This is a genomic window from Pedobacter sp. ASV28, from assembly GCF_016428855.1.
In the GTDB taxonomy this organism is placed as follows: Bacteria; Bacteroidota; Bacteroidia; order Sphingobacteriales; family Sphingobacteriaceae; genus Pedobacter.
The window spans coordinates 1-53,308 of sequence record NZ_JAELTN010000040.1 but is presented as its reverse complement, the minus strand read 5'-3'; the positions used below and the strand labels follow the sequence as shown (position 1 = coordinate 53,308).

At 38.8% G+C, this 53,308-nt stretch carries 47 protein-coding genes and 1 pseudogene; 32 read left to right on the top strand and 16 right to left on the bottom strand.

The features are described 5' to 3' along the window. Window positions 1-242: 242 nt before the first annotated feature. Together JHD79_RS15065 and JHD79_RS15060 are read right to left on the bottom strand one after the other, a co-directional pair. Complete coding sequence (locus JHD79_RS15065; RefSeq protein WP_199120124.1) at window positions 243-992, bottom strand: YdcF family protein; 750 nt, start codon at window positions 990-992, stop codon at window positions 243-245. A gap of 8 nt (window positions 993-1,000) precedes the next feature. Then, window positions 1,001-3,619 carry a lamin tail domain-containing protein gene (locus JHD79_RS15060; RefSeq protein WP_199120123.1) on the bottom strand — a complete coding sequence of 873 codons (2,619 nt, stop codon included), beginning with the start codon at window positions 3,617-3,619 and terminating at the stop codon, window positions 1,001-1,003. A 54-nt stretch (window positions 3,620-3,673) separates the two neighbouring features. Between JHD79_RS15060 and JHD79_RS15055 the strand changes: the two genes are divergently transcribed. From JHD79_RS15055 to JHD79_RS15035, 6 genes are all read left to right on the top strand, one after another. Next, complete coding sequence (locus tag JHD79_RS15055; protein ID WP_199120122.1) at window positions 3,674-4,663, top strand: aspartate-semialdehyde dehydrogenase; 990 nt, start codon at window positions 3,674-3,676, stop codon at window positions 4,661-4,663. A gap of 186 nt (window positions 4,664-4,849) precedes the next feature. Then, window positions 4,850-6,259, top strand: a complete 1,410-nt coding sequence (gene dacB / locus JHD79_RS15050) for a D-alanyl-D-alanine carboxypeptidase/D-alanyl-D-alanine-endopeptidase (RefSeq protein WP_199120121.1) — start codon at window positions 4,850-4,852, stop codon at window positions 6,257-6,259. Window positions 6,260-6,488: 229 nt separating this feature from the next. Then, the gene (locus JHD79_RS15045; RefSeq protein WP_199120120.1) at window positions 6,489-8,453 is read left to right on the top strand and encodes a beta-N-acetylhexosaminidase; all 1,965 of its coding nucleotides are present in this window, start codon (window positions 6,489-6,491) and stop codon (window positions 8,451-8,453) included. Window positions 8,454-8,940: 487 nt separating this feature from the next. Next, window positions 8,941-9,162 (top strand): hypothetical protein, encoded by a 222-nt coding sequence (locus JHD79_RS22825; protein WP_233164724.1) that lies wholly within the window; start codon window positions 8,941-8,943, stop codon window positions 9,160-9,162. After that, the gene (locus JHD79_RS23175; RefSeq protein ID WP_370583342.1) at window positions 9,075-9,467 is read left to right on the top strand and encodes a GNAT family N-acetyltransferase; all 393 of its coding nucleotides are present in this window, start codon (window positions 9,075-9,077) and stop codon (window positions 9,465-9,467) included. The genes JHD79_RS22825 and JHD79_RS23175 overlap by 88 nt, the downstream gene beginning before the upstream one ends. An 83-nt stretch (window positions 9,468-9,550) precedes the next feature. Then, entirely contained in the window at window positions 9,551-11,095 is a 1,545-nt protein-coding gene (locus JHD79_RS15035) for a glycosyltransferase family 39 protein (RefSeq protein WP_199120119.1), read from the top strand. Between the two features lie 119 nt (window positions 11,096-11,214). Here JHD79_RS15035 and JHD79_RS15030 read toward each other — a convergent pair whose 3' ends face one another. Next, window positions 11,215-13,830, bottom strand: coding sequence for an AsmA-like C-terminal region-containing protein (locus JHD79_RS15030; RefSeq protein WP_199120118.1), 2,616 nt, complete (start codon window positions 13,828-13,830; stop codon window positions 11,215-11,217). A gap of 144 nt (window positions 13,831-13,974) precedes the next feature. On the opposite strand from JHD79_RS15030, the gene JHD79_RS15025 reads away from it, so the two are divergent. The 8 genes from JHD79_RS15025 (at window position 13,975) to JHD79_RS14990 (ending at window position 23,223) form a co-directional block, all read left to right on the top strand. Further along, complete coding sequence (locus tag JHD79_RS15025) at window positions 13,975-15,681, top strand: M28 family peptidase (RefSeq protein ID WP_199120117.1); 1,707 nt, start codon at window positions 13,975-13,977, stop codon at window positions 15,679-15,681. A gap of 154 nt (window positions 15,682-15,835) precedes the next feature. Continuing rightward, window positions 15,836-16,555: a DUF3667 domain-containing protein gene (locus JHD79_RS15020; RefSeq protein WP_199120116.1), complete on the top strand. Its 720-nt coding sequence runs from the start codon at window positions 15,836-15,838 to the stop codon at window positions 16,553-16,555. Window positions 16,556-16,785: 230 nt separating this feature from the next. Next, the gene (locus JHD79_RS15015) at window positions 16,786-17,406 is read left to right on the top strand and encodes a TetR/AcrR family transcriptional regulator (protein WP_199120115.1); all 621 of its coding nucleotides are present in this window, start codon (window positions 16,786-16,788) and stop codon (window positions 17,404-17,406) included. Beyond that, the gene (locus tag JHD79_RS15010) at window positions 17,403-18,719 is read left to right on the top strand and encodes a TolC family protein (RefSeq protein WP_199120114.1); all 1,317 of its coding nucleotides are present in this window, start codon (window positions 17,403-17,405) and stop codon (window positions 18,717-18,719) included. The genes JHD79_RS15015 and JHD79_RS15010 overlap by 4 nt, the downstream gene beginning before the upstream one ends. 18 nt (window positions 18,720-18,737) lie before the next feature. Beyond that, a complete protein-coding gene (locus JHD79_RS15005; protein WP_199120113.1) occupies window positions 18,738-19,775 on the top strand; it encodes an HlyD family secretion protein in 1,038 nt (345 codons plus the stop codon). Between the two features lie 308 nt (window positions 19,776-20,083). Then, complete coding sequence (locus JHD79_RS15000; RefSeq protein ID WP_199120112.1) at window positions 20,084-21,631, top strand: DHA2 family efflux MFS transporter permease subunit; 1,548 nt, start codon at window positions 20,084-20,086, stop codon at window positions 21,629-21,631. A 119-nt stretch (window positions 21,632-21,750) separates the two neighbouring features. Further along, the gene (locus tag JHD79_RS14995) at window positions 21,751-22,728 is read left to right on the top strand and encodes a metallophosphoesterase (RefSeq protein WP_199120111.1); all 978 of its coding nucleotides are present in this window, start codon (window positions 21,751-21,753) and stop codon (window positions 22,726-22,728) included. A gap of 99 nt (window positions 22,729-22,827) precedes the next feature. Continuing rightward, window positions 22,828-23,223, top strand: coding sequence for an acyl-CoA thioesterase (locus JHD79_RS14990; protein WP_199120110.1), 396 nt, complete (start codon window positions 22,828-22,830; stop codon window positions 23,221-23,223). Window positions 23,224-23,352: 129 nt separating this feature from the next. Here JHD79_RS14990 and JHD79_RS14985 read toward each other — a convergent pair whose 3' ends face one another. The 5 genes from JHD79_RS14985 to JHD79_RS14965 all read right to left on the bottom strand — a co-directional run bounded on the left by JHD79_RS14985 (window position 23,353) and on the right by JHD79_RS14965 (window position 27,245). Continuing rightward, the gene (locus JHD79_RS14985) at window positions 23,353-23,862 is read right to left on the bottom strand and encodes a shikimate kinase (RefSeq protein ID WP_199120109.1); all 510 of its coding nucleotides are present in this window, start codon (window positions 23,860-23,862) and stop codon (window positions 23,353-23,355) included. Window positions 23,863-23,939: 77 nt separating this feature from the next. Further along, entirely contained in the window at window positions 23,940-24,386 is a 447-nt protein-coding gene (locus JHD79_RS14980) for a DinB family protein (RefSeq protein WP_199120108.1), read from the bottom strand. A gap of 6 nt (window positions 24,387-24,392) precedes the next feature. Beyond that, window positions 24,393-25,448 carry an ABC transporter permease gene (locus tag JHD79_RS14975; RefSeq protein ID WP_199120107.1) on the bottom strand — a complete coding sequence of 352 codons (1,056 nt, stop codon included), beginning with the start codon at window positions 25,446-25,448 and terminating at the stop codon, window positions 24,393-24,395. Continuing rightward, window positions 25,449-26,600 carry a BT_3928 family protein gene (locus JHD79_RS14970; RefSeq protein ID WP_199120106.1) on the bottom strand — a complete coding sequence of 384 codons (1,152 nt, stop codon included), beginning with the start codon at window positions 26,598-26,600 and terminating at the stop codon, window positions 25,449-25,451. A gap of 102 nt (window positions 26,601-26,702) precedes the next feature. Then, the gene (locus tag JHD79_RS14965) at window positions 26,703-27,245 is read right to left on the bottom strand and encodes a DUF1599 domain-containing protein (RefSeq protein ID WP_199120105.1); all 543 of its coding nucleotides are present in this window, start codon (window positions 27,243-27,245) and stop codon (window positions 26,703-26,705) included. Window positions 27,246-27,300: 55 nt separating this feature from the next. On the opposite strand from JHD79_RS14965, the gene folP reads away from it, so the two are divergent. The 5 genes from folP (at window position 27,301) to JHD79_RS14940 (ending at window position 32,379) form a co-directional block, all read left to right on the top strand. Further along, window positions 27,301-28,164 carry a dihydropteroate synthase gene (gene folP / locus JHD79_RS14960; RefSeq protein WP_370583340.1) on the top strand — a complete coding sequence of 288 codons (864 nt, stop codon included), beginning with the start codon at window positions 27,301-27,303 and terminating at the stop codon, window positions 28,162-28,164. A gap of 136 nt (window positions 28,165-28,300) precedes the next feature. Beyond that, entirely contained in the window at window positions 28,301-29,092 is a 792-nt protein-coding gene (cdaA, locus tag JHD79_RS14955) for a diadenylate cyclase CdaA (protein WP_199120104.1), read from the top strand. Between the two features lie 131 nt (window positions 29,093-29,223). Then, complete coding sequence (locus tag JHD79_RS14950; RefSeq protein WP_199120103.1) at window positions 29,224-29,736, top strand: ClbS/DfsB family four-helix bundle protein; 513 nt, start codon at window positions 29,224-29,226, stop codon at window positions 29,734-29,736. A gap of 258 nt (window positions 29,737-29,994) precedes the next feature. Further along, window positions 29,995-30,750: a suppressor of fused domain protein gene (locus JHD79_RS14945; RefSeq protein ID WP_199120102.1), complete on the top strand. Its 756-nt coding sequence runs from the start codon at window positions 29,995-29,997 to the stop codon at window positions 30,748-30,750. A gap of 219 nt (window positions 30,751-30,969) precedes the next feature. Continuing rightward, entirely contained in the window at window positions 30,970-32,379 is a 1,410-nt protein-coding gene (locus JHD79_RS14940) for an MFS transporter (RefSeq protein ID WP_233164723.1), read from the top strand. Window positions 32,380-32,657: 278 nt separating this feature from the next. Here the strand turns inward: JHD79_RS14940 and JHD79_RS14935 are convergent, their stop codons facing one another. The 3 genes from JHD79_RS14935 to JHD79_RS14925 form a co-directional block, all read right to left on the bottom strand. Then, window positions 32,658-33,068 (bottom strand): BrxA/BrxB family bacilliredoxin, encoded by a 411-nt coding sequence (locus JHD79_RS14935; protein WP_199120101.1) that lies wholly within the window; start codon window positions 33,066-33,068, stop codon window positions 32,658-32,660. Window positions 33,069-33,193: 125 nt separating this feature from the next. Then, window positions 33,194-33,634 (bottom strand): CCC motif membrane protein, encoded by a 441-nt coding sequence (locus tag JHD79_RS14930; protein WP_199120100.1) that lies wholly within the window; start codon window positions 33,632-33,634, stop codon window positions 33,194-33,196. 4 nt (window positions 33,635-33,638) lie between these two features. Beyond that, a complete protein-coding gene (locus JHD79_RS14925; RefSeq protein ID WP_370583339.1) occupies window positions 33,639-34,022 on the bottom strand; it encodes a DUF2752 domain-containing protein in 384 nt (127 codons plus the stop codon). A gap of 338 nt (window positions 34,023-34,360) precedes the next feature. Here JHD79_RS14925 and ahcY point away from each other — a divergent pair, with 338 nt between their 5' ends. The 3 genes from ahcY to JHD79_RS14910 all read left to right on the top strand — a co-directional run bounded on the left by ahcY (window position 34,361) and on the right by JHD79_RS14910 (window position 37,433). Beyond that, window positions 34,361-35,677, top strand: a complete 1,317-nt coding sequence (gene ahcY, locus JHD79_RS14920) for an adenosylhomocysteinase (RefSeq protein ID WP_199120099.1) — start codon at window positions 34,361-34,363, stop codon at window positions 35,675-35,677. 236 nt (window positions 35,678-35,913) lie between these two features. Further along, window positions 35,914-36,942: a fatty acid desaturase gene (locus JHD79_RS14915; protein ID WP_199120098.1), complete on the top strand. Its 1,029-nt coding sequence runs from the start codon at window positions 35,914-35,916 to the stop codon at window positions 36,940-36,942. Between the two features lie 128 nt (window positions 36,943-37,070). After that, window positions 37,071-37,433, top strand: coding sequence for a DUF6370 family protein (locus tag JHD79_RS14910; RefSeq protein WP_199120097.1), 363 nt, complete (start codon window positions 37,071-37,073; stop codon window positions 37,431-37,433). A gap of 2 nt (window positions 37,434-37,435) precedes the next feature. Here JHD79_RS14910 and JHD79_RS14905 read toward each other — a convergent pair whose 3' ends face one another. Next, window positions 37,436-39,322 (bottom strand): tetratricopeptide repeat-containing sensor histidine kinase, encoded by a 1,887-nt coding sequence (locus JHD79_RS14905; RefSeq protein ID WP_199120096.1) that lies wholly within the window; start codon window positions 39,320-39,322, stop codon window positions 37,436-37,438. 86 nt (window positions 39,323-39,408) lie between these two features. On the opposite strand from JHD79_RS14905, the gene JHD79_RS14900 reads away from it, so the two are divergent. From JHD79_RS14900 to JHD79_RS14875, 6 genes are all read left to right on the top strand, one after another. Then, entirely contained in the window at window positions 39,409-40,131 is a 723-nt protein-coding gene (locus JHD79_RS14900) for a pyridoxine 5'-phosphate synthase (protein ID WP_199120095.1), read from the top strand. Window positions 40,132-40,193: 62 nt separating this feature from the next. After that, window positions 40,194-41,111 carry a DMT family transporter gene (locus JHD79_RS14895; protein ID WP_199120094.1) on the top strand — a complete coding sequence of 306 codons (918 nt, stop codon included), beginning with the start codon at window positions 40,194-40,196 and terminating at the stop codon, window positions 41,109-41,111. Further along, entirely contained in the window at window positions 41,108-41,668 is a 561-nt protein-coding gene (locus JHD79_RS14890) for a hypothetical protein (protein ID WP_199120093.1), read from the top strand. The genes JHD79_RS14895 and JHD79_RS14890 overlap by 4 nt, the downstream gene beginning before the upstream one ends. Before the next feature lie 204 nt (window positions 41,669-41,872). Next, a complete protein-coding gene (gene gcvP, locus JHD79_RS14885) occupies window positions 41,873-44,752 on the top strand; it encodes an aminomethyl-transferring glycine dehydrogenase (protein WP_199120092.1) in 2,880 nt (959 codons plus the stop codon). A gap of 392 nt (window positions 44,753-45,144) precedes the next feature. Beyond that, window positions 45,145-46,095, top strand: coding sequence for an aldo/keto reductase (locus JHD79_RS14880; RefSeq protein ID WP_199120091.1), 951 nt, complete (start codon window positions 45,145-45,147; stop codon window positions 46,093-46,095). Between the two features lie 110 nt (window positions 46,096-46,205). Continuing rightward, entirely contained in the window at window positions 46,206-46,598 is a 393-nt protein-coding gene (locus tag JHD79_RS14875; protein WP_199120090.1) for a VOC family protein, read from the top strand. A 3-nt stretch (window positions 46,599-46,601) separates the two neighbouring features. Here JHD79_RS14875 and JHD79_RS14870 read toward each other — a convergent pair whose 3' ends face one another. Beyond that, a complete protein-coding gene (locus JHD79_RS14870) occupies window positions 46,602-46,982 on the bottom strand; it encodes a Fur family transcriptional regulator (protein WP_199120089.1) in 381 nt (126 codons plus the stop codon). Window positions 46,983-47,071: 89 nt separating this feature from the next. On the opposite strand from JHD79_RS14870, the gene JHD79_RS14865 reads away from it, so the two are divergent. The 3 genes from JHD79_RS14865 (at window position 47,072) to JHD79_RS14855 (ending at window position 49,494) form a co-directional block, all read left to right on the top strand. Then, window positions 47,072-47,302, top strand: coding sequence for a hypothetical protein (locus tag JHD79_RS14865; protein WP_199120088.1), 231 nt, complete (start codon window positions 47,072-47,074; stop codon window positions 47,300-47,302). Window positions 47,303-47,305: 3 nt separating this feature from the next. After that, complete coding sequence (locus JHD79_RS14860) at window positions 47,306-48,505, top strand: GTP-binding protein (protein WP_199120087.1); 1,200 nt, start codon at window positions 47,306-47,308, stop codon at window positions 48,503-48,505. Window positions 48,506-48,582: 77 nt separating this feature from the next. Beyond that, entirely contained in the window at window positions 48,583-49,494 is a 912-nt protein-coding gene (locus JHD79_RS14855) for an NAD(P)/FAD-dependent oxidoreductase (RefSeq protein WP_199120086.1), read from the top strand. Between the two features lie 143 nt (window positions 49,495-49,637). On the opposite strand, the gene JHD79_RS14850 is transcribed toward JHD79_RS14855, so the two are convergent. From JHD79_RS14850 to JHD79_RS14840, 3 genes are read right to left on the bottom strand one after another with little or no spacing between them, the layout of a single operon-like run. Continuing rightward, the gene (locus JHD79_RS14850) at window positions 49,638-50,600 is read right to left on the bottom strand and encodes a MoxR family ATPase (RefSeq protein ID WP_199120085.1); all 963 of its coding nucleotides are present in this window, start codon (window positions 50,598-50,600) and stop codon (window positions 49,638-49,640) included. Window positions 50,601-50,603: 3 nt separating this feature from the next. Continuing rightward, on the bottom strand, window positions 50,604-51,968 hold the full coding sequence (locus JHD79_RS14845) for a peptidylprolyl isomerase (protein WP_199120084.1): 1,365 nt from the start codon (window positions 51,966-51,968) through the stop codon (window positions 50,604-50,606). A 60-nt stretch (window positions 51,969-52,028) separates the two neighbouring features. After that, window positions 52,029-52,619: a hypothetical protein gene (locus tag JHD79_RS14840; protein ID WP_199120083.1), complete on the bottom strand. Its 591-nt coding sequence runs from the start codon at window positions 52,617-52,619 to the stop codon at window positions 52,029-52,031. Between the two features lie 95 nt (window positions 52,620-52,714). Between JHD79_RS14840 and JHD79_RS14835 the strand changes: the two are divergent. After that, window positions 52,715-53,308: pseudogene (locus tag JHD79_RS14835) on the top strand (hypothetical protein); the annotation flags it as partial.

Below are 53,308 nucleotides of genomic sequence, written 5' to 3'. Positions count from 1 at the left end.
GCAGTTGATTATTGCCGGGGAAGAAATACCAATTGGTATTGGCTATAGACCGCTACTACAAACACATATCGGCAACAAAAATCTTTAAACAAAAAGCGCTGCAATGATCATCGCAGCGCTTTTTGTTTTTAAAAGTGAAAACGTTTACCTTGTGTTAAAAAATAACAATTAGCAAAAGTTAAACTTCGTAAGTCTGTTCAAAAAGATCGTAAGATATAGTGCTTTATCTTATTCTAAAAAGATTAAGTTATTCCGATAAAAGTTGTGATATACCCTATCCACTCCTTAATGAGTAGTTCCCATCCATTTATGGCACTTGCCTGTGGCAATAGATAATCTTCAAAAGAGTAATTATCGGTTAATGAATTTGTAGGATAATAATCTATATTTTTTATCCCTTGCTTTTCGGCCAGTAATTTAGTTCGGGGAATATGCCAAGCACTTGTAATTACCAAAATCTTAGCATTAGGCTTATTTAAGGCCTTTAACATTTGAAGGGTATACTGAAAGTTTTCCTTTGTATTTCTACTTTCCTTTTCTATCATTACCACACTATCTGGGATATTAATCGCTTTTAAAAACTGTCCAGTATAAATTGCTTCTGGTAGATTTCGTTCCAACAAGCTACCACTTCCACCGCTCATCAAGATTTTATCAATTATTCCCTGATGATATAACTTTATAGTTTGGGTTAACCTGTCGCCGGAAAACTGTGCTTTTAAAGATTGGTTTTCATTATTATAACTAGAAAAACCACCCAAAAGCAAGCCCACATCATAATGCTTCAGTACCGGATATTTTGGCTCATACCAACTTGCTACCTCACCCAGTACGAACTTATTGGACAACAAGAGCAGCAGTACAATCGAACCAATTAATGCCCTCCTCTTTCGCTGCTTATTTTTAGCGAACAAGGCATATACCGCAAGTACTAAAATCCATACCAATGGACGGATCAGGAACAATAAAAACTTAGAGAGGAAGAAGGTCACCGCTTATGTTAGTTAAGTTTCGAGGCCAACACACAGGTCTGCTTAAAGCTATCTGATGTCCCATTTACATTAAAGATATCTACCTTGACCACATATAAACCAACTTTACATAGCTGTCCCCCATCATTAAGACCATCCCAAGTAACGGTACCTTGCGTAGAAAACGTAATATTTCTTACCAATTTACGCACCAAAACACCTTTATCGGTATAAATATTAATGGTAGCCAAATTTCCATTTTCCTTAAATCTGTAATCAATATTCAATTGGTCTTCAAAACCATCATTATCTGGCGAAAAGGTTTTATTGGCCAATGTAACCGAATTTTTAACACTGGTATCTTCCTGTTGCGAATTCACATCGGTAGGCGTAGCGAAACCTACTGAGGCTGCTGCAGATTGTAGGTTACCCGGTTCATTACCGCTTTTGGTAAAAGAAACCCGCTCCAAAGAAACTCCTTTAACCTCTTTTAACAAGGGGTGGTGCATTTTTTCTGTATAAGCCACTTGATCAATCACATCATCACCTTTCCATATGGCTACTGTTCCCTTATCGTTATTATAAGCTGGCATACTGGCTATCTGTACCATTTGATTAGGGTATTCAACCTGATAATGTTGCTTCACAACTTCCGGACTAGCCGTTAATACCCAATAAGTTTTAGGGCGTATAAATACCGAAGTAGTGGTTATCGTCCTTTTGCTTGGTCCAGTAGTGCCCGTAGCCGTAGGGTTAGATAGGGTTAAATCTTTTAAATCCAGTATTCTATTGGTAGGATTATATAACTCTACAAAATCAAATCCTCCGGTTTTCGGATTGAACAATATTTCACTAATTAATATGTCATTTGCATTAATTGCCCCAGTAATTAATATCGTTGCGGTATTGGCTGTCGGATCAATTGGAATTCCGGCACAATTGGCCAAATTAGTTACGGTAAGCAAGCTTTCGGTATTAGGTACAATGGCATTGGTCAGGGTTAATATCACACTACTCTCACTAGTGCCGTTGAGTTGTATCGCCGACGGCTTTCCAATACCATTATTGATAAAGTAATTGTTCACATCGGTTAACATACCAACATTAATAGATTTGCTAAAATCTACCTGAACACTTGTAGTAGACAAAATGGTAACGCTTAACAATTTGGGGGCAACATTATCTATATGTTGAGGGTTATAAACAGAATTTTGGGCACCAGGTGTTCCATTATTGGTACCAGTGCTTGCTGTCCAATTGAAGGCACCACCACAGGGACTATTTGGATTTATCAATTCCAAAGCATAGCCTGTTTTTTTGGCATTATCCTGATACCAAGTGTCCACATAAGAAACTGCATCTATAATGGTAGAGCCATCAGGCAACATTAAGCTAAGGTCATCTTTATCGTTGTTTAAGGTAGGCCATGGAGAAATGCCCAAGGTCTTACCATAAACCTTGAAAGCTGCCACATCAGCAGTAGCACAAACTATCCTATACTCTTTTGGTGCCAATGTATCTGCAGCAAAAGTAGCAATGGAAGTCGATGCATCTTTATATTTCCATCCAGTAATAATGATGTATTTATCGGTCGTGTTCCAAAGTTCAATATATTCTTTGTTAAGTGCAGGTGCCGAGGCTATAGGAGCGGCCATTATTTCATTGATGACCACATCGCCTTTTTTTGCCGTATATGACTTAATGTGCAAAAAGCTTTTTGTTCTGGGTGTAGATGCTATATTCCCCCTAACGTCAGCAATATTAGCAACAGATAAGGTATAATTTCCCGATTCGATATCATTGGCATAAGTAATCTTTACAGAACTAGCCGTCCCTCCATTTTCTACCAATACTGGACTTCCTACATTATTTGACAGAATATAGTTCGAGGCCAATAAGGCCGAAGCCTGATCAACGGGCTCATCAAACACCACCTCAAAAGATTTATCGCTCAATGATTTTACCGAAAGTACAGCAGGCGGCGTATTGTCAATCAACTCATAAATTTTAAAATCCGTAAATCTAAATCCGTCAAATCTTGAAGTGGTAGCATACCTACAATACACCCCAAAATGAGTGCTTGTGGTATAGGTATTATCAATTACGAAGCCATCATGTGTAAAATTGTTTCCACCTGTGAAATCAGTATAAATATCCCATCTACCGTTAAGGTCTCTTTCTACCTTGACCCTTACATTTACAGTGCTTGCGCTAGGTCTGCTTTTATCTGGCAAAGCCAAAACTGTGGTAACAGTAGCCCCATTTTGTCGTACTAAACTAAAGTTTTCGGCACTTGTACTAGAACCCAACTGCAAATAATACCCTTGAAGACCTGTAGTGGTAACGATATCGGATTTATTGGATACTAGATATATACGTGGATAATTAGTGGTACTAGGATCAAAATTCAGGCTCATATTAAACTCCCATACGGCCTTAGTTGCTAGTGTATTTGGTGTTGTCAAATATAGTGTACTGGCCGCTTGCGGCCCATTAGATTTTAACCAACCGTCCAAAATTTGAAAAGATGTTGTCGAGCCTCCCCAAGTTGGATTATTGGTAAAGTCTCCATCAGAAAAATTATCATTTAACTGAGCAAAAGTAAGTTTCGTACATAATAACAATAAAAAGAGTAAAGTTTTTCTCATATTTGGGCATTAAACATTTTTAATTTTAAATATAGTAAAATAATCAAGAAAAAAATGAAAATTGCAGTAGTAGGTGCCACCGGATTGGTAGGTACCGTAATGTTAAAAGTATTGGAAGAAAGAAATTTCCCGTTGACCGAATTAATCCCAGTAGCTTCTGAAAAGAGCGTTGGTAAGTTAATTAAGTATAAGGGTAAGGAATTTCCGATTGTTAGCATGGATACTGCCATTAGCCTAAGACCAGATATTGCCCTATTCTCTGCAGGAGGAAGTACTTCTCTAGAAGATGCCCCTCGTTTTGCCGCAGTTGGCACCACGGTTATCGACAATTCATCAGCCTGGAGAATGGATCCGAGCAAAAAATTGGTGGTCCCAGAAGTAAATGCAAAAGTGTTGACCAAAGAGGACAAGATTATTGCCAACCCCAATTGCTCTACCATACAGATGGTGGTGGCCTTACAGCCTTTGCATGAAAAATATAAGATCAAGCGTGTGGTGGTATCTACCTATCAATCGGTTACGGGTACAGGTGTAAAAGCGGTAGACCAATTGATGAACGAACGCAAAGGCATTGACGGCCCTAAGGCTTATCCGTACGAAATCGACTTGAACGTATTGCCACACATCGATGTTTTCCAAGATAACGGTTATACCAAAGAGGAAATGAAAATGGTAAAGGAAACCAATAAAATTATGGGCGACGATAGTATTAGGGTAACCGCTACCACTGTACGTATCCCTGTAATGGGCGGTCACTCTGAATCGGTAAACGTGGAGTTTGAAAATGATTTTGATCTGGCCGAACTACGTACTATTTTAGAAAATGCACCTGGCCTGATCGTGGTTGATGACGTGGCCAACCTAAAATATCCTATGCCTAAAGATGCCCATGAAAAAGATGAAGTATTTGTAGGTCGTTTACGTAGGGACGAATCACAACCTAAATCCCTAAATATGTGGATTGTGGCCGACAACCTACGCAAAGGTGCAGCAACGAATGCTGTTCAGATTGCAGAGTACCTGATGGAAAACAAATTAGTGTAATCTTTACCCAGCATAATGAAAAGTGATGCCTTCCGCATCACTTTTTTTATGCATTTATTTTACCATTGTTCTCTTCATAGCACAACACGAAGCCATCCTAAGCGAAAGTATTACCATCTGTAAGATTGCTTCGTACCTCGCAATGACGATTTTTTATTATTTTAGCTCAAACACCTAACCACATCAATGAAACTACTCAAAATAGCTACATTTTTATGCTTGAATGCCAGCATCAGCTTTGCCCAAACTACTGCCCAAAAATTGGAAAATGCTTTCCGATTATTAGAAAATGACGAGCAGGCCAAATATGCCATTACATCACTCTGTGTATTGGATGCCAATACCGGAAAGATCATCTTCGCCAAAAATGAAAATATTGGATTGGCAACCGCATCTACCTTGAAGACTATAACTTCTGCTACGGCCTTTTATACTTTGGGCAAAGATTTTCGCTATGAAACCAAATTAGTCTATACCGGTAAGATCACTACCGATGGGATTTTGCAGGGCAATATCATTATCTCGGGAAGTGGTGACCCAACCCTGGGTTCCTGGCGTTATGAACAAAGTAAAGAAAGTAACCTGCTCAACCAATGGACAAGTGCCATTAGGGCGGCAGGAATAAAAAAAATAGAAGGTGCTATTATTGGCGACGACCGTTTATTTGGCACCTCTACCATCCCCCAGGGCTGGATATGGCAAGATATCGGTAATTATTACGGTGCTGGTGGATCATCGCTCTGTTGGAGAGAAAATCAATTTGATGTACACCTAAAAGCAGGTAATGATATAGGCAGCAATGTGGAAGTGATTAAGACCGTACCACAAATGCCCTACCTTAAATTGGTCAACGAATTGAAGACTGGAGCCAATGGTTCGGGTGATAATGCCTATGCCTTTCTTCCTCCTTATGGCGAGGTAGGTTATATACGTGGAACTTGGGGAATGGGTATTAAAAAAACGGGAATTTCGCTCTCGCTCCCAGATGCGGCATTCGATGTGGCCTATCGCCTGCAAGATACCTTAAAACGTTTAAACATCAACTGCACCGAGGCTGCCACTTCTGCCAGAAGATTAGATTTGGAAAACAAAAAAATAGCTGGCGATACGCATCAATTATTAGTTAGCTATTCTCCAAGCTTAAGCCAAATTATATATTGGTTCAATAAGAAAAGTATTAATTTATATGGCGAACAGCTCTTAAAAACCATTGCCTATAAACAAGGTAAAGAACCTAGCACCAGAAATGGGGCCAATGCCGTTATTAATTTTTGGGCGGCCAAAGGGGTGGATAAAAAGGCCATGAATATGATTGATGGAAGCGGGCTCTCTCCTGGTAACAGAATCACCACCATGGCCATGGCTTCTATCCTATTTCACGTGCAAAAAGAAGAATGGTTTGCCGATTATACCAATTCTTTTCCGGAAAACAACGGCATGACCTTGAAAAGCGGAAGCATTAATGATGTTTCAGCCTATGCAGGTTATTACACCAATAAAAATGGGAATAAATATATTGCCGTTATCAATATCAACAATTACAGCGGTTCTGGAATGAGCAGAAAATTATTTCAGGTTTTAGATGCGTTAAAGTAAGTTTTCGCATTTCACCACCTTAGCAACCTAAAAAAATCTAAGCTTAAATATTTTAAAATGTCTAAGGTGGTTATTTCATTTACAACATAAGATTTAATGAAGTCTAAATGTTTCTTAATTCCTTAATCTTTTGTTACTACGCCACTATAAGTTTTTAATATTTTTTAATAATCAATTGTCCAGCTCCCAAATTTTCGATAAATTGCCTCTTCACACCAACCCATCCAAAATGAAATCATTACTATCGTCAATTCTAATACTTGCATCATTAAGTGGATTTACGCAAAACACCATTGTAGCTACAGATGGCCTAACATTCAATCAAACAGCCAATCATGCCCATAGTGAAATTTCCATTATACCAGAACCCGTAACCCTCATTAAACAGGATGGTCATTTTGTATTACCTGAAAACATTCTCATACAGGCTACAAAACCTAATGAACTGAAACAATCTATCAACTTTTTGCAAGAACGCCTAACCTTACCTACTGGCTATTATGCAAGTGCTACCACTAATAACACGCCCGCTTCAACCATAAAATTAATTCTAACCGATAAGAATGATGCTTTAATTGGCACCGAAGGGTACCATTTATCTGTAGCGCCACAGCTGATCACCATTACGGCCAACAAGCCGGCGGGCATCTTCTATGGCATACAGACTTTACTTCAGCTTTTCCCTAAAGAGATAGAAAGCAAAGAAGAAATAAAAGACATGAAATGGCAAGCACCTTGTGTATCCATTACCGACTATCCACGATTGGGATGGAGAGGCTTGATGTTCGATGTGGCCAGGCACTTTTTCACTAAGGATGAAGTAAAACAGTACATCGATGCCATGGTACGTTATAAGTACAATATTTTGCATTTACACCTAACCGATGATGAGGGCTGGAGAATTGAAATAAAAGGCTTGCCCAGGTTAACGGAAGTTGGCGCCTGGAATGTAAAGAAGGTAGGTACCTTTGGAAGTTTTATTCCCCCAAAACCTGAAGAACCTCGCAATTATGGTGGCTTTTATACGCAAGAAGACTTAAAAGAACTGGTAGCTTATGCCAAGGAACGCTTTGTAAATATTATGCCTGAAATAGATGTTCCTGGCCATAGCTTAGCTGCCATTGCCTCTTATCCAGAGCTTTCATGTACACCAGAGGCCATTAACTATAAAGTTAGAAGCGGTGAACGTATTATGGATTGGAGCCGCGGTGCTCCCCCATTGGCCATGGTGGATAATACCTTGTGCCCTGCCAATGAAAAGGTCTATGAATTTTTAGATACTGTTATTTCTCAGGTGGCCAAAATATTCCCTTTTGAATATATACACATGGGAGGTGACGAAGCTTCCTATAATTTTTGGGAAAAAAACCCTCAAATAGCCGAACTCATGAAGCGTGAAAACTTAAAGACCATGGCACAAGTGCAAGGCTATTTTGAACGCAGGGTAGAAAAAATTGTACAAAAAAATGGCAAAAAATTTATGGCTTGGGATGAGGTATTGGAAGGTGGGGTATCCCAAAGCGCAGCGGTAATGAGCTGGAGAAATATGAAATATGGCACCGAAGCCGCCATGGCAAAGCACGAAGTAGTCATGAGCCCTACACAGTATGCTTATTTAGATTATATGCAGGCCGATGTGATTACCGAACCCAAAGTGTACGCTTCCTTACGCTTGAGCAAATCTTATGAATTTGAACCTATACCGGAAGGTGTAGATCCTAAATATATTAAGGGCGGACAGGCTAACCTATGGTCTGAGCAGGTATACAACATTCGCCAGGCAGAATACATGACCTGGCCACGTGGCTTCGCTATTGCCGAATCAGTATGGAGCCCTAAGGAAAAGAAAAACTGGAAAAATTTCTTTGGCCGTACCGAACAACATTTTAAACGTTTGGATATTGCGGAGACTAAATATGCGCCTAGCGTATACGATCCTATTTTTGCCGCAAAAAGAACCGCTGATGGAAATTTATTAGTGACCTTGAGCACCGAGGTAGATGACCTAGACATTTATTATAGTTTCGACAACTCTTTTCCAGATCGTTTTTATCCGAAATATACGGAGCCCTTATTGGTTCCTATTGATGCCAATATGTTGAGGGTGATTACCTATAGAGGAAAAGAACCTATTGGACGAATGATGAACATGCCCATAGAAGAACTCAGCAAAAGGGCTCCATTGAAAAAATAAAGTCATCAGGGCACAGAAAACTTTCTGTGCCTAACTTTTGTGAGATGTAATATTTTGTTTAAATGATGACAAAAACTGCCACACGGATATTTTACGTTATACCTACACTAATTTTTATCATAAATGAAGGCATAAGGACATATATCCGGCCAATATACGGGCAGAAAAATATGGATGGATAAGCGAAATTTTAGGCTGGCTTCCTAATTTTCTAGCAGGGCTAGGTCTAATGACATTAGGAATTACGATAGTGCTATTGACACAACATATAACGAACCAAGGAATTTCTCTAAAGGCAAAAGTTATTCTCCTAGTTATCATAAGTGCGGTAGCACTTACCGGATTAATTCTTCACGAAATATCGCAAAAAGACACGGGTTTATACTATGATAGCCAAGATATCTTTGCAACAATTGCAGGTGTGTTGTATTAGGTGGGATTTTGTATTTTTTGGTTCTTTTAAAATCCGGAATAGAACGTAATCACCATGCAAATTGAGTTTCCACAAATTAAAACCGAAAGGCTAATCTTAGACCAACCACGAGAAAGTGATATTGTAGAAATTACAAGCATACTCCATAATGAATTGTATGCACAGCGTACCATCAATATTCCTTTTCCATATACACTGAAAGTGCAAAATGCTGGATTAACCTTTCCAAAACCGGATTTGAAAACAAAGATCATTATATATTCGCCATTAGACTAGAAAAAATAATTGGGGGAATTGGTTTACGCATTGACAAAGCTGCAAACAAAGCTGAATTAGGCTATTGGTTAGCTGAAACTTATTGGAACAAAAGCTTTGCAACCGAAGCTGCCCAAGCCATTATCAAATTCAGTTTTGAAACCCTGAAGCTTAAAAGAATATTTGCCACACATTTCGATTTTAATCTTGCTTCGGGAAAGGTAATGGAAAAAGCAGGAATGAAAAAGGAAGGCTTTTTAAGATGCCACACCCAGAAGAATGGAACCTATCAAAACCATATACTTTATGCAATAATTAACGAGTAAGACTCCCTATACAAACCATTACTTTATAGATACTTGTAACTTTATTCATCTTTTTCGATCTTAACTTCAACGATAAAAAATTAATGTCTATTAGCCTACAACCAGTCGACAAAAAACTAAGTACATTTTTGCTATTCTTGTTCGTAGCCAGTAAAATTGTCTTACAATACCTTGTTGTAAATCCAGCATATGAACTTCAACGAGACGAATATCTTCATTTAGATCAAGCAAAACATTTGGCCTGGGGCTTTCATTCTATTCCTCCTGTTACATCTTGGATTTCCTGGATAATCCTACAGCTTGGAAACGCTCATTTTTGGGTAAAGTTCTTTCCTGCACTTTTTGGAGCGCTGACCATCGTTGTGGTTTGGAAAGCCATTGAGAGTTTAAAGGGCAGCTTATTTTCATGCGTATTGGCATCAATCGCTTTGCTGCTTTCGGTTTTGGTAAGGATCAATATACTGTACCAACCCAATTCATTAGACATTCTATGTTGGACTTTAATATACTACGCACTCATCCGTTTTATCCAAACCAACAACCATAAATGGCTCTATTTTCTAACCATCAGCTTCGCCATTGGTTTTCTGAACAAATACAATATCGTCTTTTGTTTATTGGGACTACTACCCGCATTAGCGTTGAGCAGGCATAGAAGACTATATCTCAACCCACATTTGTATTATGCCGCAGCATTGGCTTTACTGCTAATTAGCCCTAACTTAATATGGCAGTATCAAAATGGATTCCCTGTATTTACACACCTGAAAGAACTGGCAGAAACACAATTGGTGCATGTAAAAAGAATGAGCTTCTTTAAAGAACAGCTCTTCTTTTTTATTGGTTCTATTTTTATGATCATCGCTGCTTTTGTCTCCTTTTTTACATATTCCTCCTTCCGACCGTATCGATTCCTGTTTTGGACTTATTTATTCACTATTACGATCTTTGCTGCCCTAAAAGCTAAAGCTTACTACGCTATAGGCCTCTATCCCATTTTCTTTGCTTTTGGCGCTATTTATCTATCCGAAATATTAAAAGGTGGCTGGAAATTCTATTTACGATATATGGCTATAGCCATTATTTTATTTTTCTTCTATATCATCTTAAAGATTTCGCTACCTATTTATACGCCTGAAAAATATGTACGTAGCGCACAACAAAAGCGTCCTTTTAGCGAGCATACTTGGGAAGATGGTAAGAAACATCCCATTTCACAAGATTTTGCAGACATGCTGGGCTGGAAAGAACTTACTTTTAAAGTAGATTCTATTTACAACAGTTTGCCCAATAAGGAGGGCATTTTCATCTTATGTGATAATTATGGACAGGCAGGAGCCATTAACTATTACACGCAGTACAAGAACTTAAGAGCCAATGCCTTTATTCCCGACTATATAAAATGGCTGGACTTAAATAGGGAAATAAAGCAAGTCATTAGGGTTAAAAATGCAAGTAACACAGATTTTAGTAGAGATCACCGCCTTTTTAAAGATGTAAGTATACTTGCTAAAATTGAGAACCAATTTGCTAGAGAAAAGGGAACTCAGATCATCTTACTGAGTGAGCCAACTACAGATATAGCTAAGCTACTGAGAGAAGAATTAGCCAAAGGCACCATTCAATAAAAAATTACGAATATCTTCCGTACAGATGATTCTTGCCAACTTTAGGAATAAAAAAATATAAAAAACCTCGTAGGTCTTAAAAGACCTACGAGGTTAGGGTTAATTTCGAAACGGATCAATTACTGCTGTTCCTTTGGTGGTTCTTCTTGTTTCTTCTTATTAAACAAACCTTTCAGTTTATTTCCTATTTCGGTGGTTGCTTTTTCTACCGCCTTTTTCTTCAAAGTATCTACCTGCTCTTTGGCTTTAGCCTGAAGTTCTGCTTTTTTCTCCTCTACCACTTGGTTGACTACAGTTTTTACAGCACTGGTAGCTGTTCCTTCTCCCGCCCCATATTTTAATTTGATATTTGGCTTTAAGAAAGTACCCAGTAAATCTGCGTTGATCTTAATCGTCTCACCTATCGCTACATGAGTACCCAATTTACCATTTAAACTCGCCAACGCCGTATTGGCCGCTTCGTTGGCTTTACTACCCAACATCGCTCTTGGTACATTTAAAACCAAATTATAATCCATACTTTGGTCTACACCGTTAGAGCCTTGTATATTCATGCTTACTCCTTTTACCTTAATATCAAAAGGCGAAACATTTAAACGACCATTGCTGATCTTAAATTTCGTTTTCACATCATTCAGCTCCAATTTCTTTAGTTCATTAGCCCCTAAAGATGATGCGAGCTTGTTTATAGGTTCAAAACCATCTATTACCGCCTGTATAATATTGGCCAATCCTTCCGCATTTATTGATGAATAAATAGGCGTCATTTTTTCATCCAAATCTGAATTGAACTTTAAATTGGTAGAAAAGGTACCCTTGGCAAATTGGGCAATTGGCGCTAATAATTTTACGGTATTAAAGGCATTAAAAGCCTGCTGAATATCAATCTTGTCCATACCAAAGTCTACATCCACCTTCGGCTTTTTAGGATTAATTGTTGCGTAAGAACCGTTCATTTTAATGGTCCCTGCCAACATATCCAATCCCAAATCCTTAAAGTAAATGGTCTTATCCTTTATTTGTACTGCTCCCGTGGCGTTACTGATATCATATTTATCGTATTTTACCTTATTGGCCTTTACCGCCATATTGAAATTAATATTGGCGGGGACTTCAAATACGGTTAATGGTACTTGATCTTTTGTATTTTTGGCTTGTTCTTTATCCACTTCGGGTCCCATCAGCTCATTTACGTCCAAATAATTAGAAGTTACATTGAAATTTCCCTCCAGCAGTTGGTTCTTCCTAAACACGTAGTTAAGGTAATTATTTACGGCACCGTTAGCTGCAAAATCACTTTTGCCCAATTTTGCATTCAAATGATCTAAGGTAATATTTTTCGGGCCAAAGGTCATTTTAGCCGCTGGAATACTTACTGGCATTGGTATATTTTTACCTGCATATACAAAGTTACTGGCCTGCACTTGCCCCGAGGCTTTGAAGTCTTGGTATTGTTCTTTATCAATCGACGATTTTCGCCCAGCCGCCTTTACATCTGCCAGTAGAACCCCTGATATGGTCATATCCTTTAGCGGAAAGATTGTGGTCAATTGTTTCAGATCCAGATTTCCTTTTAGGGCCATGTCCACGAAAGGATCGCTTATCGGATTTTTGACCAACAACCGGCCATCTAATGGCGCGTTACCAAACGCTAAGTGAAATGCCGGAATGTTCACTACGGTGTGATCTAGCAAACCGTCTGCATTGGCAATATTTGCCTTTACCTGAATATGGTTAATGGCCGAAGGTAAAGCAGGATACTTTATCTTTCCATCGGTAATACTCAAGTTCAAATTAAAAGTAGGAATAGATTTTTCATTGTAGGTACCTTTCACTACGCCATCTATACCGAATTTGCCCGTAGCTTCCATATCTTTAAAATTAGCTGTATAGATCGCCGGTATCAAAGACAGAAAGTTTTTTAAATCTGATTGTTGTGCATCAAACTTCAGATCCATCACCATATCCTTTTCGTTGGGCATGGCCAGATAACCTACTGCCGAAAGCAGCAGTTCATTGAGCTTTATTTTATTTTGCCCAAAAATAAACTTCATCTGTTTCATATCCATTTCCAAGGGCAGATCAGCATCTAATGCCACTCCATTCAAATAAGGTATACCTCCATATTTCACGGTAAGCTTCTTGATGTCGGATAAGGTTTTTAGGGTGAATATATCCTGGGTAAAATTACCTTTTCCGGTATGGTTAAGATTTTCGGCCTGCAAAAAGAAATTTAACGAGGCATCATCGTAAGTAATTTTACCTTTTTCAATGGTATACTTTTCTAAAGCTGCCTTGAACGAGGCACCTGTGGTATCTCCCGGCTTAGCAACAGTATCTGGTTTCATGATATCCCAATTGGCCTTGCCACTTTTCAAAACTTTGGCCAAAATGGTTGGCTCTTTCAAGCTTACCGCATTGATCTCGTAAGTTTCACCCTTGATCACACTCATTAAATTAAGGTCTAATTGTAGCTGCTTGATATTGGCCAAGGTATCTTGTGCAAAACTGTCTACGCCTACTATAGAAAGGTCGTTCAGTTTAATGCCCATTTTGGGGAAGGAACTAATCAAGGTAAGGTCAAACTCCTTAAAATCTACCTTGGCATTTACCTTTTCATTAATCACCGATTTTACTTTGGCAACAATCTGATCTTTAAAAAACAATGGTATAGCCGCAGCAGCCGCCAATAAAACAACAAAAACAATGGCAACGGTAATGAGAATTTTCTTCATGGAATATTATTTTCAACATAAAATATCAAAAGCCAAGCCAAAAGGCAGTTTGGATTCTAAGGAAGAATCCAAAAACCGATTTAATGGCATGAACCTTTTCTAAAAATAGATATAAAGATTAACTTTAAACACTAGAAAATAAACATGCAAAAACTACTTTTTATGGTATTGACGATCTTAAGTTTCAATACCCATGCGCAAAACCAGAAAGATCAATATTTTAAACTGACCAGATCAGGTTTCAATGAGAAAAATGCTTTTGCTACTACAGCTTTTGTAGAGCAATACTTTAGGCTGCCAGGCAATACTGGATTTGATGCAAGTATCCATTATGTAGAGAACATTTTGAAAAAAGCGGGCTATGTAGAACAAAAAGATAACGAATTTGAAGCAGCGCTGACCTATCGCATTGAGAAACGCCCCATGAAACAAAACGCATGGGAACCTATAGATGCCAGCATTTCCATTGTGGGCGAAAGTACGCCTTTACAAACGTTCAAAACCAATAGAAACATGATTCCGATCAACTGTACTTCTACCCCAACAGGAGGCGTTACGGCAGAAGTAGTTTTCATCAATAAAGCTTCGAAGGAAGACCTCCAAGACAAAGATTTAAAAGGGAAAATCATTTTTGGTGATGTCCCTGCCCAACGTCTCATTAGTTTGGCGGCAAAAGCTGGTGCCATTGGTACACTAGGTTTTGGCCTACCTGCTTATAACCAACCTACCAAACACACCACTTCCATTCAATTTAGTGGCATGCCTTCCAACTCAGGTATTTGGGCATTGTTTCTATCATATGCCTCCAAAGAAAAGCTCAAGGAAGCCTGCCTAAAAGGTAAAGTAGAAATAAAGGTAAATATCGAGACCAAGAGCTATACCGCAGAAGAGTTGACTATTGTAGCCAATGTAAGGGGTAGCATAAAGCCCCAAGAACGTTTTGTATACAGTGCACACGTGCAAGAACCAGGTGCAAATGATAATGCTTCAGGCGTAGGAACCTTAGCAGAAATGGCACGTCTGACCGCTCAATTGGTAAAAAGCAATCAGTTAAAACCCGAGCGTAGTCTAACTTTTTTATGGGGCGACGAGATTGTTTCTACCAAACGCTACATTGTGGAAGATAGCATCCGCGCCAAAGGTATTTTATGGGGTATGAGCTTAGATATGGTAGGTGAAGACACCCAAAAAACGGGCGGTACTTTCCTGTTGGAAAAAATGCCAGACCCATCGGCCATATGGACCAGGGGCGAAGATCAGCACTCGGAATGGGGCGCGGGTGATGTAAAGGAAAAAGATCTTTTTCCACACTATTTTAATGATTTTGTATTTGACATTTGTAAAGAACAAGGCAAATACGCCAACTGGGTCGTCAAATTCAATCCCTTTGAAGGCGGCAGCGATCATACCCCCTTTCTACAGTATAAAATACCTGGCCTATTGATGTGGCATTTTACAGATGTATTCTATCACACCGACAATGATAGAATTGACAAAGTATCGGCAACGACCATGAAAAATGTGGGAATTAGTGCGCTAACAACTGCCTATACCTTAATTACAGCTAACGAAAATACAGCTTCAGCTACCGTAAGCCAAGTAAAAGAAGATGCATTGGCCCGTTTAAAAACAGAATTTGAATTGAGCAAGACCGCTATTGCCAATGGCAAGTCTGCCGATGACGAAAAACACATTATAGAAGTTTGGGGCAAATGGTATATAGATGCCCTGGCCACTATTGGTAAAATGGCCGTCGATCCAAAAACCACAAGCGTGGGCTCTTCTATTAAAGTGGCCACGCTAACCATAGAAAAACAAACTAAGGATTATACAGAAGCACTGAAACCTTAAATCAATAAGCTAATGAGAAAGATAATTTTAGATTTAGACGTAACTTTAGACGGATTCATTGAAGGTCCAAATGAAAAAATCGACTGATGTTTTATAAATGAATTTAAAATAGCAGCATAAAACAAGTACAACTAAGTTAGTTTCAAAAATATAAATGAACAATTGCAAAAACTGTAACGAAGAAACAAGTAAAAACTACTGTGCCAACTGTGGTCAGCCTACAAAACTTAAAAGAATAGATAGCCATTATATCCAACATGAAATTGAGCATGTACTCCACTTTGAAAAAGGAATTCTTTATACCATAAAAGAACTATTGCTCAGACCTGGGCAAAATATCAAAGAGTTTATTACCGAAAATAGAAGCAGACTGGTAAAGCCTATCATATTTATTATCATATCTTCATTAATCTATTCTATAATTGCTCATTTTTTTCACATAAAAGATAGTTATGTCAACTTAGATGGCACCAAAAATTCGGCAACATTTTCCATTAACAACTGGATAAGAAGCCACTATGGTTATTCAAATATCATCATGGCAATATTTATTTCATTTTGGCTGAAAATCTTCTTCAAAAAAGCTGGTTATAATTTATTTGAAATATTAATTCTCTTATGTTTCATCATGGGAATGGGCATGCTCATATTTTCTGTTTTTGCCATTCTTGAAGGCTTGACCAAATTTCATCTAATGCAAATTTCGGCTGTCATTTTCCTCATATATTCTACTTGGGCCATAGGACAATTTTTTGATAAGAGGAAAATAACAAGCTACTTAAAAGCCTGTGCTGCATATGTATTGGGCATGGCCACATTTTCTCTTTCTGCTATATTTTTGGGATTCATCATTGATCTAATCATCAAACCATAATGGGAAAGTGCTATATCCAAAAACTACAAACGAAAAGTACAACTTTATAATTGCAGCATGTGAAGATAATCGAATAGCATTACAGCAAAAAGATAAAAACTATCATTACAGCGTTCAACAGGTATTATCTGTCTCGCTATTTTTTTATTTATCATCGTTTTGTCAAACTCACCTGTCCACTATTGCAAATTAATCAATCGATTGATTAATTTTGCGCATCAAAAATAAAAATGGAAAAAACCGATAAAAAGACTGATATCCTCATAGCCGCTGAAAAGCTATTTTGTGAATATGGCTTTGAGGGAACTTCTACCCGCCATATTGCCAAAGAATCTGGGGCTAACATGGCCATGATCAACTATTATTTTGGCAGCAAAATGGGCGTTTTCATGGAAATCATGGAAGAAAGAGTCTTGGGGTTTAAATCTCAACTCAACCTGATCAAGGAAGAAAAAATTCCAGCTAGAGACAAGCTGCTGAAAGTAATCGAAAAATATGCCTCCCGAATATTGAACAATGCCAGTTTCCACAAAATGATGCACAGGGAACTTTCCCTATCGTTACGTCCAGAGGTATTTGCACAAATCAAAGAAGCGATGGGCCAAAATCTATTTGTAATAGAAGATATTATTAAAGAAGGGATAGCAAGTGGCGATTTCAGGTCTGTGGATATTAGAATGTCTATTGTGAGTGTAATGGGAACCATTTCCATGGTCACCACCTCTCCAAATAAAATAGCGCCCGATAGCAATTACGATCTTAATAACGAAGAAGATAGGGAAACCATCAAAAAAAGGCTCATAGCCCATCTTCAGGACATGATACTTACGCATTTAACCAAACCCCAATGATACCATTTAAAATAAAAGTGCTTTTAACTATCTTTATTCTACCTATTGCCCTACAGGCACAAACGGTAAAATCACTGAGTTTACAAGAAGCCATAGACCTAGGTATTGCCAATAGCAAGAACCTTAAATTATCCCAACAAAAAATTGATGAGGCAGTGGCCAAGCTTGCCGTAGTAAAAGATAATGCCTTGCCAACTGCAACCGCCAGCTTTTTATATAACCATGCCGAAATTCCTACCCATACCTTAAAAATTGGCGAATCAAACCCCATATCTCTACCTAATAGAGCCGATGCTTTTATAGGTACCGCAGCAGTACAGGAATTGGTTTATGGAGGAGGAAAACTGAAATATGCACAAGAATCTACCAAACTATTGAAAGATTTGGCACAATTAGACGCCGATAAGAACAAAGAAGAAGTGAGCTATGCTGTGATCAACAGTTATTTCTCCCTCTATAAACTATTGCAAAGCAAAAAAGTAGTTGCCCAAAACCTAGAGGCCATTGCCAGTCAGCTTAAACAAGCTCAGCGCTTTTTCGATCAGGGTTTGGTCACTAAAAACGATGTATTGAGGTTTCAGCTTCAACAGGCAAATATTTCCTTAACCGATCTAGAAATTGAAAGCAATAAAAAAGTGATCAATTATAACCTTGATATATTATTGGGCCTTCCAGAAAATACGGAAATAGAGATTAGGGAGGCGGATCTTCCCCTACAATCGCTTGAGCCATTGACCAACTATATCACCACTGCCTTTAACAACAGACAGGAACTGCAACAACTTAATGTACAGCACAAGGTCGCAGATTACAATATCAAAACCATTAAAGCCAATGCCCTGCCCACAGTAGGTATAGGTGCCAATTTATACTACATCAACCCTAGCGGCAATTTTATTCCTCCAAGTCAGCAATATATTATGCCCATTACCGTGGGTGCCAACATTTCATGGAATATAGCCTCACTTTGGACCAATAAGAACAAAATTGCGGAAGCGAGAATACAACAGCAGGAAATAGGTATACAGAAAGACATCTTCTCTGATCAGGTCAAAACAGAACTCAATAAAAATTACCAGAACTATAAGCTTGCTATCCAAAAGATCTCGGTTTTAGAAACCTCTATTGCACAAGCTACAGAAAATGATAGGCTCTTGGAATCAAAATATAAGAACAACATTGCCTCTGCTATCGACAGAATTGATGCAGAAACCTTACTATACCAAGCCAAAATCAATTTAGAGCTGGCCAAAGCCGATGCTAAACTAGCCTACTATACTTTATTAAAATCGACAGGAAAAATTTCTCAATAACCTTAAACACATCATATAATGACAAACCCAGCAAAAAAGAAAAACAAAGTCATTCCAATCATACTTGGCGTGCTGATTATTATCGGCGCCGTATTTGGCATTACCGAATACAACTACTATAGCAAACACGTAGATACCGATGATGCGCAGATAGATGGCGACATCAGTCCGGTTATTGCCAGGGTTAGTGGCTATGTGAAGGATATCAACTTTGAAGAAAACACCAAAGTTAACCAAGGTCAGGTATTGGTTACACTCGATGATAACGACTATAAGATTAAACTGGAACAGGCACAGGCAGGTCGAGTTGCTGCAAATGCAGGCGTTGGTGTATCCCAATCGCAGATTGTTGCCACCTCTGCAAATACCAGTATTGCCAAAGCAAATATACAAGCAGCCAAAGTTAAGCTAGAACTTGCACAAAAAGATTTTGACCGTTACGCAAACCTGGTTAAGGATGGATCCATTACCAAGCAGGCATTTGACCAGGCAAAAGCCCAAAAAGAAAGTGCTCAGGCCGCTTATGATGCTGCAGTTGATCAATATAATGCCACTTTAAAACAAGTTGGCACTACACAATCACAGTTAACGGTAAGCAATTCTGGAGTGAGCCAACGTCAGGCTGATGTTGATTTTGCCAAACTTCAATTATCCTATACCCAAATACAAGCCCCAACTACAGGTATTGTTTCCAGGAAAAACTTACAAAAGGGACAATTGGTGCAAGCAGGGCAATCGTTATTCTCTATTGTAAATGAAAATAGCATTTATGTAACTGCCAATTTTAAAGAAACCCAATTAGAAAAAATACGCATCGGCCAAAAAGTTAAAATCGATGTAGATGCCTATCCTGATCAGGATATCGAGGGAGAAGTTTACAATTTCGCCCCTATTACTGGCGCCAAGGGCGCTTTACTACCTCCTGATAATGCTACAGGAAACTTTGTAAAGGTAGTACAACGTATACCTGTAAAGATAAAATTTACCACTAAAGATAAAAGTGTGCTTGAAAAATTACGCCCTGGAATGAGTGTAAAAGTTTCTGTAACCATATAAAAACAACCTTGGACTGTCAACTAAATGCTTAGCAAAGCTTTTTTTAATTTACTAAAATTGCCCTTAACCTTTGTCTCTACAACGCAACTAAGCATTAAGTTTATAAAAAAGTACTAGGACCTTTTCTTCATTTTGGTCGCTAAAAAAACGAAGTGCTTCTTCATAGACACTTAAAAATAACAACCAAAAAATGAAGTGCCAATGCCCGGCATAAGGGCAAAAAGGTTGTGAATAGGCCTAATGCTATTTTTAGCAAAGCATGCAAAAGGAGTAACGCCACAACTCACTTTATTTAAAACAACATTATAATGGCCGAAGTAGGTTTAAAAAAATGGGTCATTACGTTTACGGTGATTACCGCTTCATTATTGGAGTTGATCGATACCACCATTGTAAACGTAGCGCTACCCCAAATACAGGGTAACCTGGGTGCAACATTAGAAGATGTGGCCTGGTTATCTACCGGTTACGCAGTAGCCAATGTAATTATCTTGCCCATGTCTGGTTGGTTGGGAAGCCGATTTGGGCGCAAAAACTATTTCCTGGCATCCATTATACTTTTCACATTGGCCTCGTTCCTATGCGGCAATGCCACCTCCCTCTGGGAATTAGTTGGCTTTCGTATCCTACAGGGATTGGCTGGTGGTGGATTAATTTCTACTGCACAAGCCATATTGATAGAAACCTGGCCTAGAGAAGATGTGGGTATTGCCACGGCACTATTTGGTCTCGGTGCAGTTGTTGGGCCAACAGTAGGGCCAACCATTGGTGGTTATATTTTGGAAATCAGCAATTGGCCATGGATCTTTTATGTAAACATTCCTATTGGTATACTGGCAGCCTATTGTACGTACATGTTCGTTCGAGAGACACCCAAGGACGGGAAAGGTATGCCTGTTGACTGGTGGGGTATTGCGCTATTAGCCATTGCCGTTGGAAGCTTGCAGACCTTATTGGAAAAAGGAGAAAGCGAAGACTGGTTTGCTACGCCTTATATTACCGTATTGGCGGTAAGCTCTGTTTTTGGTCTCTTACTTTTTATATGGCGAGAATTGAGCACGGATCATCCTATCGTGAATTTTAAAATCATGAGACATAGGAGTTTTTCTATTGGTATGTTTACCTCGTTTGTATTAGGTTTTGGACTATATGGTTCTGTGTTTGTTTTTCCAATTTTCTGTCAGAATTTATTAGGATTTTCGGCACTGCAAACCGGCAAAATTTTCATAGCAGGAGGATTATGTACCATTGCCATGATGCCTTTCATTGGTATTATGCTTAAAAAAGGTGTTCCTGCACAATTTATGGCCACCGGCGGTATGTTGTTGTTCTTCATTTTTTGTCATATGCTCAGCAAATCTACCTTATCATCGGGTACCGACCAGTTTTTTTGGCCTTTGGTAATTAGGGGCTTTGGTATGGCCTTGTTATTCGTGCCTTTAACCACATTGGCCATACAAGACCTGAAAGGTGCCGAAATAGGTCAAGGTTCTGGTTTAAACAACATGATGCGCCAACTTGGCGGTTCTTTTGGAATTGCAGCACTAACTACACTGATTCATGTTAGACAAGGCTTCCATCGTAGCAATCTACTGGTCAATATTAATGAGTACAACCCTGCATTTACTGAAAGGTTAAACGCTTATATCCATAACTTCATGACCAAGGGAGCCTCTTATATCGATGCAAAATTAATGGCCATGAAAGCAATTGAAGGTGCTGTGATTAAACAAAGTTTATTACTTACCTATAGCGATGCCTATTGGGTAGCTGGTTTGGTCATGCTATGTTCTATCCCTTTATTGTTCCTGCAAAAATTCAAAAAGAATGCCAATGTGCCTGTAGATGTTCATTAATACGCCTATATATACCATAAAAAGGGCTGGTTATCTTTATAACCAGCCCTTTTTATGCCCTTCGTAGATCTGAAAGTACCGTTCAAAGTTTGAACCCAACAATTTCCTATCTTAGCTAAATGAAACCTGGCCTTTTATCCATACTTTGTTTGTTTGCATTCGTCTGTTCATCATGGCAACGCCCCATTTCTTTTAAGCCTTCAAAAAACACCTTTACAATTGCTGTTATCAGCGATTTAAACTCGAGCTATGGTTCTACAGTATATCATCCCGATGTTTATGCAACGTTAAAAGAGCTGGATAGCCTCAAACCAGATCTGATTTTATGTGGTGGCGATATGGTTGCCGGACAAAAAGCGACTTTAACTACAAAAAACATCCAGGAAATGTGGAGCAGTTTTGGCAAGCATATCCTCCAGCCTATCCAGCAAATGAAAATCCCTTTTGGTTTTACCGTGGGTAATCATGATGCCTCGCCTTCCTACCAGCAAGATCGGGCACTGGCCAAAACATTTTGGCAAACACAGCAGCATAACCTGGGCTTAAATTTTATAGATCAATCCAATTTCCCTTTTTACTTTAGCTATAAGCAGAATGATATCTTCTTTATCAGTTGGGATGCTGCTGGAGCAAATGTCGACGATAAGGTATGGGAATGGATGAAAAAGCAACTGCAATCCAAAATGGCAAAAAAAGCAAAGCTTCGAGTGTTATTGGGCCACTTACCTTTATATGCCATAGTAGCCAGCAAGAACAAACCTGGCGAAGTTTTGGCAGAACCACAAAGAACCATGGACTTTTTTAAAGAACACCATATTGACCTATATATCAGCGGGCACCAGCATGCCTATTATCCCGCGCAAAAAGAAGGGATAAGGTTATTAAATACAGCTTGCATTGGCGAAGGTCCAAGAGCACTTATCGGCGATACGAGACCTGCAACAAGAGCCTATACCCTTATTGAAGTTCCCTTAAAAACGGCCAAAAACTTCACTTACAAAACCTTTGTCCCTAACCAAAAACAAACTATTGAACTTTCAAATCTTCCCGATTCGATTATTGGTTTCAATGGGGTTTCTAAAAAAGATTTAAAATAGTGCATTACGACCATAAAATTTCTTTCCTTCACCTGAAATGACAGTGTATTAACGAGCCCATAGCCAGAATTACCTATCTTAGTGTTAAATACAATTACCATGAATTTCCATACCAGAAAATGGGTAAAACCCGAAGATTTAAATCCGAATGGCAGTTTATTTGGTGGCAGTTTATTAAGATGGATTGACGAAGAAGCAGCAATCTATGCCATTGTACAATTGGAAAATCCAAAAGTAGTCACCAAATATATGTCTGAAATTAATTTTGTAAGTTCAGCAAAACAGGGAGACATTATAGAATTAGGCATTACGGCTACCAAATTTGGGACAACCTCTATTACCATGTGTTGTGAAGTAAGAAACAAGATCACTAAAAAAAGCATCCTTACCATCGATAAAATTGTTTTCGTAAATATTAACGATTATGGAGAACCCTCACCACATGGAAAAACCAAGATTAAATATATAGACGAGCAACTAGAGAACTTGGGTTAAAGCAATTTATTAACCCTCTGCATATATAATTGGTAAGTGGTCTTCTTTGAGACAAACCTGTTCTGGTATATGTCAAACAAGGCTGCGAAACGCCATGGCATGCGTAAGCTATCTTTGCTCCTTGCTCTTTTATCCTTCTTCCTTTCTCCTAATTCCATCCAACAACATCTTTGCATCTAGGTCAAAAGAATTGATAGAGAGCTTGGCTTTTCGGTAATACTGATTTCTTTCTTCTAATTTATCGACAATAAAAGTCAACAACTGTTCATCGTCCATTCCCTTTAACAGGGGTCGTTTTTCTCTGTTATGTAAACGTGAAACCAATTGGGGGGCGGTCATTTCCAAGTAAACGGTAATGCCATGTGCATTCATCCAATCCATATTATCAAAATAGCAGGGTAAACCACCACCTGTAGCCACTACACAAGTTTCTGGATAATGGAAAGACTTTAACATTTCACTCTCTAACCGGCGAAAAGCGGACTCTCCATGAGCGGCAAAGTAATCAGCAATACTCATTCCCTGCTCCTCCACAATAACCGAATCAATATCAATTACAGGGCATTCCAATAAATTGGCCAATTGCTTTGCTTTGGTACTTTTACCGCAGCCCATAAATCCTACTAGGAAAATCTTCATTTTTAATAAATTTTTTTCAGATGCTGAACCAAGTTCAGCATGACGTTTTCGACGTCACCCCACCATATGTTATTGTTTTAAAATATATTTTGTCTTTTTAGTATAATATAATCGGTATAAGGCACTTCGTAGCCTGCCTGTTTTAACATTTTGGCTAATTGCCCCCTATGATAAGTACCATGGTTACAAACATGCAACAAAATTTCTTCCACCGTATTATGGAAAGTTTCCCCGGCCGAATTACCGTAACTTACCTCTTCGGTAAATGTTTTAGTGTCTATTATATGATCTAAAAGCTGCATGTTTGTCTGATAAACTTCTATAAATATTTTAGGCTTTAACTGTTCCCATACCGCATAGTTGGGCTTTTCGTTCAATATCCGTTTTGCCCAAATATGTTGTGCACTCAATATATGCCCAAACAATATGTTGGCTTCAGGCACAGAAAAACCAGTATCAGCAAATGCTTTGATAATAATTTCATCTGCTTTTTTTGTATACTGGACAAACTCGTTAAGGTTCATATCAAATTAAGCTAACTTTACTCTTGGATCAATCCAAGCATATAATAAATCCACTAAAATGTTCACTACTACAAAAACAAAGGCGATGAACAAAATAGAGCCCATCACTACCGGAAAATCGGACATTTCTAAAGCATAAACCGTAGTACGCCCTAAGCCATTGTAACCAAATATATACTCCACAAAGAATGAACCAGCCAGTAAAGAGGCAAACCATCCCGAAATAGCCGTTATGACAGGATTTAATGCATTTTTCAGGGCATGTTTATAAATAATGGCCCTACGGGACAATCCTTTTGCTTTCGCCGTACGGATATAATCTTGCGATAGCACATCGAGCATGGCACTTCGCGTCAATTGAACAATAATGGCCAATGGCCTTAGGCCTAAGGTAATCATGGGCAACCATAGGTTTTTCAGGGTCATTACTTCTCCCCTGAACGGATCGTAGCTATATAAGCTTCCACTCATATTGAGCCCTGTATAGTCTGCCAATACAAAACCAAAGAACCAGGCAATAATGATACCTGCAAAAAAAGCAGGTGCCGATATGCCCAAAATGGCAAAAATATTAGCCGCTTTATCTATCCATGTACCTTTATAAACTGCAGAAAGTACCCCTAAGAAAACACCGATGATGGTCGCAAAGATCATGGCCGTTAAAGCCAACACAAAGGTATTCGGTACCGTTTCAGAAAGTATGGCCGTAACATCCCGCTTGGTTTGGTAAGAACGCCGCAGGTAAGGCTTTTTAAGTACGATGACATCATTCCCTAATGTAAAAAGTTTCATATAATGATATTTCTCCTGATTTTCTGGGGTATAAGGATGAATACTTAGGGGAGACAGGTCATTTACATACAAAAAGAACTGTATGGGTTTTGATTTATCCAGTCCAAATTCCTTGCGTACCGCCTCTAGCGATTGTACATCAGAACGTTGTCCCATGGTCATTCTTGCGGGATCTCCAGGTAGGATATTAAAAAGTACAAAAACCACCAGCACTACTCCTGCCATTACCGCAAGACCGTATAATAATTTCTTTATAGCATAGGTTCCCATTTATTTGCTAAAGTATTTTTCGGTAAGCTGATCAAATGAAGGAATAGCATGATAATGCCATTTGGCAACAATCACCCCATTTTTTAATAGAAGAACACCTGGGTTTGCCCTTACCATACTTTTCAAAGGCACTGCATCTGCATAAAAAATCTCCATAAACAATTTCATTCTTTTACTGAAATGTTCGGCATCTTGCGCAGAATTAGAAGTTAACAGCACTGTACGGATATTAAATTGTTCAGTAGCATTTAGTGCCAAAGCATTGATATTGGCGATGGCTTTCTCGCTAGTTTCATTCAGGTTATAGGCAACCACCACCAGATTATAATAGGGATTTTCCACTATTTCCTTGGTATAGTCGGTACCCGATGCATCAGTGATCATCAAATCCTTGATCTTCACTTCATAGCCTTTTTTAATTAGTTTTTTTGATGGTGAACCTATTACTTCCCAATTATCATCTTTCCAAATCTCCAGTTTCATGTAATCCTTATCACTCATGGTTTTGGTCTCGCCAGTTTTTTTATTCTTCAGCTCATACATGATCAAAAATTCATCGACCGCCGCCCCCTCTGGAATTTTCATACTTTCGGGAATACTTGAGCCTACTTTAGAGGGCAGAAAATCTATAATAGGCAGGTAATTATAGGTAAATATTCCAAATAGCAACGAAACGGCAAAAACTGCAGCAAACAGCCCTCGCTGTATACTAGGATTGTAACTGATTGGTTTTATACTTTCCCTGTGAAGAAATAAATAAATGATTAAAATCAGTAAAACCACATCTTTGGCAAACGACTGCCATGGGGTTAAAGGAATGGCATCACCAAAGCAGCCACAAGAGGTAACTACTTTAAATGCGGCAGATACAAAAGTTAAAAAGGTAAAAAAGATAATGGTAGCCAACAGCCCTTTCAGTACAAGGTTTCTAAAGATTCCCAGCAATAACAATGCGCCAAAAACAATTTCGAGAACACATAGCAATATGGCAATTCCCGTAGCACATCCATTTAGAAAGCTCAAGTGAAATACTTCGAAGTATTCTTGCAATTTGTAGCCAAACCCCAGCGGATCGTTAGCCTTGATCAATCCTGAAAAGATAAACAAAATACCTACGAGCCATTTGGCAAACTGAAAAAACACTTTCTTCATGTCGGATTTATGGTTTTAATATTCAAAATTACAATAGGTTAGAGTTATTAGTTATGTACCATTTTTTAACTCTCGACCCTCGTCTTTTAACTTTAAGCCTCCCTAAGAAATGCCCAATTTAATCAATGCAAAAACGGAATAATTTAACATATCCTGATAGTTAGCCTTAATGCCTTCCGATGCCACAGTCTGTCCATCGTTATCTTCAATCTGCTTTACCCTTAAAATCTTCATCAGGATTAAATCCGTTAGAGAGCTAATGCGCATATCACGCCAAGCCTCGCCATAATCATGGTTTTTGGCAAACATCAATTCTTTGGTTTCATTTACCCTGAGGTCATAGAGTCCTTCTACATAGGCCACGTCCAATTCATTGGACTCGTTTGGTGAGAGTTCCAATTGCAGAATGGCCATTACACAATAATTGATAATGCCTATATATTCCGAAACCACATCCTCCCCTACCTTTGATACTTTTTTCTCTTCCAATGTTCGAACACGTTGGGCTTTGATAAAGATCTGATCGGTAATAGATGAAGGCCTCAGTATACGCCAAGCTGTACCGTAATCTTTTGTTTTCTTTAAAAAAAGTGATTTGCAAACCGCAATAACCTGATCGTATTCTAATGATGTATCTACTGCCAAAACAATTAAATATTTAGTGATTAGCCTATTTATTAGCTATTTTTGTTTTTCTAAAATGATGGCTAAAGATACATTTTTAAACCGAAAAGTAACACTAAACAGCAAAGGGAAACTCATTGATTTGAGCCATCCATCGGTAATGGCTATTTTAAATCTGACCCCCGATTCCTTTTACGCTAAGAGTAGGCTTACGACAGTAGACGAGGCAGTAAAAGCTACCGAAAATTTCATCAATGCAGGAGCCAGATTTATAGATATCGGGGCCTATTCTTCCAGACCGGGAGCTATCCACATTAGCGAGTACGAAGAGATCGATAGACTCATGCCCAGCATACAGGCCATAAGTAGGGAATTCCCAGATGTGCTAATTTCCATTGATACCTTTAGGGCAAAGGTAGCCGAAGAAACCATCCATGCCGGTGCACATATCATCAATGATATTGCTGCTGGCAGTTTAGACAACCAAATGTTCGAAACAGTAGCCAAATTAAAGGTTCCCTACATCATGATGCACATGAAAGGCACACCACAAAATATGCAGGACAATCCATCTTATGACCATGTAACCACCGAAGTACTTGATTATTTTGCCCAAAAAATTAAGCATCTGCAATTGCTCGGTGTCAACGATATTATTATAGATCCAGGTTTTGGCTTCGCGAAAAACATCGATCACAACTATCAACTGTTGAGAGAAATGGAAATATTCCATTTTTTAGAAAGGCCTATCCTAGTTGGTTTCTCTCGAAAATCGATGATTACCAAAGTATTGGATATTAAAACGGACGAAGCTCTAAATGGTACCACGGTACTTAATACGATAGCCTTAATGAAAGGAGCCCATATCCTGAGGGTGCACGATGTAAAAGAGGCAGTACAATGTGCAGAACTCTTTAATCGATTAAACGATCACAATTAACTAAAGTTTAATCGTTGAAATTGTCCAAATCGTTGAAATGCATGGCAACCTGTAGCGAAACAGTTAACCAGTTATACAGTTCAAACAATTAACCATCTTTAGGGCCAATAAAAATAAATTCCTATCTTGTACAGCAATGAAAAGCCTTGATTTCGATTTTCTAAAAATTACCTGGATAGATGGTATCGATATCATTCTGGTAGCTATACTGATCTACTACATATACAGCCTTATTCGTAATACCTTGGCAGTAAACCTCATCTTGGGAATGTTTATTATTCTATTGGTCTACTATCTGGTTTCCAGCTTGCACATGAACCTATTGTCGGCAATCATCCACAAGTTTATAAGCGTAGGCATCCTGGCATTGGTCATTATCTTTCAACCCGAAATTAGAAGATTTCTACTACATATCGGAAAAAGTACTTTCCTCCAAAAAAATAAAGCCTGGTGGGGCTATTTATTTGGCAGCAAAGACTTGGAACGGGATAATCTACTGAGGATAAAACCCATCATTGATGCCTGCAAGAGCATGAAAAAAAGCAGAACGGGTGCTTTAATTATTTTTGTAAAATACTATGACGATGAATTTTTCACCAATAGCTGTGAACTTATAGATGGTAAAATTTCGAAACGTTTGCTAGAAAGCATTTTTCAAAAGCATAGCCCATTACACGATGGTGCGGTCGTCATCTCAGAAAATAAGATCAAAAGTGCAAGCTGCATACTTCCACTTACCGACAACGATAAATTACCGGCACAATTTGGATTAAGGCATAGGGCAGGTATTGGTGTATCTGAAATTACCGATGCCGTTGCCGTGATCATTTCGGAAGAGACAGGAGAAATTGCCTATGCCAAGCAAGGTCGTGTACGCATGAACGTGTCCTTTGGTGAATTGGAAAAACTATTGAATAAAGATTTTTAATCTTTCATAAAATCATATCGGACCCTCGTTCACATTGATGTTATTGATTTAAATAAAAAGCTTTTCGGCTAATGATGATCCGGAAATCAAAATATTAAAACAACATTTGGATCAGCTATTAATAATTACCAATGTCGGTTCCAACCCATAAAGAAGAATTACAAAAAACCATACATACTAATTATCATAAATTAAAAAAAGATTTATTGGCTATTCCCCATGCATTTACCACCATGGAAGAACTGGAAGGACATGCCAAGGGAACCTTAATGAGCATAAATGATCTGATGGCTTATCTTATAGGCTGGGGAGAATTGGTTTTAAAATGGAATCAAAAAAAAGAGAATAACGAACAGGTTGATTTTCCAGAAACGGGCTATAAGTGGAATGAACTTGGAAAGCTTGTCCAAAAGTTCTATGAAGATTATAAAAACGATGACTACCCTGCTCTACTAGAAAAATTACATAAAACAGTAACTAAAATTCTATTGCTAGTTGATCAAAAGACGAACACAGCACTATATAAAGTGGTCTGGTATGAAAAATGGACTTTGGGAAGAATGATACAATTTAACACTGCTTCACCATACACCAATGCCAGGGGCAAGATTAGAAAATGGGAGAAAGATAAACAAATTGCCTAACCCACATCATATAACCTGGTTTTAAAAAAGTTATTGGACCGGTTCAATACTAAACTAAAAACTATATTTCCCAAGCGTCATTGCCTACTCGATCCAATGGCTATTGGACAAAGCTGAGGATCGTACTTAATCTGTAAGCAAACACTAAAATAACCCCATTGCAAAGCATGAAAACTTGTAATTTTCAAAACCTCCTCCTATATTGTCTTTCTAAATTAACAACTCACTCCTTCGCATAGAAACATCTAGAATTAGCTTATGACCCAACAAGAAAAATCAGAAAGCGGAATTCCCATTTACCGTTACCACAATCTTAAACCTAAAAATCTCCAACTATCAACCAGAGATGTCCAAACTATTGAGCAAGTTTCCAACCATATTGAGAAACACCTGGGCCAAATTGATTCTGTCTTTCATGAGATCATATCAGATCTCGTCCACATTGATGTGCACTGGGTAAAACCAAGTTCAAAATTCCCTTTTCATATCTTGGTAACATCTGGGATGAGTGATAGGCCAATGACCGTTCCCAAAGGATTGGAAGCACATAAGTACGCAGAAATATGCATATTGCTTCCTTTAGATTGGAACATCGATATAGACAACTATCAGTTTATGCACGAAGCTTTCAAAGATGAAAACAACTATTGGCCCATAAGATGGTTAAAAACCATTGCCAGGTTTCCGCACGAATATGATACTTGGATAAGCTGGGGGCATACCATTCCAAATGGGGAAAATGCAGCACTTTTTGCTGAGGGTACAAAGTTGGGCTGTATGGTACTATATCCGGCCCTAAGCCTTCCCCAAGATTTTTTTGAACTAAATTTAGAAGAGGAGAAAATCATTAATTTTTATTGTTTGTACCCGTTGTACCCAGAAGAAATGGAGCTAAAGCTCAGAAAAGGGAGCGAAGCCCTTTTAAATAAGTTTGAAGAATTTGGCGTAAGTGATATTATAGCCGTCAACAGGCCAAATACTTGTTCAAAGAGGAAACTTTTCGGTTGGCGGTAACCTGATACATTAAAATCCCTATCTGATAACTATCGGCTCAAGCGGTAGATGATGCCAATTTATGAAGAACTACGCAATACAATGTTCTGTCAGTATACCAAATAACAGTACACGAAAACTTGTAATTTCCAAAAGCACATCCTATATTGTTCTTATATAAAAAGTCCCTTCTTCACACTGTACAAAAAAGAAGCCAAGCTGCAATTAAAAAAATTGGATATGAACTTGATGGCATCAGAACAGAAACCAAAATCAACCAAAAAGCTACTGCCAATGATTTTAGCTACAGCTATTTTTATGCAGATGTTGGATTCTACCATTTTGAACACCTCACTACCCGCTATTGCCAAGGATTTGAATGAATCGCCTTTGAATATGCAAAATGCCATCATCAGCTATGTGCTTACCTTGGCATTGTTTATGCCTGTTAGTGGCTTCTTGGCCGATAAGTTTGGCACTAAAAAAGTATTTATTTTTTCATTGGTGCTATTTAGTGCTGGTTCACTATTCTGTTCACTGTCACACAATCTGATACAACTGGTCATAGCTCGGGTAATACAGGGCGTAGGAGGAAGCTTGATGACCCCCGTAGGCAAGCTGGCACTCATTAAAACCTTCCCTAAAAACGAATTGCTTAAAGCCATGAACTTTGCCATTATCCCTGCCTTGATCGGCCCTGTGTTAGGACCTCTGGTAGGGGGCTATTTGGTAGATTATTTATCTTGGCACTGGATCTTTCTCATCAATATACCTATCGGGCTTATCGGTATTTTATTAAGTATAAAGTTTATGCCAGATTATAAGTCTACCCTACTCGATTTCGATTTAAAGGGCTTTCTCATTTTTGCCGCCGCATCCCTGCTACTTTCTATTTCGCTAGAAATGTTTGGCAATACCGTTCACCTAACCTCTGTACTTTTCGCACTGTTATTGGGGTTTTTAATGCTATATTTTTACTATCGCCACGCCACAAAAAATAGCAACCCAATCTTTCCGTTAAACTTATTTAAGGTAAGAACCTTTAGGGTGGGCATTTTGGGCAATCTCGCTACACGACTGGGCATTAGCTCTGTTCCATTGTTGCTTCCTATGATGATACAGATTGCCTATGGACAATCGGCAGTAACTTCTGGATGGATTGTAGCCCCAATGGCCTTAACGGCGATGTTTGGAAAATCGGCCGTCATTAAAATTCTCGACACCTTTGGCTACCGGACCACTTTAATGGCCAATACCTTTATGATCGGCATCCTGATCTGCTGCATGGCCATACCTGTTATCCATACCTCTATTTATTGGTACATGCCCATTATTGCGGTATTGGGCTTTTTCAACTCTATTCAGTTTACCGCCATGAATTCTATCTCCATTGCTGATCTGCGGCAATATCATACCAGCAGTGGCAATTCTTTGGTTTCGGTTAACCAGCAACTGGCCATAGGTTTTGGCATTGCCTTTGGACTTATTGTTTTAAAGATTTTTCAGGGCGACATAAAGCTCATTCATAACGAAATCCATAATGCCTTTCGTTATACCTTTTTGGTGATCGGCGGCCTTACTATTTTATCAGGTTTCGTTTTTAGAAGGCTGCATTTTAAGGATGGGGAAAATATGCGGTCTGCAAATTGATGCTGACCTACCTATCTCCCAACTATTCTTAATGATCAAATTTAGTCATCAGACAGCTGAAGTTTAACTTTAATATATTGTTGTTTTTCAATGGTAAAGTTGAGGGCTACGCCATTTGAAAACTTCGTAAGTACATAGTCCTGGCTTTTTAGCCCTGATCCCTACCAATTGGAAGATTTAGGCATATGCTAAAATCTTACTAAATCAAAAAACATCCAATAAAAAAGGATTAAAGACATTACATCTTTAATCCTTGTTCCTTAATTCTTTATCTATTTCTAGCAGTATTGATCGAAAGCACCGATCAAGCTATCTGCAATCATCTGCGCCGGACGCCCCTCAATTTGATGACGTTCAATCATATGCACTAATTTTCCATCTTTAAACAAGGCCATAGATGGCGATGAAGGAGGAAAAGGCATCATATAAGCTCTTGCCCTATCTACTGCATCTTTTTCCATACCTGCAAAAACGGTAACCAATTTATCGGGATGTTTTGCATTTGAAGCAGCCAGCTTGGCCGCAGGGCGAGCGTTGGCAGCAGCACAACCGCACACAGAATTTACTACAACGAATACAGTTCCTTCGCCCTTAATAGCGGCATCAACTTCTTCTACTGTCTTCAATTCTTCAAAACCAACGTTTGTCAATTCAGCACGCATTGGTTCTACTAAATATTCTGGATACATATCTATTTTTTAAAATAAGGACACAAAAATAGTCATTTTGTACGTCATTGTCCATTTACTTGATCAATGCCCTGAAAGTTAACAATAATATGATATTATTAACATGATAAACTCTTCCTATGCCACTATTGCATGCCTTTAATCAGTTCCTGCATTTTTTGTGGGTCACCTAGTACGCCTGTTCCAAACAAATATAAAATTACCGCATAATAAATTAACGACAGGATGTTCAATACCAAACCTATAATGGCACAAACTCTTCCCGCATTTAAATTCTTATAGGAGCTTTGCGTATAAATATTAGGATTTGCTTTGTACAGCACAATATCCTTACTGCTCAATACCATAGCTATAATAGCAGGAATTAAGCCTAAAATACCATAACAACAACATAGCACAATAGATATGATGCCCAAGACCAGAACAATGGTGGAGTTGGGCAATGCCTGTTGATAGCCAAAACCACCTCCCATTGGTGGGAATTGACCAGGATTGTTAAATGGTTGATTTGGAGGATTGTTTCCTTCTGGTTGTGGAGCTTGTGGTGTCCCTAATTCTTCAGACATATTTTTAAATTAACTGTTGATAATAAACTTTATAAATATAATTAAATATTACAATTGTGGCCGTACTAATGTAAAGTAGCTTGATGAAAAAAGCACCATGCTTAAAATCGAATTTCAAATGCAATATGGTAAAAGCCAATAACACAAAAATAGGAATTGTTGCCGGATAGAGCTTTAAAGAATGGATGAAGTCCCCATTCAACAAAGCTAAAACCGAGCGCTGAAATCCGCAACCGGGACAGTCTAGACCTGTCGCTTTTTTAAAGGGACAAGCTAACAAATGACGGCCCAACCAATGCAATATTCCATCGTTCTTGGCAAGGAACAATAAGGGGAAGCTAATATGAAGTATAAACAGGTGGCCTTTCAAATGTGTCAAATCAATCACAACTGGCCATAAAACCAAATTGTACAAATCAAAAATATTGTTTTAAATTATACTTTGAGAAATAATTAGTTCAAAACTTGTCATTTCGCCACTTCCTTTATGCAACTAAAATCTAGATGACTAGAAAGGCTCTGCTCCCCTATTAGGTAGTTGTATGCAAACAGTAACTGATCACGCCAAAAAGCTAGTGCAGTAATGAACAGCTACTTCTTCATGATCTTAATTTCATAGGGGTCGCTAAATATAGTTATGCATTAAAAAAATGAACTCACAAATTATAAAATTGAAATTCACAAAGTTATAGCGTAAATTTGCAGCTCAATTAAAAATAAATCACTATGTCATCAGTAGAGACAACTTACATTCCTTACAAAGTTAAGGACATTTCCCTAGCAGAATGGGGGCGCAAAGAGATTGAATTAGCCGAAGCAGAAATGCCAGGTCTAATGAGCTTACGCAAAGAATTCGGTTCATCAAAGCCATTAAAAGGAGCCCGTATTGCCGGCTGCTTACACATGACCATTCAAACTGCCGTATTAATTGAAACTTTAATAGAACTGGGTGCAGAAGTAACCTGGTCATCATGCAACATCTTTTCTACCCAAGACCATGCAGCAGCAGCCATTGCTGCGGCAGGAATTCAGGTTTATGCTTGGAAGGGCTTAAATGAACAGGAATTTGACTGGTGTATTGAGCAAACGCTACATTTTGGCCCAGATCGTCAACCCTTAAATATGATTTTAGATGATGGTGGCGATTTAACCAATATGGTTTTTGACAAATATCCAGAACTGATCGCAAACATTAAGGGCTTATCAGAAGAAACCACAACTGGTGTACACCGTTTATATGAGCGCATGAAAAATGGCACTTTGCACTTACCTGCCATTAACGTGAACGATTCGGTAACCAAATCTAAATTCGACAACAAATACGGCTGTCGCGAATCGTTGGTAGACGCTATTCGCCGTGCTACAGACGTAATGATGGCTGGCAAAGTAGCTGTTGTTGCTGGTTATGGAGATGTAGGTAAAGGCTCTGCGGCCTCGTTAAGTTCACAAGGTGTTCGTGTAATCGTTACCGAAATCGATCCAATCTGTGCCCTACAGGCTGCAATGGAAGGCTATGAAGTGAAAAAATTCGCGAATGCCGTTAAAGAAGCCGATATCGTAGTCACTACAACAGGTAACTGTGACATTGTACGTGCCGAGCATTTTAAATCATTAAAAGACAAGGCGATCGTTTGTAACATTGGCCACTTTGATAATGAAATTGACATGGCTTGGTTAAACACCAACTATGGGCATACAAAAGTTGAAATTAAGCCACAGGTAGATAAATATACCATTGATGGCAAAGACGTAATCATCCTTGCTGAAGGTCGTTTGGTAAACCTAGGTTGTGCAACTGGCCATCCTTCATTCGTCATGAGTAACTCATTCACCAACCAAACTTTAGCGCAGTTGGAATTATGGACCAACACAGACAAATACGAAAACAAAGTATATGTTTTGCCTAAACACTTGGACGAAAAAGTTGCTCGTTTACACTTAGAAAAAATTGGTGTAGAATTAGACATACTAGATCAACACCAGGCCGATTACATTGGCGTTAATGTGGAAGGTCCATTTAAGCCAGAAGCTTACAGATACTAGAATAAGCTGGTCGTTGAAAATAAGAAGAACACCTTTTTTAATTTCAACCCTTTATTCTTTCTCTACCAAAAAGAGAGATGCGGTTTGCATCTCTCTTTTTTGCTTAAAAAAAATACGTTCAAAACTAATATCCAAGGGACAAAGCATATTTTTTGCCATTTGTTTGAAAAAATATTCTATCTTACAAAAGAAATTCTTTCTGAATTCAAAAACCACAAACAATATTCTATTAAATAATGCATTTATTCGAAAGAGTTTTACAGCCGCCGGCCTATGGCTGGAAGGATCAAAATGGAGATTTAATTAAACCCACACATAAGCAAATTCTTAATGAATTTTTTAGCAGGCTGAATATATTTAAAGATAAAAGAAATTGGCTCCCGCTATTAAGCTGGATTAAGATTTTATGTCTCATCCCTTTTTTTATCATTTTTTTAATCTACTTTTTGCAATGGTGGACCATATTGGCCGCTTTTGTCTACAGTATGATTATTATGGGCACACATGGCACCATCTGGCATCATCGGTATTGTACGCACGGAGCTTATACTTTTAGCAATAAATACTGGTTGTTTTTTACCCAAAACCTGACCATTAGTGTTATTCCAGAAGAAATCTATGTAATTTCCCACCACGTTCATCATTCACTTTCCGATAAGCCTGGAGACCCCTACAATGCACAAGCTGGATTCTTATATTGTTTTCTGGCCGACGTAAACCATCAGCCTATAGCTAAAGATCTAAATGAAGCTGAATTTAGCCGTGTACAACAGCTCATGGAACATACTGGCGTTAAATCAAATACCTATCTGGAATATCAATATTGGGGTTCTTATGTTAATCCTAAAACCGCTATTTTGTCGTGGGTGCTGAATTGGTCTTTTTGGTATTTGGCCTTTTACCTAATTGGCGGACATGCACTGGCCTGTACCTTGTTTGGTGCAGCTGGTTTTTGGGGTATTGGTGTACGTACTTTCAATTATGAAGGACATGGAAAAGGAGAAAACAAGCAGAAAATAGGAACAGACTATAACCTGAAAGACAATTCTATCAATCAGCTATGGCCCGGAATTGTGGCCGGCGAATGGCATAATAATCATCACCTCTATCCGAAAAGTGCCAGAAGTGGGTTTAAGCCCCATCAAATTGATCTGGCTTGGTATTACATCAAGATCATGCATGCTCTTGGCGCCGTTAAGCAGTATAAAGACTTTAAAAAACAATTTTATACGCATCACTATTTACCTCGGAAATTAAAGCCTTAGGAAAAAACAGCTTAACCAATCAACTTCCTTTAGCACATGCAAATTTCAGTTGTTAAATTCGCGTAAAAACTAGCTTTTTCAAGCCTAAATTTGTAATTTTCCACGCCTCATTTGAAATCGTTTAGATCATGAAAAAATTAATATTTGTCTTTTTTATAACTGTGTTTGGTTTAAGTGCCCATGCACAAACTGCAAAAACCAGTACCGAATCCAAAAAAATAAAAAAACAGATCGTAGAAATTGCCTGCGGAGAATGTCAATTTAAAATGAACGGAAAAGGCTGTGACCTGGCCATTAGAATTGATGGCACTCCTTATTTTGTAGATGGCAGGAAGATTGATGATTATGGAGATGCCCATGGCGATCAGGGCTTTTGCAATGCCATTAGCAAAGCCGAAGTAACAGGGGAAATTGTCAATAATAGATTTCAGGCTAAATCCGTAAAATTGATAGTGCAAAAAGAAAGCACTAAACCGAAAACGCAGCCTTAGCGCTACGCGATATCAAAACAGACCACGAACTCGGTACCCGTTTCATCCGAGTTGACAATAACCTGTGCATTATTCTGATCCGCATATTTTTTCACTAACATTAGACCAATACCTATTCCCTTTTCATCGGCCGTGCCGTAGGTAGAGATCTCTTGTCCCGTTACATTAAACAAAAGCCTAATTTTATCTTTTTTAATGCCAACACCGGTGTCTCTAATGACGATACCAACTTTATCTGGCTTAATAAAGTAATGAATGTATATATAGCCCCCAGAAGGCGTAAACTTAATGGCGTTACTGATCAGGTTCTGCAATATGACCCTGGCATGATTGACATCGGCAGCTACAAAGGCATCTCCACGTACTTCATGTTTAATTTCCACCTGTTTTTCGTTAGCCTGGAAATTCAGGACCAACAGCAGTTGATTGGTCAACTCTGGCAATAAAAAATGAGTCCGGTCTACGCTCACTTCCTCCATTTGGTTGTTGGCCCACAATAAAAGATTATCGAGCATAGTAGCCGTGGCCGTTAATTTTTCAAAGAAACTATCCAAAATATACCTTGCTTCATCTGTAGAAAGATCTCTAGACCTTAACAGGTTAACAGCCTGCACAATAGATACTATTGGACTTCTCAAATCATGGCCAATAACCGAAAAGAGCTGATCTTTTGAATAATTAAGTGAGGCCAACTGCGTATTCTTTTCTAATATCTGCTCATTTTGGATGGCAATGTCATTATTATTCTGGACGAGCTGTTTGTTAAGGCTCTTTATCTTCAGGTTGTTCCTAAATACTATACTAATTAATACAATTAAAAATAGAGATATGGCACTCACCATAATGATCACCAGCTGGCCCACCTTATTCTTTTGTTGTTTAATTTGAATTTGATGTTGCAGGTCTTCGTTTTCTACCTGTTTTCTTTTCAAGTGCAATATATTAACCTCCCTTTCCTTCTTTTCATTGTATAGGCTATCGCTGTATTTTTTATCCAGATCCAAATACTTATAGGCTTTCTTATAATCATTAATGGCCGCATACGACTTATGCAATATATTTGATGCCCGCTGCATATCCCAATAAGCCTGAAGCTTTTGAGCATCATTTAAGGCACGACTTGCATTGGCTATAGCCTCTTCATAGCGTTTAAGTTCATATAAAGAAGTGGCCATTCCCGTATAGGAAAAAGTATATTCCCATTCATCTTTTATGGTATTCAATTTTACGGCAGTATTAAAGAGCGCTATCGAAGTCATTACTTCTCCCTTTTTAAAGGCCACATCACCAAGTCTATTGGTGGCCATGATCAATACCCTTTGGTTATCGCTTTTCCTACACAGTAAAATACTTTCATTTAACGCTAATGTAGCCTGCTTCAAATCATGCTCGCCTATATGACAAAGTGCCACATTAAAATAATTTCCTGCCAGGGCCTTAAAATTTCGGTCCCGTTTATTTGCCACTATAGACTTATTAAATTCTATCAGCGCTGCCTTATAGTTTTCCTGACTAAGATAGATCAGTCCCGCATTATTGAGGGAAAAAGCAATACCATATTCATAACCTATCTTCTTACTGATCTCATAGACTTTTGTACCATACATCAGGGCTTTATCATACTTGCCTTTAATATAATAGGCCCTCGTTAAATTCAACATGGCATTCGCCTCACCAAGCTTGTCACCTATCTGAGCGGCATATTTAAGCGCCTTGTTGGCCAAGAGCAAACAACTGTCGGTATTTATATAAGCATAATGATGCGCAGAATCGTTCAGTTTTTTCACCACATTGGTATCAATGCCTACCAATTCTTGCCTATTTTGCACAAAAGAGCCATCCGCCATAGCAAATAGCACAAAAGCAACTGATAATAAATACGTTAACATGAGAGTTTGTCGGTTAAAAACGAAGTAAGTTAGCTCATTTTTAAGAGAAATTATAATGTGTGGAACATTAAAATTAACTTTGCCCCATGACAAAATTATCGGTTAACATTAACAAGATTGCAACTTTGCGTAATAGCAGAGGTGGAAATAATCCGAATTTGGTTAAAGTAGCCTTAGATTGTGAGCAATTTGGGGCACAGGGGATCACTGTACACCCACGTCCAGATGAAAGGCACATACGTTACCAGGACACTTTTGACCTCAAAGCCGTAATTGCTACCGAGTTTAATATTGAAGGCAATTGTAAGGAACAAAAATTTGTTGACCTCGTTTTGGCTAATCAACCTGCACAAGTTACTTTAGTCCCCGACGCCGAAGGACAGATTACGTCTAACCACGGTTGGGATACGATCAAGCATCAAGATTACCTGAAAGAAATGGTTGGCATTTTCAAAAACGCCGGTATTAGGGTTTCTATTTTCGTAGATCCCGTAATAGAAATGGTAGAAGGCGCTTTGGCTACAGGAACCGATCGAATAGAACTCTATACCGAAGATTATGCAAAACACTATCTCCAAAATAGGGAGAAAGCAATAGCTCCTTATTTAGCTGCGGCGATAAAAGCAAATGAATTAGGTTTAGGCATCAACGCAGGTCACGATTTGGATTTGGACAACCTTAAATATTTCGCTCAAACCATCCCTGGCTTATTGGAAGTCTCTATTGGCCATGCTTTAATTAGCGATGCGCTCTATTTAGGCCTGCAAGAAACCATAAAACGTTATTTAGCACAACTATCGCAGCCTTAAGTAATAAGTTTTACGTTTTTGGTAAAAATCATACATTTTTTTTGACTTTTAATTTTTGACTTTTGACTTTCAAGGGCATTTTATTGGTACTTTTTGGCGCTTGTAGCTTTGGTATCCTTTCCACTTTTGTTAAACTGGCCTACGCCGAAGGTTATAACTTGTCTGATGTAACCGGAACCCAAGCTTTTTTTGGTGTCGTCTTTTTATGGACGGCCTATTTTATCCAAACACACACAAAGCCTAAAAAACAGGAAAAGATCATCTTAAAAACCCATTGGTTAAAATTAGTGGGTGCAGGAACTTTTTCAGGAATGGTAAGTTTATGCTATTATCAATGTGTAAAACTAGTTCCTGCATCTGTGGCTATTATACTTTTAATGCAATTTGTATGGATCAGTGTATTGTTAGAGCTGCTCATCTACAAGAAAAAACCAAGTAGAAATCAGATCTTGGCTATTTTACTCATTCTTATTGGCACCATTGCAGCAAGTGGTTATTACGAAAGCATATCTACCAGTTTCAACCTCACTGGCATTATCTATGGGCTAATTTCAGCAGCTTTTTATGCTTCATTCCTTATGCTAAACGGTAAACTCGGAATCGAATATCCTGTATTGAAAAAAAGCGCTTTAATGATTACTGGTGCCTGTATCATTATATTTGTCTTACTTCCGCCCTACTTTTTAATCAATGGGGCACTAACGGGCAGTTTACTAAAATGGGGCATTATTTTAGCCGTATTCGGAACAGTTATTCCGCCACTATGTTTTGCCAGCGGTATACCAAAAGCCGGTTTAACCCTTAGCTCTATTTTAAGTTCTGTAGAATTACCTATAGCAGTGAGTATGTCGGCATTAGTTTTGCACGAGGAAGTTAGCACTATCCGTTGGTTGGGCATCGCGGTTATTTTAGGCGCAATGATTTTACCAAATTTGGAAAATTTAAAAAAGGCGAATAACTTTAAAAGAAAAACCTCATGAAAAAACTTTTATACATTGCCAGTATTGCCATGCTTTCTTTTGGGGCCTGTAAAAACGTAGCCACCATCAACACTGAGGAGGCCGGCAAGGTAATTACCAATTACCTTAAAGGAACACCCGAGTATAAGACGGCCAGATTTAACTTTGGAGAATTAAAGTTTAACAATGAGAAAGAATACGCCGAGCTCGAAAATTATAAAAAATTGGCAAGTGAGGGTTATGTGACCCTGACTCTTTTAACGGCCAAAAAGAAATTCCTTTCGAAAGACAGCAGTTTTGTTTATGCCGTAAAACTTACGCAAAAGGCCAGTGATTTTGTGCTGAAACAAGACCAAGATAAAGCCACAGTGAAAGCAGTTACCTATGAGCTTACCAATGAACAACCAGTAGATTTTTCAAGGGTGAATGACAATAATGCAAAGGTAACGGTCTCTCTAAAAAAAATAAACACCCCTTTCGCCCCTTTTCAAAATGACGCCAAGGAAAATAGCGACTTCATTACGAAAACTTACAGGCTAAAATTCGATAAAGAGACTGGATGGAAAGTGAATAAGTAAAGCGGTAAAAATAGGATAAAAACAAACCTTTTTCAGCCATCATAAAATATTAAAGTTCTATAGGAGCCTCACCCAATAAGCTACAAAAACCATAGATTTTCAATAGCTTTTTTCTACCGCGAAATGACGTTTTGTACGTATTTTGTTATGATAAATATCCCTACAAAATCCTTACCTTTGCGGCATTAAAACTGCTATCATTCAATGAGCTTAAACATCCACTACCAAGAAAACTTTAAAGACCGCCACATTGCACCTAATGCAACAGATACAGCGGCCATGTTACAAACCATTGGTGTTAATTCCATCGATGAGTTAATTGAGCAAACCGTACCTGCTGCCATTCGGTTAAAACAACCTTTAAACCTACCAAAGGCAAAATCTGAGGTCGATTATTTAACCGACCTCAGGCAAACGGCTTCATTAAATAAAGTTTTCAAATCTTTTATTGGACAGGGCTATTACGATAACATTACTCCAGGTGTCATTCTGCGTAATGTTTTCGAAAACCCAGGATGGTATACACAATATACACCTTATCAGGCCGAAATTGCACAGGGTCGTTTACAGGCCTTGCTAAACTTCCAAACCATGGTCATTGACTTAACCGGAATGGAAATTGCAAATGCTTCCCTGTTAGATGAAGGTACTGCTGCAGCAGAAGCCATGTTTATGCAATACAGCCTGCGAAAAAATGGGCAAGGCAATAAATACTTTGTTTCTGATGCTATTTTTGCGCAGACCATTGATATCCTTAAAACAAGGGCCAACCCATTCGGCATCGAATTGGTTATTGGCAATCATCAAGAGTTTAAATCCGACGAAACCTATTTCGGGGCTATTGTACAATACCCTGCTGGTAATGGTGAGGTGTATGACTATAGCAATTTTGCCGCTGGTCTTCATGAGCAAAACATCAAGCTGACCGTTATTGCCGATTTATTAAGTTTAACTTTATTAACCCCTCCAGGTGAGTGGGGAGCTGATGTAGTGGTAGGTACTACGCAGCGTTTCGGTATCCCAATGGGATTTGGCGGCCCACATGCTGCTTACTTTGCGACCAAGGACGAGTACAAACGTTCAATTCCTGGCCGTATCATTGGGGTAACCATTGATAGCAACAACAATTATGCCCTACGTATGGCCCTGCAAACCCGTGAGCAACACATCCGTAGAGACAAAGCTACTTCCAACATCTGTACTGCACAGGCATTACTAGCCATTATGGCGGGTTTCTATGCCGCCTATCATGGCCCTAAAGGTTTAAAACTGATTGCCGAACGTATTCATGGTCTAACGGTAAGCTTAACAGAATCGTTAAAACAAATTGGTTATAAAGTAAACAACAAGGCTTATTTTGATACCATACAGGTCGAACTGGGCGATTTAAAAGGAGCCATCCATAAAGATTGTCTGGACAATAACATCAACCTCAATTATCAAGGCCAAGTAGCTAATATCTCTTTAGACGAAACCACAAACTTTGAAGATGTAAGTTTGCTAGTCCGTATTTTCTCTAAAGTAAAGGCCATTGCCAACGATAGCGTAACCGTTGTAGAAAATGTAAACAGCGCCATTCCTGCTGCCCTACAACGTAGCAGCGAATATTTAACCCATCCGGTATTCAACTCGCACCACTCAGAGCATGAGATGCTGCGCTATATCAAATCTTTAGAAACTAAAGATCTTTCTCTATGCCACTCCATGATTGCCCTAGGTTCATGTACCATGAAACTTAATGCAACTACCGAGATGATACCAGTAACCTGGCCTGAATTTGGAAAAATACATCCATTTGCACCTGCAGACCAAGTATTAGGTTATTATACTGTATTTGATGAGCTAGATAAATGGTTAAGCGAAATTACAGGATTTGCAGCCATGAGCTTCCAACCAAATGCAGGTGCACAAGGCGAATATGCAGGCTTAATGGTTATTAGGGCTTACCACCAAGATCGTGGCGATTACCATCGTAATATTGCTCTAATTCCGGCATCGGCACATGGTACCAACCCCGCATCGGCTGCTATGGCGGGTATGAAAATCGTTGTGGTCAAATCTTTAGAAAATGGAAATATCGATGTCGACGACCTAAAGGCAAAAGCTGAAGAACATGCAGCTAACCTATCGTGCTTAATGGTTACCTACCCTTCAACCCACGGCGTTTTCGAAGAAAGCATTATTGATATCTGTAACATTATCCATCAAAATGGCGGACAGGTTTACATGGATGGCGCCAACATGAATGCACAAGTAGGCTTAACCAGCCCCGCCAATATCGGTGCAGATGTTTGTCACCTTAACCTTCATAAAACTTTCTGCATTCCACACGGAGGTGGTGGTCCAGGCATGGGCCCTATTGGCGTAGCCGCACACTTGGTTAAATACTTGCCCGGACATGCTGTAGTGAATATACAAAAAGAGAAATCTATTCACGCTGTATCTTCGGCACCATGGGGTTCAGCCAGCATTTTGCTTATCTCGCATGCCTATATTGCCATGATGGGTAGCGAAGGCCTAACGAGTGCTACAAAATATGCCATTTTAAATGCCAATTATATGAAGGTGCGTCTAGAGCAGCATTATCCTGTGCTATATGCAGGGGCTCAAGGCCGTTGTGCACATGAAATGATTCTAGATTGCCGCAGCTTCAAAAACTTTGGTATAGAAGTAGTAGATATTGCCAAACGCTTAATGGACTATGGTTTCCATGCGCCTACCGTATCGTTCCCCGTAGCAGGTACTTTAATGGTAGAGCCAACAGAAAGTGAACCTAAACATGAACTCGATCGTTTTTGTGATGCGCTGATTGCCATCAGAACAGAAATTGCCGGGGTAGAAAATGGCAGCTTAGATAAAACTGATAATCCGCTAAAAAATGCGCCACATACCGCTGCCGTGGTAACTGCCAACGATTGGACACACGGCTATAGCCGCCAAACTGCTGCTTTCCCATTGCCTTATGTAGCCCACTATAAATTTTGGCCTTCTGTAGGCAGGGTAAACGATAGTCACGGAGACCGTTCATTGATTTGTGCGTGTCCACCGCTAGAAAGCTACTTAGAAGAAGGAACTTTAGCTTAACTCATAAATTTGATGCCTGACTCATAAGATAAGGCCAATGCATCAAATTAAATAAAGGGCTTGGGCAATTGCTCAAGCCTTTTTTCTTAGAAAAGAGAATACCAACCAGACATCATACCCTAATTGTCATTCTTAAAAGATCGATCTGCCAAACAGGCGATATAATGGCCAATCAATTCAAATCATTTTAGCTCGGCAGGCCCCTCACCTATGGTGCCGAATAACTCTATAGTGCCTTCTTTTTGTATGTTTACCAATAGCTGGACCTATCTCTGAACATGGAATGATCAGGGATACCCAAACCAAATGGTGCCATTTATATGTCAGGATTATTCATCTTGGCAAACAAGTCACCAAAACAAATGTTGGACTAAAGTAATAGACAAATACGCATGAAAAAAATAAACATAGGAACTAGCGATTTACAAGTGGGCCCGCTAAATTTGGGGGGAAATGTTTTCGGTTGGACATTAGATGAAACACAATCATTTGATATACTGAATGCCTTTACTGCCGAAGGCTACAATTTCATAGATACTGCAGATACTTATTCCGTATGGAAACCAGGAAATATTGGCGGTGAATCTGAGACTATTATTGGCAACTGGATGAAGGTAAGCGGCAACAGAAGCGATATTATTTTAGCCACCAAGGTAGGCTGGGATTTTGGAGATGGCAAGCGAAAAGGCCTGAGCGCAAAATATATAGCACAAGCAGCAGAAGAATCATTAAAAAGACTACAAACTGACCATATTGACCTTTATTATGCTCATATTGATGATGAAACAGTACCTGTAGAAGAAACACTTACAGCATATGATAAGCTCATTAAAGAAGGCAAGGTACGCTATATAGCAGCATCCAATCTATCTCCTTCCAGATTAACAGAATCTTTGAATTTATCTGAAAAAATGGGCCTACCCAAATACCAGGCCCTACAACCACATTATAATTTGCTAGAACGTGAATTGTTCGAAACGGAATATGCTCCCATAGCCAGCGCACATCATTTGACTGTTTTCCCATATTGGTCGTTAGCAGCTGGTTTTTTAAGTGGCAAGTACCGTTCTGAGGAAGATCTTTCCAAAAGTATAAGAGGACAGGACGCTGCAAAATATCTGAACGAAAAGGGCCTGAATGTTTTAAAGACATTAGATATAGTAGCCCATAAGCACAATAGTGTACCAGCCACTGTAGCCTTAGCTTGGTTATTGGCCCAACCATTGGTAGGCGCACCTATAGTAAGTGCTACTAGCAAAGCCCAACTAGCTACCCTATTTGCCGCACCAAAATTAAAGCTAGACCATGAAGATTTGGCGCTACTAGATGCATCTAGTAAATAATGTTTCCTTTTGAATCTGTAGCAGCCCTAAAAAAGTGCGGTTACAGATTTACATACTTCATAAAACAATCATTAGGCCATATTTATTAACTTTAACGCAAAAACAAAGTCATGGTAAAATTTGCTTATACAATCCTTTATGTGTCCGATGTGGATCAGGCCTTAACCTTCTATGAAAAAGCATTTGGTTTCCAACGTAAGTTTATAAGTCCCCAACAGGATTATGCCGAGCTCATCAGCGGAGAGACTACGTTATCTCTCGCCTCAAAAAAATTGGCCGCTACAAACCTGCCAACTGGTTTCATAGAAAGTCGATTGAATGAAAAGCCTTTTGCCATAGAACTTGGTTTTACAACCGATGAGGTAGACAATACTATAGCACAAGCATTAAAAGCAGGTGCTGTACTGGTTGAAAAACCAAAGCAGAAACCTTGGGGGCAAACCGTAGCTTACCTTAGAGACCTTGATGGTTTCTTAATAGAAATTTGCACGCCAATGGGATAAAACTTAAGAACATTGCGGACATAGCCCAGACAGTGTAAAGTTCATTTCCATTACCTTATATTGCTTCGGCAAGTTGAAGAAAGGCTCTACATCTTCTAAACACGTTACCGACTTACATTTTTGGCAACTGAAATGGATATGATTATGATGATGATGCTCTCCAGCACACTCATGGCATTCCGCATACTTGATCACTCCATCTACATTAACGATCTTGTGTACCAAACCCTCTTCTACCAACCTGTCCAATACCCGATAAATAGTTACCCTATCGCAAATATTATTCAAAGCCTGTTGTATCTCTGCATGTGATAGCGCTACTTTTGAGCTATTGATCAAATTCCGAATTTCAGTTTTGGCAATTGTATTTCTTGTGATTTTCATCTTTTTTACAAAAAAATTAACGCAATAGTGTTGCATTTTAAAAAACACAACTATATTTGCAATATTGTTGCATTAATAAAAGAAAACTGATGGCAAATATACAAAATATAGATCGAACGGTAACCACAATGCTAGCCCCCGCTTTAGCTACATCATTTAACAAATTCACCAAGAATAAGACACTGGCCCTATTATCCATTATCTTATGCAGCACATTAAGTACAGGTTGCGGTCATGAACACCATAAAGATCATAAACATGCACTCAGTAAAAGGCCATTGTATACACCATCAGTTAAAACCATTATCTGTAAACCATAACCTATGCAAAAGCTTCCCGTTACTGTACTCAGTGGATTTTTGGGCAGTGGTAAGACTACCCTGCTCAATCATATCTTACACAATAGGCAAGGATTAAAAGTGGCTGTCATTGTTAATGACATGAGCGAAGTGAATATTGATGCCAGGTATATAGAAAATCAACATACCTTATCCCGTACAGAAGAAAAGCTCATAGAAATGAGCAATGGTTGCATTTGCTGTACACTAAGAGAAGACCTTATGTTGGAAGTAGAGAAACTAGCCAAAACAAGAAGTTTTGACTATCTGTTAATTGAGAGCACCGGCATTAGCGAACCTATGCCCATAGCACAAACCTTCTCTTATATAGACGATAAAAATGGAATAGATCTTTCACAGTTCAGCTACATCGACACCATGGTTACCGTAGTAGATTGTTTCAACTTCTCTCAAGATTTTAGTACCCAAGAGCGATTAAAGGACAGGAAATTAACCAATATGGTTGGCGATGATAGAACCATTGTTAACCTATTGACCGACCAGATAGAATTTGCCAATGTCATCATACTGAATAAAACAGATCTGGTCCATACCTCTACCATAGGTCTATTAAGGGCAGCGATCCAAAAACTCAATCCAACTGCCCATATCATCGAAACAACCTATGGACAAGTAGATCTCTATACCATTCTTCATACCAAATTATTTGATTTTGAGAAAGCACAAAATGCGGCAGGCTGGCAGAAGGAGCTAGAAGCAGAATTGCATACCCCAGAAACAGCGGCATACGGTATCTCTTCTTTTGTATTTCGGAACCAAAAGCCATTTCATCCCCAACGCTTTTGGACCTATCTTCACGAAGAATATCCAAATGGCATTATTAGGGCTAAAGGTCTGTTCTGGATTGCTTCTAGGCCTGACCAAGCTTTGAATTTTTCTCAGGCGGGCGGCTCATCTAAACTGGAAAACGCCGGTACTTGGTGGTGTAGCATACCCTATGTTGAACGTCAACAACATCCCTCTTTTATCCATAACCAAGCGTATATTGAAAGCAAATGGAGCCAACAATGGGGAGACAGGAGGAATGAACTGGTTTTTATTGGCCAAGACCTTGATCAGACACAAATCATTTCAGACTTAGAAAATTGCTTGTTACAAGATGATGAATTGCATTTTTTCGAACAACCTTTTCAATTTAAAGATCCCTTTCCAATTAACATCTAATGCTTTACAATAGGACAAGATGAAAGTCTATTTTAACACTATTATTTGTTCTTTTTACACCTTATAATGATTATACCATGAAAGCTCATCAACATTTTGACACCATTATTATTGGTGGCAGTTACGCTGGATTATCTGCAGCTATGGCACTAGGCCGCTCCCTAAGGCGCGTATTGATTATAGATAGTGGTAAACCCTGCAATAGACAAACACCACATTCACACAATTTTATTACCCAAGATGGTAATACACCAGCTGCAATTAGTAAACTTGCCAGAAGCCAGGTTTTAAATTATCGTACAGTAAAATGGCATAAAGGCTTGGCTGTTGAGGGAAGGAAAACCAGGGAGGATTTTGAGATTACTACTGATAGTGGATCTACTTTTTGGGGTAAAAAGATAATTTTTGCCACTGGTCTTAAAGATTTGATGCCAGAAATACCCGGCTTTGCCGAATGTTGGGGCATCTCTGTTATTCATTGCCCTTACTGTCATGGCTATGAAGTTAGAAATGAAAAAACTGGCTTACTTGGCAATGGCGATTTTATTTTTGAATTCGCAAAAATAATCCACCACTGGACCACAGACCTTTGCATTTACACCAACGGAACAGCAAGTTTCGATAAGGAACAAAAGGCCTTTATGAACAAACATGGTATACAGATTAACGAGAAGCCAATCAAGGAATTTGCACACTACAATGGGCAAATTGACCATATTTTATTTGAGGATGGACATAAGGAAATAATCAAGGCAATATATGCCAAGCCGAAGTTTTCACAACATTGCAGTATCGCTGCTACCTTGGGATGTGAAATTACCGAGCAAGGTTTGATCAAGGTAAACGAATTCCAAAAAACAAGTATTGCAGGTATTTGGGCCTGTGGTGATAACTGTAGTCCCATGCGTTCGGTTGCTAATGCGGTATATAGTGGTTCTTTAACCGGTACTATGCTTAACAAAGAAATGATAGAAGAAGACTTTAAATAATGAAGCACAAGTTCATCTAACGCTCATAAAAAGCCATACGGCTTATCTACCAAATTTAGTATATTATCAGCAATAGACAAGTATTCAAGATGTAGCTATAAATGACAATTAGGGCACCTTTCTGACCGCGGGAAGATTAAAGGCTAGAACAAGTCCCTAATAATTTTTTCTACTGTCAGTCCTTCTGCCTCGGCCCGATAGTTACGAACAATACGATGGCGTAGAATAGCTTCAGCTATAGCTTGTACATCTTCGATATCAGGCGCATATTTACCAGAAATGGCCGCATGGCATTTGGCCCCCAAAACCAAAAACTGAGAGGCCCTTGGTCCTGCTCCCCATGAAATATAGTTGTTGATGCTGGCAGGGGAGAATTCGCTGTTCGGACGCGTTTTAGCAACCAATTTCACCGCATACTCTAACACATTATCCGTCACAGGTATATTTCTGATCAGTTTTTGAAAATATTGGATTTCGTTGGCACTGATAATCTTCTCTAACTTGGTTTCCTTATTGCTGGTGGTATTCTTAACAATGGTCAGTTCATCGGCAAATGTTGGATAATCGAGCTGAATATTGAACATAAAACGGTCTAGCTGTGCTTCTGGCAATGGATATGTACCTTCCTGTTCAATGGGATTTTGGGTAGCCAGTACAAAAAATGGTTGCGGAAGTGTATGGGTAAAACCAGCTGCCGTTACCGCTTTCTCTTGCATAGCCTCCAACAGGGCGGCCTGCGTTTTAGGTGGCGTACGGTTAATCTCGTCGGCCAAGATGATATTCGAAAATATAGGCCCTTTAATAAATTTGAAGTGACGGTCTTCGCCCAAAATTTCAGCACCAATGATATCGCTCGGCATCAGATCTGGTGTAAACTGAATGCGATTAAAATCCAAATCGAGCACATTGGCTACGGTCTGTACCAGCAAAGTCTTTGCTAACCCAGGTACCCCCACCAATAAACAATGCCCATTGCTAAATATAGCAATGAGCACTGATTTTATAATATCGTCCTGTCCTATAACTATCTTACCTATTTCGGACTGTATATTCTTAAATGATTGATGCAGGGCATCAACGGCTTCTACCTCATTTTTAAATTGCATTGGCTATTTACTACTATCCTTTTTTATCCAAAGTTTTAACTCGTCGCAAGTTTCGAACTCATCATCAACCCTAATATAGGTAGTTTCTTTACGTTTTTCAAACCATTGGCTCATTACTTTGGATTCTTTTTCTCTTTGGGCCTGTTCCTTAAATTTCGGATAGTCTTGTTCCAAACTACCTTTATGTGGCGGTATTTTAGATTTCAGGAAAAAGATTTTATAACCTTCCTTGCCATCTTGCTGACTTTGAAACTTTACCGGCTTAGAGATGCTACCCACTTTCATGGTATCTATCACTATAAAAACTGCAGGATCAAGTTTTTCTACAGGAACAAAAGTGGTTCTTGAGGTTTGGTTGTCTGCATAAAGCATCATCCCTCCATTATACTGTGTTTCTTTATTATCAGAATACAATGAAGCCGCTGTAGCAAATGGTAATTTCTTGCTGATAATATCTTCATAAATACTATCTGCCTTTAATTTTACACGTTCCAAGCTTTGAGGAGTATTCTGAGGCCTAATTAGAATGTGCCTAACATGTGCCTGTTCACCTCTACGTTCAATTACCTGTACAATATGATAGCCATATTCCGTTTCGAATACAGGTGACATTTCTCCGGCTTTAAGCTTAAAGGCCCATGCTGTAAATTCTTTCACCATCGTACTCCTATCAATAAAGCCATAATCTCCACCTTCAGAGGCCGAGCCTGGGTCTTCCGAATAGGTTTTGGCCAAGAAACCAAAATCCTCTCCACTTTTGATCCGTAAGCGGATGGCATCTAGTTTATCATAATATTTTTGTTTTTCAGCCTTGGTCAGTTTTGGATGCATGACAATCTCTCCAACTTCCACCTCTGCACCAATATCTGGCAAACTATCTTTAGGGTAACCTTCAAAGTACTTTTTAACCTCCAATGGGGTTACTGTGGTATTTTCGGTAATCTTAGCCTGCATTTTTTGGGCAATCAAACCCTCCTTCACATCTGGACGCATCTCATCCTTATACTGCAACACCGATTTTTGCAGAAATTGCTCCAAACGCTCTTGTCCGCCCATACGCTGTACCTGGTAACGCATACGCTTATCCAACTCATCATCTACCTGGCTCTCTTCTACCACAATAGAGTCGATTTCAGCTTGTTGCTTTAATAATTTTTGCACCAACATTTGTTGCAAAAAGTAGCATTTTGCCCTTTCATCTACTGGATTTCCCTGATTGAGGTAAATGGCATATTGCTGATTGAGCTCTGATAACAGTATAATATTACTTCCTACTACGGCTACAACTTTATCGAGGTTTGCTTTTTGTGCATTCACATTCAAAAACAAGCACATCAAGGCACCTGCTATTGATAAAATTTTCTTCATTCTTATGATAAGTTCAATTGTATAATCTGCAAAGTTAAAATTATTATGCTAATGTGTTTTTTATTGCTTAGCTAATTTCCTTAATTCCGCATCGTTAATTTTTATGGTATATTTTGTTCTTAAATCCTTAATCCAATTATTTTCCAACTCTTGCTGATAATCGCTCATTACCTGACCACGTATTTCCTCAAAGTTCTTATGTTCATATTTAGAAGCATTTTTATCGTAAAATCCCTTCACCTCGTTCTCACTTTCCTGTACTTTATTCCAAATTTTCTGTTCCGAAATATTGAACATCAACACCCCTTCTCTATATTCATTCATAATATATAAATACTCCGATGCTTTTGAAGACAGCTTGTTCTGAGCCTTCAGGGCATCTTCATATCCGGCAATTTCATTTTGATAGGCACTATCTAGATGCATACCCAATGCCCTAGCCTCCGCTACCTTCAACTTAAAGTTGATGTACAAATTTAAATAAGCTGCTAAATCCTTATAGTTTGTTTTGGCTTCTTCTGCATGGTTTTTCTTGTAAACCCAAAGAAACTCTTTACTGTTAACCGGCAAACCATTAATAGTGGCTACGCTTTGGGCAAATAAATAATTGACAAGAATGGTTAAAATAAAAACTAAACAGACTTTTTTCACAAAAGATGCTTTATTTAATTAATGGATAAAAGTAATAATTTACGGTACTATAATAAGATATTTAACTAATTTTAACAGAAATTTTTTCAATAAAAATGAATAGCCCCCAACTTATAACTAACGCGGAAGCCCTACGATTATTTTTCAATGACGACGTTTATTTAGTAGACGAGGCGAAGGCCCAAGATATTGAAAAGAGAGAGGCCCTATCGGAACCGAAAAATGATTTGCAGGCAACCACAAATAAAACAGGAATAGATACACCTGCATATAAAGAACCTATCATCTTCTTACCTAAAACAGAAGAGCCTAGCGATCCAACTATACAACAGATAAGCTTCAAGCATTTGGGCAAAAACGAAAAAGGTATTCTTATTCTGGTAAACGATCTGCAAAATCCTGTAAGTAGCCCACAGGGTACAGAGCTTTTACGCAAGCTGGTTTTATCAATCAACTTAAAGAATGCCGATTTTGCATTGGTCAATTATGCCCAATATAAGGGCTGTCTCTTATACACATCTCCGAGCCCACGAGACCTGCGTTACCATCTCGTATGCCGTCGTCTGCTTGAAAAGGGGGGGGGGGGGGGGGGGGGGGGGGGGGGGGGGGGGGGGGGGGGGGGGGGGGGGGGGGGGGGGGGGGGGGGGGGGGGGGGGGGGGGGGGGGGGGGGGGGGGGGGGGGGGGGGGG

What these genes read in the sequence shown, in the direction of transcription:
- JHD79_RS14945 (WP_199120102.1), top strand. Translation starts at nt 29,995, where the DNA reads ATGACCCAACAAGAAAAATCAGAAAGCGGAATTCCCATTTACCGTTAC.
- JHD79_RS15025 (WP_199120117.1), top strand. Translation starts at nt 13,975, where the DNA reads ATGCAAAAACTACTTTTTATGGTATTGACGATCTTAAGTTTCAATACC.
- JHD79_RS14845 (WP_199120084.1), bottom strand. Translation starts at nt 51,968, where the DNA reads ATGAAGAAAATTTTATCAATAGCAGGTGCCTTGATGTGCTTGTTTTTG.
- JHD79_RS22825 (WP_233164724.1), top strand. Translation starts at nt 8,941, where the DNA reads ATGCAAATTGAGTTTCCACAAATTAAAACCGAAAGGCTAATCTTAGAC.
- JHD79_RS15020 (WP_199120116.1), top strand. Translation starts at nt 15,836, where the DNA reads ATGAACAATTGCAAAAACTGTAACGAAGAAACAAGTAAAAACTACTGT.
- JHD79_RS14855 (WP_199120086.1), top strand. Translation starts at nt 48,583, where the DNA reads ATGAAAGCTCATCAACATTTTGACACCATTATTATTGGTGGCAGTTAC.
- cdaA (WP_199120104.1), top strand. Translation starts at nt 28,301, where the DNA reads ATGAAAAGCCTTGATTTCGATTTTCTAAAAATTACCTGGATAGATGGT.
- JHD79_RS14880 (WP_199120091.1), top strand. Translation starts at nt 45,145, where the DNA reads ATGAAAAAAATAAACATAGGAACTAGCGATTTACAAGTGGGCCCGCTA.
- JHD79_RS14860 (WP_199120087.1), top strand. Translation starts at nt 47,306, where the DNA reads ATGCAAAAGCTTCCCGTTACTGTACTCAGTGGATTTTTGGGCAGTGGT.
- JHD79_RS14970 (WP_199120106.1), bottom strand. Translation starts at nt 26,600, where the DNA reads ATGAAGAAAGTGTTTTTTCAGTTTGCCAAATGGCTCGTAGGTATTTTG.
- JHD79_RS14935 (WP_199120101.1), bottom strand. Translation starts at nt 33,068, where the DNA reads ATGTATCCAGAATATTTAGTAGAACCAATGCGTGCTGAATTGACAAAC.
- JHD79_RS14900 (WP_199120095.1), top strand. Translation starts at nt 39,409, where the DNA reads ATGACAAAATTATCGGTTAACATTAACAAGATTGCAACTTTGCGTAAT.
- JHD79_RS15005 (WP_199120113.1), top strand. Translation starts at nt 18,738, where the DNA reads ATGACAAACCCAGCAAAAAAGAAAAACAAAGTCATTCCAATCATACTT.
- JHD79_RS14910 (WP_199120097.1), top strand. Translation starts at nt 37,071, where the DNA reads ATGAAAAAATTAATATTTGTCTTTTTTATAACTGTGTTTGGTTTAAGT.
- JHD79_RS14865 (WP_199120088.1), top strand. Translation starts at nt 47,072, where the DNA reads ATGGCAAATATACAAAATATAGATCGAACGGTAACCACAATGCTAGCC.
- JHD79_RS14905 (WP_199120096.1), bottom strand. Translation starts at nt 39,322, where the DNA reads ATGTTAACGTATTTATTATCAGTTGCTTTTGTGCTATTTGCTATGGCG.
- ahcY (WP_199120099.1), top strand. Translation starts at nt 34,361, where the DNA reads ATGTCATCAGTAGAGACAACTTACATTCCTTACAAAGTTAAGGACATT.
- JHD79_RS14890 (WP_199120093.1), top strand. Translation starts at nt 41,108, where the DNA reads ATGAAAAAACTTTTATACATTGCCAGTATTGCCATGCTTTCTTTTGGG.
- JHD79_RS14930 (WP_199120100.1), bottom strand. Translation starts at nt 33,634, where the DNA reads ATGTCTGAAGAATTAGGGACACCACAAGCTCCACAACCAGAAGGAAAC.
- JHD79_RS14915 (WP_199120098.1), top strand. Translation starts at nt 35,914, where the DNA reads ATGCATTTATTCGAAAGAGTTTTACAGCCGCCGGCCTATGGCTGGAAG.
- JHD79_RS14985 (WP_199120109.1), bottom strand. Translation starts at nt 23,862, where the DNA reads ATGAAGATTTTCCTAGTAGGATTTATGGGCTGCGGTAAAAGTACCAAA.
- JHD79_RS14850 (WP_199120085.1), bottom strand. Translation starts at nt 50,600, where the DNA reads ATGCAATTTAAAAATGAGGTAGAAGCCGTTGATGCCCTGCATCAATCA.
- JHD79_RS15045 (WP_199120120.1), top strand. Translation starts at nt 6,489, where the DNA reads ATGAAATCATTACTATCGTCAATTCTAATACTTGCATCATTAAGTGGA.
- JHD79_RS14980 (WP_199120108.1), bottom strand. Translation starts at nt 24,386, where the DNA reads ATGAACCTTAACGAGTTTGTCCAGTATACAAAAAAAGCAGATGAAATT.
- JHD79_RS14950 (WP_199120103.1), top strand. Translation starts at nt 29,224, where the DNA reads ATGTCGGTTCCAACCCATAAAGAAGAATTACAAAAAACCATACATACT.
- folP (WP_370583340.1), top strand. Translation starts at nt 27,301, where the DNA reads ATGATGGCTAAAGATACATTTTTAAACCGAAAAGTAACACTAAACAGC.
- JHD79_RS14875 (WP_199120090.1), top strand. Translation starts at nt 46,206, where the DNA reads ATGGTAAAATTTGCTTATACAATCCTTTATGTGTCCGATGTGGATCAG.
- JHD79_RS14975 (WP_199120107.1), bottom strand. Translation starts at nt 25,448, where the DNA reads ATGGGAACCTATGCTATAAAGAAATTATTATACGGTCTTGCGGTAATG.
- JHD79_RS15035 (WP_199120119.1), top strand. Translation starts at nt 9,551, where the DNA reads ATGTCTATTAGCCTACAACCAGTCGACAAAAAACTAAGTACATTTTTG.
- JHD79_RS14990 (WP_199120110.1), top strand. Translation starts at nt 22,828, where the DNA reads ATGAATTTCCATACCAGAAAATGGGTAAAACCCGAAGATTTAAATCCG.
- JHD79_RS14995 (WP_199120111.1), top strand. Translation starts at nt 21,751, where the DNA reads ATGAAACCTGGCCTTTTATCCATACTTTGTTTGTTTGCATTCGTCTGT.
- JHD79_RS15000 (WP_199120112.1), top strand. Translation starts at nt 20,084, where the DNA reads ATGGCCGAAGTAGGTTTAAAAAAATGGGTCATTACGTTTACGGTGATT.
- JHD79_RS15010 (WP_199120114.1), top strand. Translation starts at nt 17,403, where the DNA reads ATGATACCATTTAAAATAAAAGTGCTTTTAACTATCTTTATTCTACCT.
- JHD79_RS15055 (WP_199120122.1), top strand. Translation starts at nt 3,674, where the DNA reads ATGAAAATTGCAGTAGTAGGTGCCACCGGATTGGTAGGTACCGTAATG.
- JHD79_RS15060 (WP_199120123.1), bottom strand. Translation starts at nt 3,619, where the DNA reads ATGAGAAAAACTTTACTCTTTTTATTGTTATTATGTACGAAACTTACT.
- JHD79_RS15030 (WP_199120118.1), bottom strand. Translation starts at nt 13,830, where the DNA reads ATGAAGAAAATTCTCATTACCGTTGCCATTGTTTTTGTTGTTTTATTG.
- JHD79_RS14940 (WP_233164723.1), top strand. Translation starts at nt 30,970, where the DNA reads ATGAACTTGATGGCATCAGAACAGAAACCAAAATCAACCAAAAAGCTA.
- JHD79_RS14870 (WP_199120089.1), bottom strand. Translation starts at nt 46,982, where the DNA reads ATGAAAATCACAAGAAATACAATTGCCAAAACTGAAATTCGGAATTTG.
- gcvP (WP_199120092.1), top strand. Translation starts at nt 41,873, where the DNA reads ATGAGCTTAAACATCCACTACCAAGAAAACTTTAAAGACCGCCACATT.
- JHD79_RS15015 (WP_199120115.1), top strand. Translation starts at nt 16,786, where the DNA reads ATGGAAAAAACCGATAAAAAGACTGATATCCTCATAGCCGCTGAAAAG.
- dacB (WP_199120121.1), top strand. Translation starts at nt 4,850, where the DNA reads ATGAAACTACTCAAAATAGCTACATTTTTATGCTTGAATGCCAGCATC.